Source organism: Streptomyces hyderabadensis, from assembly GCF_020404845.1.
Lineage (GTDB): Bacteria > Actinomycetota > Actinomycetes > Streptomycetales > Streptomycetaceae > Streptomyces > Streptomyces hyderabadensis.
Window position 1 is genome coordinate 113,468 of record NZ_JAIOJZ010000004.1, and the last position, 57,671, is coordinate 171,138.

The following is a 57,671-nucleotide window of genomic DNA, read 5'->3' on the forward strand; positions in this document are numbered from 1 at the left end:
TGTTCACACAGTCGGCGGTCGAAGGCACCGGGTCGGACGGGACGATTCCACGGCCGGTGCGCGGCGGTGGACCGCGGTGGACCGCGGTGGTCGAGTCCCGGCCGGGTGCTGGGGGTTCCGGGGGCGGTTCGTGGGCCGTTCACGGTTGTTCACACCCGGTTCACCGCCGAACCGGCCCGGTTTTCCCGTGCCTTGAAGGAACCGGCGCGCGGTTCGATTCTCGGACCAGTCCCCCGGTCGGCCGCGACGGTCCCGCTCTCCGCCTTGCCCGGTTCCTCGTGTCCGGTGTCTGGTTCCGTCGTCCTCCCCTGGTCCCGGCCGGTGGTTCACCAACCCCACAAGGAGGCCATCCATGCGCCTGTCCCTGTCCCCACGGAGACGGCGACGGTGGGCCGTCGCGCTCGCGCTCTCGGCGGGTGTCGGACTGCTCAGCCCCTCCGTCGCGTCGGCGGCGTCCCCGCCGGCCGTCCGCGCGGCGGCGCCCGCCACCGCGCGTTCGGCGGTCGGCGGCAGCACCACCCAGGCCGAGTGGACCTGGCGCCGGCTGAACATCTCCATGCAGGCCCAGCAGTTGAGCAACTGGTGCTGGGCGGCGTCGGGCGACACCGTCGCGGAGTACTACGGGTACGACTACTCGCAGAACCAGTTCTGCAACCTCGCCTTCGGCCGGGCCGTGAACAGCTCCTGCCCCAACTGGCAGGCCACCCTGGGCAACGACCAGCAGGCGTTCGACCGCATGGGCATCAACCCGGGCCGGTACGTCAACGGCTACCTGAACTACGACACGATCACCCGGGAGATAGACGCCGACCGGCCCGTGATGTCACGGATCCAGTGGCAGTCCGGGGGCGGTCACATGCTGACCGTCTACGGCTACGACGTCAGCAAGAACTGGGTGTACTGGGGCGACCCCTGGCCGTCGAGCAACCGCTACAACTGGGCCACCTACAGCTACTACGTCAACAACGGCTCCTTCTTCTGGACCCACTCCCTCTATGGCATCGGAGCGTGAACCCGGCATGCGACCACAACGCCGACACACCGCCCGGCAGGCCCGACGCCGTACCGCCGCCCCGCTGATCGCGCTCCCCGGCGCGGCCCTGCTCGGGGCCGGTCTGCTCGGGGCCGGTCTGCTCGGAGCGGGTCTGCTGGCCGGTGCCGCACCGGCCGTCGCCGGTACCGCTGACCAGCCGGGGCCCTCCGCCGGTCCCCTGGTGGCCGGTGCTCCCACCGCGGCCCAGTTGTCCGGGGCCCACCGGGCCGCCGGGTCCGCGGCCACGCTGCGGGTCCTGGAGACCTTCTTCGCCCGCGACGGGCTCCCGCCGGGTCAGAAGGGCAGACTCGGTCCGGCCCAGGAGGCCAGGGCGGCCGAGGCCGCGGACCCGCGCCTGGTCGGCGCGGCCGTCCCGGTGTACTCGCTCAACCCGGACTTCGTCACGGCGGCCTCGGCCGGTCGGACCCCGGTGGCCACGATGGAGTTCGCCGCGTCCAAGGCGGTCGACGCCGACGGCGACCACGCCTCGGTGTGGACGGCCCGGGTCTCCGGCGAGTGGCAGGTGGTCAACATCGCCACCGGCAGCGACGAGACCGACTACGCCGCCCGCGCCGACGCCGACTCGGTGGTGTTCCGGGAACCGCAGCTCAACGCCTGGTACCGGGTGACCGGCGGCCGGGTGCTCCCGCTGAACGAGGAGGCCCGCTCCTCCGTCGGCGCCGACGGCACCGGCCTGGCGCGCTACCAGCGCCTGGTGCACCAGCGGTACGCGGACAAGATGCCGGGGTCGCGGTACGACGAGCGCGGCTACGCCGGTGGGTACGACACCGGGGGTGACCGGGCGCGGCTCGCCGCGGACGTCCGGGCCGGCGGCTCGGGGGCGCCGGACGCCGCTCCGGTCGCCGCCGGGGCGGGTGCCCTCGCGGTGGCCGGTGCGGCCGGGGTGGCCGGCGGGCTGCTGCTGCGCCGACGGCGGCTGCGGCGGCTCGCCGCGGAGTGACCCGGTCCTGAGCCGATGGCCCCCGACGCGCACCTACGGCGTCGGGGGCCGTCGGCGACGCGGGCCGAGGAAGGTGAGCCGGCGACGACTGCACCGCGGTGGCGCGGTGCGCGCGGCGTCGGGGGTCGTCAGCGCGGGGGCTCGGTCATCGCCTCTGCCAGCGGCTTCCGGGTGAGGTCGGGGACCTCGCAGTCGGGCGCCGCGTAGCCGACGGGGAAGAGGATGTACGGGCGTTCGTTGCCGGGGCGTTCGCAGATTCTGGTGAGGAAGGCCATCGGGTTGGGGGTGTGGGTGAGGGTGCTCAGGCCCATCGCGTGCAGGGCGGTGATGAAGAGGCCGCAGGCGATGCCGACGCTCTCGTTCACGTAGTAGTTCTTGCGCAGCGAACCGTCCGGCATCGCGGTGCTCTTCTCGGCGAAGCAGACCACGATCCACGGCACGACGTCGAGGAAGCCCTTGTCGGAGTCCGTTTCGAGGCGGGCGAGCGCGGCGCGCCACTCGGGCGGAATGCGTCCGCCCTCGTAGTTGATCCGCTCCTCCTCCTCGGCGGCGACCCGGATGCGGTGCTTGGTCTCGGCGTCGCCGATCACGACGAACTTCCACGGCTGGAAGTGGGCGCCGGAGGGTGCGGTGTTCGCGGCGGCGACGGCGAGGTCGACGCACTCGCGCGGGACCGGCTCGTCGCTGAAGAACCGCACGCTGCGCCGGCGGTCGACGAAGGACACGAAGTCCCGTCCCCGCCGGATCATTTCGGCCTCGTCGTACCGGTCGGGCCGGTAGCGGACGAACGGGTGGGTGTGCTGCCTCGCCGGGCTCACGGGTCTCCTCCTGGACGGGGAGACCATAGAGTGGGGGACGCGGTGCGCAATGAGCAACAGAGACCTCATTGTGCTGTCTATTTGGCAAGAGACGCGGCATCACGGTGCCCTTACGGTGGCAGATCGGCAGGTACGGTGGCACGACAGGGGCTCGACCGGCTCGACGGCCGGATGCTGCGGCTGCTGCGGGAACGGCCGCGTGAGGGCCTGCTGGAGATCGCCCGGCAGCTGGGGGTCGCCCGCGGCACGTTGCAGGCCCGCCTCGACCGGCTGACCGGCTCCGGCGTGGTGACCGGTTACGGGCCGGACATGGACGTGGCCGCCCTCGGGCACGTGGTCCAGGCGTTCACGACGTTCGAGGTGGACCAGCCGGCCCGGGAGGCGATCGCGGCACGGATGCGGGATGTGCCGCAGATCCTGGAGGCGCACGTGGTGACCGGACCCGGTGACATCTGGTGCCGTATCGCGGGCACGAGCAACCAGCATGTGCAGCAGGTGATCGACCACGTGCTGGAGGTGCCGGGGGTGCGGCGCAGCACGACGGTCATCGCGCTGAGCGCGGTCGTCCCCTACCGCGTCCAGCCCCTGGTCGACGAGGTGTCCGGCCTGGCGGAGCCCCGGGACTGACGCCACGGTGCCCCACGCTTGACTCCACGGCGTGCCGGGCCCGTTGTCAGTGCCCGGTGGCACCATGCGGTCATGAGTGGCGAGTCATTCAACGGACCCATCGAGCCCTGCGAGCCCGTGGAACGCCGCGAGCCCTGCGAACCGTTCGACTGGCGTGCGTTCCTCGGGCGTTGGCAGGAGGAGTGGATGCCGCGGCCGGAGCGGGAGGGGGACCGCCGGACCGGCACCGTCGTGCTGGGCCGCGCGGGGGCCGACGAGGCGGCCGTCGCCGCGGCGGAGGAGCGGCTGGGGCGGCGGCTGCCGCCCTCGTACCGGCAGTTCCTGTCCGTGAGCGACGGGTGGTACGTGGACCAGATGGCCGGCGTCTACCGGCTCGGCGGGGTCGCGGACATCGACTGGTTCGGGGATCCGTACGGGATGACGCCCATGTACGAGCGGGACCTGGGCGCCGACCCGTCGCCGGAGGAGACCCTGCTGGCCGGGATGTGGCGGCGGGCGCTGCGGCTGGAGACGGACTCGGACATGACGTACGCGCTGCTCGATCCAGGGGACCGCGACGAGGACGGTGAATGGGCGCTCTACGTCTACAAGGGCTGGAGCGGCGAGTTCCCGGACCGCTACCCGTCGTTCCGCGCGTACATGGAGGCCATGTACCGGCACTTCCACGCCACCCGGGCGGAGCGGGCCGACTTCGTGAACGCCACCACGCGCGAGCAGGACGCCCGGGTGGAGCGGGCGCGGCTGCTGGCCCTGCGCGGGCGCCACGAGGAGGCCGTACCGCTCCTGGAGGAGGCGTCCGGCTTCGGGCGGCCGCACAGTGCCGTACTGCTGAACCAGATACGGCACTTCCTGGCTCCGCACCGCTCCCGGGGGTACGGCGGCCTGGTGGCCGAGGCGGGCTGCCTGCCGGAGGTGCTGCCGGTGGAGGCCATGGAGCGGGCGCGGGACGGGCGGCGGCCCGACGGGGACGACCACTGGCTGGGGATGATGGCCGCGCGCGGCGTTGCCCGGGAGACGGCCGAGGCGGTGCTGGGGGCCCTGCGGGACGGCAGCCACCGCTATGCGCCCCGGGGCGCGTGGGGCCGGGCCGTGGCCGAGGCACGGGAGTCGGCCCGCTGGGGCGCGGGGGACGCGGCGTGGCGGGTGCTGCGGGAGGCGCTCCCGCGGTGGGAGCAGCCGGGGCCGGGGCTGATCGTCCCGCTCGGGCTGCTCGCCGACCCGGTGCTGGGGCCGCTGGTGACCCCGGAGCGGGGGCGGGAGGTGCTGGCGACGCCCCGGGCCGGGCAGCGGGGTCCGGCGCCCGTTCCGGCGCCCGATCTCGATCCGCCGGGGCTCGGCTGGCTGGCGGAGCCCGCGGCGCACCGCACGTCGCTCGGCGGCGGGTATCGCGGTGCCTGGGTCGAGGGGGTCGATCCGGCGCGTCTGCCGGGGCTCATCGGTGAGGAGGGCGCGGTCCTGAGTTCTCCGCTCCGTCCGTTCGACGTGTCCCGGCTGGCGGTCGGGGTCCACGGGCGGGAGGACGTGGAGCCGTGGGAGGACCGGGCCGTGGTCTCCGTCGGCCGCTCGGGATCGTGGGCCTTCGCCTTCGCCTTCGACGGCCACGGCCGCAGCCGCTTCGGTCCTCGGTTCCGGTCCCCGGCCGCGGCCGCCTCCGCGGGCGGACGGGCCGTGGTGGTGTGGTGCGACCGGGGACCCGGGGACCCGGAGGGCCCTCCGGTCGCGTTCCACCTGTCGGTGGCCGAAGAGGGCACGGAGCTGTACGCGTTCACGGTGCGGGGTACGGAGACCGAGCGGTCCGGGGCGATACCCGAGGCCCTGGACCCGGACCGGCTGTTCGGGCCCGGGGCGGACGGAGTGGGGGGCGAGCGGCGGGTGCTCGACGCGTTGTACGGGGAACTCGGGCTCGCGCTGCCCCGGTTCGCGCTCACCCGGGGCAGCCTCCCCGCCTTCACCACCCGGTCCTGGACACGGGCGCCCCGCGAGGGCGAGCGGTTCGCCCACCTCTCCTTCACCAGGACCCGGCGGTGACAGACCGCCGCGGGGGCGGCTAGCTTCGTTCCGGTACGCGCCGGGGGGCGGGTGCGCGTCGCACGGGTGGCACACGGAACGGGGCGGGCGTGGGGCTCAGGGTCTACGGGGTCGTTCTCCAGGTGGTGGCCTGCGGTTTGGCGGGGTGGCAGGTCTGGTTCCTCTGGGACCTGGCGGCCCGTGAGGCCTGGCCGGTGCACTACCCTCCCTGTCCGGTCGGTGAGCTGTGCGGCGGCGATCCGCTGGTGGACTACGCGCCGTTCCTGGGTGCCGGGTCCATGGCGCTGTTCGTCGCACTGTCCTGGCGCTTCCTGCACCGGGCCGCCGTGCCCGCGTCGGTGCTGCTCGCCGCGGTCGCCGGGCTGTACGGGGTGGAGCGGACCGGGACGTCGGACGCGGCCTGGTCCGTGCTGTTCGCCGCGGTGGCGCTCGCCGCGAGCCTGGTGACCTGGTGGTGCGCGGCGACCGGGCTGCGGCGGACCGCCGTCCTGCGGCGGTGGTCCCGGCGGTACCGGGTCGCGGACGCCCGCGTCGTCGACTGGCGGCGGCACGGGCCGGGTGGCTTCGGGGCGGGGCTGGCCGTGTTCCGGGACGAGGCGGGGGTGCGTCACCGGGTGCCCGTCGTCGTGGAGAGGTACGCGCTGGCGCGGCATCTCGTGGCCGTCTACGATCCCGCCCGACCGGCCGATGCCCGTACCACCCGGGTGGCGGCGCCGCGTTCGCTGCGCCCGCTCGACGACGGCTCACCCGTGAACACGGCCGCGGCCGGGGAGGTGCGGACGTCGTGACCCTGCTGCGGAACTCGCTGCGCCGGCTGCTGGTCCCGGAGTGCTGGGTGACCGCGCTGCTCATCGGGGGCGCGCTGGTGGCCGTGGTGCGGGGCCTGGGGGACGGGCCGCGGTGGCTGCTGCCCGTCGGGCTCACCGTGTCCGCGTGTGCGCTGGGGCTCCTGGGCAGGGTCGCCGCGCCGAACACCATGGTGACCGGCGCGCCCACGGGACGCCGGGCGCTCGCCCCCGCGCTGGTCGTCTCCTCGTGCGTGGTGAACAAGCACACGGGCCGGCCGGCGCTCGACCGGCGGGACGCCTCCAGCGTGGCCGAGATGGAGCTGGTCGTGGTGGGGGACGAGGGCGTCCCGTACCGGGTGACGGTCCAGCATCCGCTGGACGTGCGGGGGCTGTTGCACGGCGATGCCGTGGTCGTCGCGTACTCCACGAAGCGGCCCTGGCTGGTGGAGCTGGCCGATGACCCGCCGCGTGCGCTGCGGGAACGGGCCGAGGGCCTGGTCGCCGAGGGGGCGGTCCACCGGTCGCTGCCGGTTTCCCGCTACCCGGGCGCGGGTCTTCCGGACGGTGTGCTGCTGCCGTTGGCCGGACTCGTGGTCGCCGCGGTCCTGCTCGTACTGCTGGGGGTGTGACGTGGGCGAGATGCGGCCGACGGACGCGGTGACCGACGCGGACGCGGTGACCGACGCGGACGCCGTGGCCGACGCGGTCGCCGTGGCCGGTGGGGGCGCCGGGCCGCAGGATGCGGTACCCGCGGGCTGGGAGGACGCGCCGGGCGGACGCGTGGCGCCCGACCCCGTCCTGCCGCCGGGCGAGTGGCGTCGGCAGGTGTGGCGGGCCCGGGGGACTGCCCTGGCCTCGGCCCTGCTGGGCACCGCGGTGACCGGCCTGCTGGTGTGGGCACTGCTCCCGGCGCCCGACCCGCGCCCCGCGTCCGCGCCGCCCGCCCCCTCGGCGTCCGCCTCCGTGTCCCCGGCACCCGGGATCTCGGCTCCCACCACCGCCCCGGGCCCGTACCTGACGGCGCCCGACCGGGTGCGCAGCATCGTCGACAGCCTCGAACGGCGCACCGGCGGCACCGAGGTGTACTTCTTCTCGGTGTCGGAGCAGTACTCCTGGATCACGGTCCCCGTCGACGGCGGTACGGGCGAGTCCGCGCGGTACGAGTACCGGAGCGGGTCCGGGCTGCGGGGCCTCGGTGCCACGGGCCGGGAGCGCGCCGGCCGGCCGCGGTTCGACCTCGCGGACGTCGACTGGTCGGTGCTCCCTGAGCTGTACCGCCGGGCGGACGAAGCGCTCGGCTTCCCCACCGCCACCGAGCGCACCCTGCGGGTGGATCCCCGGAAGACACCGGTGCTGTCCGTGGAGCTGGACGACGGCACGAGCATCGGGTGGATCGACGCGGACGTCGACGGCACCGTCGCCGAGGTGCACCCGCCGGTGCGGTACGCCTTCGGGACGCCGGCCCGCTGAGTGGGGCGCTCGGCCCTGCCGGAGGGGCCGGCCGGGGCCGAGCCCGCCCCTTCCCGTACCGGGGACCACTCCCCGCTTGCCGTCGCACGTGACGCCGGCAGGTAACCGGGGAGTGGTCCACGCTGGGGGCGGTCGCTCGCCTCAGGTGCGGGCCAGTACCGAGGCCACCACCTGGCGCAGCATCGACGCCGGGTCGGGGACGGGCCCCGGGGAGCGCCACGCCACGAAGCCGTCGGGGCGGACCAGGACCGCGCCGTCCCGGGTCACTCCGTGGGCGCGCGCCCAGTCGGTCTCCTCGTCGTCCGGGACCAGGTCGGCCGCGGGGGTGCCGCCCACGCGGTACGACTTCAGCGGGACCCGCATCCCGGCGGCCACCTCTGCGGCCGCCTCGTGCCAGCCGGTGGGCTGGGCGGCGTCGCTGAGCAGGACCAGGGAGTCCTCGTAGAGGTCCAGGGTGGACAGGTGCTCCTCGCCCCGGCGGAGCCAGAGGTGCGGGGCCCGGCTGCCGGGCGCGCCGGTGAGGTCGAGGCCCTCCGGGACCACCGGGGTCGCCGGGTCGGCGCCGACCACCGCGCCCCGGGGGTAGCGGTAGCCGAGGGCGACGTTGAGGATCCCGCGCTGCGGACCGCCGCCGGGGCCGCCGGCACCGGGCCCGCCACCGGGTCGGCCTCCAGGTCCGCCCGGACCACCGGAGCCTCCCGGACCACCAGGGCCTCCCGGACCGCCGGCAACCCCGGGCGCACTGCCCGGGCCCCCGGCCCCGCCCGGACCGCGGACGTCCCCCGCACCACCGACACCCCCGGGCACACCGCCCGGACCACCCGAACCCCCCGGACCACCAGGCACGCCACCCGGGCCCCCGGGACCGCCCGGACCGCCAGGCGCCCCGCCCCCCATGGCCGGGGGCGGGGCGAAGCCCGGGTGGCTGTGTTCGACCGAGCGGTGGGCCGCGCGGGCGCTGGTGGCCTCCGCGACCGGGCGGCGTTCGGTGTCGTAGGTGTCCAGGAGGCCCTCGCCCGCCCAGCCCTCGAGGACCGCGGCCAGCTTCCAGGCGAGGTTGTGGGCGTCCTGGATGCCGGTGTTGGAGCCGAACGCGCCGGTGGGCGACATCTCGTGGGCCGAGTCGCCGGCCAGCAGGACGCGGCCGGAGCGGTAGCTGCGGGCGACGCGCTGGGCGGCGTGCCAGGGGGCCTTGCCGGTGATCTCGACGTCCAGGTCCGGGTCGCCGATCGCGCGGCGGATGTGGGCGGCGCAGCGCTCGTCGGTGAAGTCCTCCACCGTCTCGCCCTGTTCGGGGTGCCAGGGGGCGTGGAAGACCCAGTTCTCGCGGTTGTCGACCGGCAGGAGCGCCCCGTCGGCGTTCTCGGCCGTCAGGTAGCAGACGATGAAGCGGCGGTCGCCCACGACGTCGGCCAGCCGCCGGGAGCGGAAGGTGATGCTGACGTTGTGGAAGAGGTCGCCGGGTCCGCTCTGGCCGATGCCGAGCTGCTCGCGCACGGGGCTGCGGGGACCGTCGGCGGCGACCAGGTAGTCCGCGCGGATGGTGGTGTGCTCGCCGGTCTCCCGGCTCTTCACGATGGCCGTGACGCCTTCGGTGTCGGCCTCGAAGGAGAGCAGTTCGGTGCCGAACCGCAGGTCGCCGCCGAGGTTGGCGGCGTGGGCGAGGAGTTCGGGCTCCAGGTCGTTCTGGCTGCACAGGCACCACGAGCTGGGGCTGAAGCGGGCCAGGCCGTTGCCGGGGTCGATCTGCTTGAACAGCCACTCCCCCGCGTCGCCGACCAGGGTCGGCGTCTGCAGGATGCCGTGGTTGTCGGCCAGGGTGGCGGCGGCCCGGCGGATGTCGGGCTCGGTGCCGGCCACCCGGAAGATCTCCATCGTGCGGACGTTGTTGCCGCGCCCCCGCGGGTGGATGGAGGTGCCGGCGTGCCGCTCCACCAGGGTGTGCCTCACGCCCAGCCGGCCCAGGAACACGGAGGTCGACAGGCCCACCAGGGACCCGCCGACGACCAGCACCGGGACGCGGTGGGTCCGGTCGCCCCCGGGGGCGGCGCCGCCGGACCGGTCGGCTCTTGCGTTCATGGTTCGTCCTCCGTTGTGCGACAGGTGCGCGACGGACGCGCGACAGACGTGCGAGTTGCGGGTGGGGTCCGACAGGGGTGCGCCGGGGCCTTCATGCATGCCCCGTACGGCCCGCCGGGGCCCGCGGCGGCGCAGGCTTCACCCGCTTAACCCTCCTGGTTCGCGGACCCCGCGGGCACGGCCCACGATCGTGCTTACGCGACCGTCGCACCCCGCCTGCCCGGCGGGCGCCGCCGACGATCGCCCCAGTCCACGAGGAAGACCCCGAGAAGAGGTGGGCCGGATGACGGTCTCTCCCGTCGTAGCGACGGATGCCCCGAGCACGGATGCCACGGACGCGACGGACGCCACGCACAGCAAGGCCGTGGCGGCGGACGCCGGCGGCGTGTCGATATCCGCGTTCGACGGATCCCGCGTGCGGGTCGTCCTGATGCTGGACGTCCACGACGGAATGCAGCAGGAGTTCCTGGACGCCTACGAGCGCATCCGCGACCGGGTCGCCGCTGTTCCGGGACACGTCAGCGACCAGCTGTGCCAGTCCCTGGAGAACCCCACCCAGTGGCTGCTGACCAGTGAGTGGGAGAGTGCCGCGCCCTTCCTGGCCTGGGTCAACAGCGACGAGCACCTGGACACCGTGGAGCCGTTGCAGACCTGCGTCCGGGACACCCGCTCGCTGCGCTACAGCGTCCTGCGGGAGACCGACGGCGCCCGGCCCGCACCCGGTGAGCCGCGCTCCGCGCCCCGGATCGGGGGCAACGTCGTACGCCACGCCCTGACCTTCACCGTGCGGCCCGGCACCGAGGCCGAGACCGCCCGGCTGCTGTCCGAGTACGTGTCGCCCGACGCCCACGTGGACGGCTCCACGCGGCTGCTGCGCACCTCGCTCTTCATGTCCGGCAACCGGATCGTGCGGGCCGTGGAGGTGCGCGGCGACCTGCAGACCGCGCTGCGGCACGTGGCCCGGCAGCCCGGGGTGCGGGCCGTGGAGGAGGCCCTGAACCCGTATCTGGAGCAGGACCGGGACCTCGCCGACCCGCACTCCGCCCGGCGCTTCTTCACCCGGGCCGCGATGCCGGCCGTCCACCACGCGACCTCCCCCGGCCGGTCCGGTGCGCACGTCGAGCGGATCGCGCTGCTCTACCCGGTGCGTCCCGGCGCCGGCGGGGAGCTGGCCCGGCTGCTGGCCCGCCGGGACGCCTCGGCCGCGCAGGACCCGGACGGCCCGGTGCGCGCCGCCACCGTCTTCCACCGCGACGACCTCGTCGTACGGCTCGTGGACGTGACCGGCGACCCCGAGGCCGCGCCCGCCGCCGTCCTGGGCCTGTACGGCTCCGAGGGCGCCGCGGCCGCCGAACGGCTGCTGGACACGGCCGCCGTCGGTGTCGACGGGGTACCGGCAGATGCAGCGGCGCAGGCCGCGCTGCTGGCCCGGCTGCGGATGACGCCCCTCACCGACCGGCGTTCGGCCGGTTCCTGAACCACGCTCCCGCGACCGCACGGCCGCGCGACCGACCCGGCCGGGCCCGACGACGTGCCCGACCGCCCGTCCGTCCGCGCGAACCCGCCCCGCCCCTCCGCTTCCTCCTGCTCCTCCCGCTCTCCTCCCGCTCCTCCCCCGCTTCTTCCCCTTCCTCCCGTCACCCCGGAGTGAACGACATGACAGACCAGCAGGTACGCATCGTCTCCCTCGGCGACATCGCGCCCAACCGCCGTCGCGGCGGAGACCTCCGCGCCCTTCTCACGCCCACCACCGCCGGGTCGACCAGCGGGTTCATGGGCGTGGCCATCGTGCAGCCCGGCGACCGCATCGCCGAGCACTACCACCCGTACTCCGAGGAGTTCGTGTACGTCACGGAGGGCGCCCTCGAAGTGGACCTGGACGGGGTGCCGCACTCGCTCGCCACCGGGCAGGGGCTGCTGATCCCGCAGGACATGCGCCACCGCTTCCGCAACACGGGGGACGTCGAGGCGCGGCTCGTGTTCCACCTGGGGCCGCTCGCCCCGCGCCCGGAGCTGGGTCACGTCGACACGGAGGACGCTCAGGGCAACGCGCTGCCCTGCGACGGGGCTCACGCGGGCCACGCCGGGCACGAGCGGCCCGCCCCGGCGGCCGAGGTGGTGTCATGACCCGGCGTCGGGTCGCCGTCACGGGCATAGGCGTCGTCGCCCCGGGCGGGATCGGCGTGCCCCAGTTCTGGGGGCTGCTGTCCGACGGCCGTACGGCGACGCGCCGCATCTCCCTGTTCGACCCGGCCGGGCTGCGTTCGCAGATCGCCGCCGAGTGCGACTTCGAGCCCGCCGACCACGGGCTCGGCCTCGCCACCGTCCAGCGCTGCGACCGGTACGTGCAGTTCGCGCTCGTCGCCGCCTCGGAGGCGGTCCGGGACGCGAACCTCGACATGAACCGCGAGGACCCCTGGCGGGCCGGGGCCACCCTCGGCACCGCGGTCGGCGGCACCACCCGGCTCGAACACGACTACGTCCTGGTCAGCGAGCGCGGCTCCCGCTGGGACGTCGACGACCGGCGGGCCGAGCCGCACCTGGAGCGCGCGTTCACCCCCGCCACCTTGTCCTCCGCGGTCGCCGAGGAGTTCGGGGTGCGCGGGCCGGTGCAGACGGTCTCCACCGGGTGCACGTCCGGTCTCGACGCGGTCGGCTACGCCTACCACGCGGTCGCCGAGGGCCGCATGGACGTGTGCCTGGCGGGAGCGGCGGACTCGCCGATATCGCCGATCACCATGGCCTGCTTCGACGCCATCAAGGCGACCTCGCCGAACAACGACGACCCCGCGCACGCCTCCCGCCCCTTCGACGCCGAGCGCAACGGCTTCGTGATGGGCGAGGGCGCGGCGGTGCTGGTCCTGGAGGACCTGGAGCACGCCCGGGCCCGGGGCGCGGACGTGTACTGCGAGATCTCCGGCTACGCCACCTTCGGCAACGCCTACCACATGACCGGGCTCACCAAGGAGGGCCTGGAGATGGCGCGGGCCATCGACACCGCGCTGGACATGGCCCGCCTCGACGGCTCGGCCATCGACTACGTCAACGCGCACGGCTCCGGCACCCAGCAGAACGACCGGCACGAGACCGCGGCGGTCAAGCGCTCGCTGGGCGCGCACGCCTACGAGACGCCGATGAGCTCCATCAAGTCCATGGTGGGCCACTCGCTCGGCGCGATCGGCTCCATAGAGCTGGCCGCGTGCGTGCTCGCGATGCACCACCAGGTGGTGCCGCCCACGGCCAACTACACCACCCCCGACCCCGAGTGCGACCTGGACTACGTGCCGCGTGAGGCACGGGAGCGGACGCTGCGGCATGTGCTGTCGGTGGGCAGCGGCTTCGGCGGCTTCCAGTCCGCGGTCGTACTGAGCGGCAGTGAAGGAGGGCTGCGATGAGCGGGCCACAGCGGACCGGCACCGGCGGTGGGAGCCGGCGCGCGGTCGTCACCGGACTCGGCGTGGTGTCGCCGCACGGCACCGGTGTCGAGGCGCACTGGAAGGCGGTCGCCGACGGCACCAGCAGCCTGGGGCCCGTCACCCGGGAGGGCTGCGCGGACCTGCCGCTGCGGGTCGCGGGCGAGGTGCACGGCTTCGACGCGGCCGAGACGGTCGAGGACCGCTTCCTCGTCCAGACCGACCGGTTCACGCACTTCGCGCTGGCCGCCACCCAGCACGCGCTGGCCGACGCCCGGTTCGGCCGGGCCGACGCCGACTCGCCGTACTCGGTCGGCGTGGTCACCGCGGCGGGGTCGGGCGGCGGCGAGTTCGGGCAGCGGGAGCTGCAGAACCTGTGGGGACAGGGCTCGCGCCACGTCGGCCCCTACCAGTCGATCGCCTGGTTCTACGCGGCCAGCACCGGCCAGGTCTCCATACGCAACGACTTCAAGGGCCCCTGCGGGGTCGTGGCCGCCGACGAGGCGGGCGGTCTGGACGCCCTGGCGCACGCGGCACTGGCGGTGCGCAACGGCACCGACACGGTGGTCTGCGGCGCGACGGAGGCGCCGCTGGCCCCGTACTCGATCGTCTGCCAGCTGGGCTACCCCGAGCTGAGCCGGGCCGCCGAACCGGACCGCGCCTACCGCCCGTTCACCGACGCGGCCTGCGGGTTCGCACCGGCCGAGGGCGGTGCCGTACTCGTCGTGGAGGAGGAGGGGGCGGCCCGTCAGCGCGGGGCGGACGTGCGGGCGACGGTGGCCGGGCACGCGGCGACCTTCACCGGGCCCGGCCGCTGGGCCGAGTCCCGGGAAGGCCTGGCCCGCGCGATCGAGGGCGCCCTGGCCGAGGCGGGCTGCCGGCCCGAGGAGGTCGACGTGGTCTTCGCGGACGCCCTCGGCATCCCGGAGGCCGACCGGGCGGAGGCCCTGGCCCTCGCCGACGCGCTGGGCCCGCACGCCGCGCGGGTGCCGGTGACCGCGCCCAAGACCGGGACCGGACGGGCGTACTGCGCCGCGCCGGTGCTGGACGTGGCGACGGCGGTGCTCGCGATGGAGCACGGGCTGGTCCCGCCGACCCCGCACGTCCTCGACGTGTGCCACGACCTGGACCTGGTGACCGGGCGGGCCCGCCCCGCCGAGCCGCGCACCGCCCTGGTTCTCGCGCGCGGGCTCATGGGGTCCAACTCGGCGCTCGTGCTGCGACGCGGCGCCGCGCCGGCCGGGAGCCGCTGACGAGGGCCCGTGCAGGCGGGCCGCGAACGCGCGCCGTGCACGCGGGCCACCGACCGACGAACCACGACCGACGGCCGCGGAGGACGTCCGTGACCGACCGAACCGAGTCAAGGAGGACACCCATGACCGACCAACTGGACTACCAGGTGACCGTCGAGGAGCTGTCGGCGCTGATGAAGCGCACCGCCGGCGTGCACGTCGACCCGCTCACCCTCGAACAGCAGGCCGACGACGGTTTCGACACCTTCGGCCTGGACTCCCTCGGCCTGCTGGGCATCGTGGCCGAGCTGGAGAAGCGGTACGGCCTGGGCCTGCCCGAGCAGGCCGAGCGCTGCAAGACGCCCGCGGATTTCCTCGCGCTGGTCAACGGCGCCCTCAAGACGGGAGTGTGACATGGCAGGCCACACCGACAACGAGATCACCATCGCCGCCCCGATGGAGCTGGTCTGGAACATGACCAACGACATCGAGAACTGGCCCCGGCTGTTCAGCGAGTACGCCTCCGTCGAGGTGCTCGACCGCACCGACGACAAGGTCACCTTCCGGCTCACCATGCACCCGGACGCCGACGGCAAGGTGTGGAGCTGGGTCTCCGAGCGGGTCGCGGACCCGGTCACCCGCACGGTCCGCGCCCAGCGGGTGGAGACCGGGCCCTTCCAGTACATGAACATCGTCTGGGAGTACGCGGAGACCGCCGAGGGCGTCGTCATGCGCTGGACGCAGGACTTCGCGATGAAGCCGGACGCGCCCGTGGACGACGCGTGGATGACGGACAACATCAACCGCAACTCCCGTACGCAGATGGCGCTGATCCGGGACCGGATCGAGCAGGCGGCGAGCGAGCGGCGGACCGCCTCGGCGCTCGCCGACTGACAGACACCCGGACAGGGACCGAGACCGGCGAAGGGCAGCACCCCATGCACCACACACTGATCGTCGCCCGGATGGCACCGGGCGCGGCACCGGACATCGCGAAGGTGTTCGCGGAGTCCGACAGCGGCGAACTGCCGCACCTGGTGGGCGTCAACCGGCGCAGCCTCTTCGAGTTCGGTGACGGCGTGTACATGCACCTCATCGAGAGCGACGAGGACCCGGCCCCCACCATCGGCAGGCTGACCGGGCACCCGGAGTTCCGCCGGGTCAGCGAGCGGCTGGAGCCGTACGTCTCGGCGTACGACCCGGCGACCTGGCGCGGTCCGAAGGACGCGATGGCGCGCTGCTTCTACCGCTGGGAGCGGACCCCCGTCGGCTGACGGCACTCCGCCCCGGACGCGTCGGGGCCGCCCGGTTCTCGCCGGGCGGCCCCGACGTCTCCGTTCCGGCACAGCAGAGAGCAGCGGGGACCAGCACGGAACAGCACGGCACGTCCGGGCGAAGACGTACGGGGGCGGCGAACGGTTGCAGCCGTGCGACGAATGTCCGCGTGAGAAGGGACACTTCGGAAACCGTGACGTTTTCGCACGTGCGTCCGCTTGGATCTTGGGGGTACGACAGCACACCGGAGTCCGCTGTGCGCGCCCCACCGACCAGCAGAGAGGACGCACGCCGTGGGCCGATCCACCGCCCGCCGGACCAGCCGGAGAACCGGGCCGGCCGGCGCCGGGCGCAGATCCCGTTCCCGCAGACGCAGACGCCGCGGACCCGCCCGCGCGGTCCTGGCCTGTCTCGCCCTCGGGGCCGTCCTGCTCACCGCGGGCGCCGCCGTCGCGTACTGGCGGGACACCCGGCCGCCGGTGACGGACGACCAGGTGGCCGACGTCGCGGACGCCCTGGAGGCCTCGACCCGTTCGCCCTCGCCCTCCGGCTCCCCCTCGGCGTCGCCGTCCCCGAAGGCCTCACCCTCGGCCTCTCCCTCAGCCTCGCCCTCCCCCAGCACCATCGCCGTCCCGGCGACCGGCCCCGGTACCTTCGTCACCGCGCAGGCCGACGGCACGACCGTGGGCACCGGCAACCGCGTACGCCGCTACAAGGTCCTGGTCGAGAAGAACATCGACGTCCGGCCGAGCGCCGCCGCCGCCGAGATCGCCGACGTGCTCGCCGACCGGCGCGGCTGGACCCGGGACGGGACCAACTCCTTCCGGCTGGTCAGCAGCGGTTCGTACGACTTCGTGGTGAAGATCGCCACGCCCGGCACCGTCGACGAGATCTGCGGTGCCGCGGGCCTGCTCACCCGGGGCGAGGTCAACTGCAGCGTCGGCACGGACGTCGTGGTGAACCTCAAGCGCTGGGTGCTGGGCTCCCCCCAGTTCGACGGCCCGATCCACGACTACCGGGCGCTGATCGTCAACCACGAGGTCGGGCACCGCATCGGCCACGGCCACGAGACCTGCCCCGGCGCCGGCCGGCCCGCTCCGGCGATGATGCAGCAGATCAAGGGCCTCAAGGGGTGCGTGGCCAACGCCTGGCCCTACGACGAGGACGGCGCCTACCTGGGCGGCCCCGCGGTGCCCTGAGCGCACCCGGCGCGCCCCGCCGGTCGTGTGCCGCAGGTCGTGTGCCGCGGCGGTGAAGGATCCGCCCGCCGCTTGCGTATCTCCTGGCGTACCCGTACGAGCACGCGCACGCGTGCGCGTCCCGCGTCGCCCCTGGAGGCACCATGCGCCCGTCCCGCAGCAGGATCGGAGTCGTCGTCCTGTTCGGTGCGATGACCCTGACCCTCACCGCGCTGGCCTTTCCGGCCGTGCTCGGTCTGGACAAGGCCGACGGCGATCAGAACCGGATCGTGGCCAGTACCAAGTTCGGCCCGCTCACCGAGGCCGACCGCGACTTCGTGGTCAAGGTCCGCGCCGCCGGGCTGTGGGAGTACCCGCTGGGCGAGATGGTGATGGAGCGCGGTACGACGGAGGCGATGAAGACGGCCGGTGAGCACCTGGTCGTCGGGCACGCCGGTCTGGACGCGATGTGCCGGGAGATCTCCCCCGAGTTGGGCATCACGCTGCCCAACCGGGCCTCCCCGCAGCAGGAGGGCTTCGTGGCCACGGTGGACGCCAAGAGCGGCAAGGAGTTCGACTCGTCGGCGGTCAACATCATGCGGGTGACCCACGGCCAGATCTTCCCGGCCATCGCCAAGATCCGGGCCTCCACCAAGAACACCCTCGTGCGGCAGCTGGCGGACCTGGCCAACGACACCGTGCTCGACCACATCACGGTGCTGGAGAAGACCGGACTCGTCGAGTACGACCAGGTCACCTTCCAGCAGACCGGCCCGGCGAAGCTGCCGAGGGAGAAGGTCACCCCGCCCCCGCCGCAGCCTGGCGAGCGGGTGCTGGTGCTCAAGCCGCGCCCCGACCTGAACGTGAACACCGCCTCCCCGACGCCCACTCCGTCCCCGGCGGCCCGCTGAGGAGCCGGGGTTCGGGCACGGTCACGATCACGACCCAGTCACGACCGCCGGCGTGGGGAACGGGCCGCCGGTCGCGCACGTTCTCAGGGGGTGGCGGCCGACGGAGTCCGCCGGGCCATGACCATCCGGCGCCGGACCCGGTGGTGGGCGGGCCCACCCCTCGCCCCCGCCCGTGTCCGTCCGGGGCCGACGACAGGAAGAGCGGGACCATGACCGCTTCCGGGCCGGGCAGCGGCGGCACACCGGGCGAGCCGGAGGGCACGCCGGACGTGCCCGAGTACGTCTGGCGGCTGTTCCTGGAGGACGACGAGCGCGCCATCCGCGCCTCCGCCCCCAGGGAACCCTCCGCACGCGACCGGGTCCCCGGATGGCGACCTGAGGAGCCCCCCGCCGGTCGCCCAGGCCACCACGGCCACCATGACCGCCACGGTCTCCCTGACCGCCCCGGCGGCACTCGCGGCACGGTCGGCGAGGCGTGGCGCCGGGAGGAGACGTGGGCCGGACCCGGCTGGCACGAGCTGGACGGTCGGGCCCGGCTGCGCCGGATCGGCCGGGTGGTCGGCACGGCCGCCGCCGTCGCCCTCGCGCTGACCGCCTGGTCGCACCTGTCCACCGGGCCGGCCGTCCCCGGCGGGGACCCGGCCGAGACCATCGGGCAGCGCCTGGAGGAGAGCCCCGCCGTGCCCACTTCGGCCTCGCTCGGGCCGGCCTCGCACGCGCCGACGGGGTCCGCCGCGGCGAGCCCCGCCGTCTTCGCGCCCGCGCCGTCCGCGATACCCCGGGCGTCCGCGTCCGCGTCCGCCTGGCCGGCCAGCTGAACGACCGACCGCCGCACGGCCGTCCGCCCCACCACCGCCCGCCCCACGACCATCCGCCACACACCGCCCGCCCCACGGCCGTCCGCCACACGACCGACCGCCACACCACCGCCCGCCCCACGACCGACCACCACACGACCGACCGCCACACGACCTTCCGTCCACGACGGCCGCCCTCCCCCGGAGCGCACCGCCGACCGGGGGGTGCGGCGGGCGCCGCTCAGGCGCTGCGCCTGCGGGACGCCGTCTTCTTCGCGGTGGTCTTGGCCGTGCTCTTGTCGCCGCCCCTGGTGGTGCCCTTGGCCGTGGCCTTCTTGGCGGTGCCCTTGGCGGCCGCCGTCTTCTTCGCGGACCCCGCGGACTTCGCCGTCGACTTCTTCGGCTCCGCCTTCTTGGCCGCCGTCTTCTTCGCCGCCGTCGACGTCGACTTCTTGCCGCCGGTCGCCTTGGGGGCCCGCCGGGACGAGGAGGTCTCGCGCCGCGGCAGGGACCTGACCTCCGCTTCCTCGGCCGCCCCGGCCTCCTCGCCGTCCCGGGACTCCCGCGCGGCCCGCACACTGCTCTCCAGCGCGGCCATCAGGTCGAGCACCTTCCCGGGCGCCGCCTCCTCACGGACCTCCGGGGGCCGCTCACCGGCGGCCTTGGCGGCGATGACCTCCTCGACGGCCTCCCGGTACTCGTCGTGCAGGTCGTCCAGGTCGATCTCGCCGAGGGTGTCCATGAGGGCGTCCGCGAGGTCCAGTTCCTGGTCGCGCACGGTGACGCCGGCCTCCGGGGCGACGCCCTCGGGGGCGCGGACCTCGTCCGGCCAGAGCAGCCCGTGCATCGCGATGGCGTCGCCGACGACCCGGAGCATGCCCAGGCGCTCCCGGCCGCGCAGCGCGAACTTGGCGATCGCGACCCGGTTGCTGCGCTTGAGCGCCTCGCGCAGCAGCGTGTACGGCTTGGCGGCCGGGGCGCCGCTCGCGGCGAGGTAGTAGGCCGAGCCCATCTGGAGCGGATCGATGCGGTCCTCGGGCACGAAGGCCACGATCTCGATCGTGCGGGCCGTCGGGATCGGCAGCTGGGACAGGTCCTCGTCGGTGATCGGGATCATCGAGCCGTCGGCGTCCTCGTAGGCCTTGCCGATCTCGGCCTGGGTGACCTCGCGGTCCTCCAGTTCGCACACCTTGCGGTAGCGGATCCGGCCGCCGTCCTCCGTGTGGATCTGGCGGAAGGAGACCGCGTGGCTCTCGGTCGCGTTCACCAGCTTGATCGGGATGCTGACCAGGCCGAAGGAGATGGCGCCGTTCCAGATGGATCGCACGTGCCGCACCTTTCCCGTCGGGCGAGTACCGGATCAGTCGCGGGCGTTTTGTCCGGGTTTCGTGAGACTCTCATGGTATGGCGCCTATCACGGAAGTGGAGGGGCGGCGGGTGGCCCTCAGCAACCTGGACAAGGTGCTGTATCCCGGGACCGGCTTCACCAAGGGCGAGCTGCTGCACTACTACGCGACGACGGCGGACGTGCTGCTGCCGCATCTGCGGGACCGCGCGGTCTCTTTCCTGCGGTATCCGGACGGCCCGGACGGCCAGGTCTTCTTCACCAAGAACGTGCCGCCGGGTACCCCCGACTGGGTCACCACGGCCGAGGTGCCCCGCTCGGAGGGCCCGGCCCGGATGGTGCTGGTGCAGGACCTGGCGAGCCTGATGTGGGCGGCGAACCTGGTGACCGAGTTCCACACCCACCAGTGGACCGCGGACGACCCCGGCGAGGCCGACCGGCTGGTGTTCGACCTGGACCCCGGGCCGCCCGCGACCGTGGTCCAGTGCTGCGAGGTCGCGCTGTGGCTGCGGGAGCGGCTGGCGGCGGACGGGATCGAGGCGTACGCCAAGACCTCCGGGGCCAAGGGGCTGCACCTGCTGGCCGGGGTGCGGGGGTCGTCCTCGGAGCGGGTGTCGGAGTACGCGAAGGCGCTCGCGGTGGAGGCGGAGCGGGCGCTGCCGAAGCTGGTGGTGCACCGGATGACGCGCAGCCTGCGGCCGGGGAAGGTGTTCGTGGACTGGAGCCAGAACGCCGCGCGCAAGACCACGGCCGCCCCGTACACCGTGCGCGCCCGCGACGTGCCCGCGGTCTCCACGCCGGTGACGTGGGAGGAGGTCGCCGGGTGCGGGCGGGCGGAGCAGTTCGTCTTCCTGGCGCCGGACGTCGGGCCCCGGGTGCAGGACTACGGCGACCTGCTGGCGCCGCTGTTCGAGCGCGGCCGGGCGGCGGCGCTGCCCTGAGCCGCGCCCCGTCCTGCGGCCCGCGGCCGCCGTACCCCGCCGCGCTCCGCAGACCGCCGCGCCCCGCCGATGTGCTCAGAGGCGCTGCCAGGTGGCCCGGTCCCGGGCCATGGCGTGCAGGGCCTCGACGTCCGCCGGTTTCAGCACCCCGCCCGTGCGGGCCAGGTCGGGCAGCTCCCGGTCGGTGAGGACGCGCACCGAGCGGGGCGGAACGGTGACGGACACGTGTGCGGGCTCGACGAGGACCAGCACCGGGCGGACCTCCGCCGTCAGGGCGTGGGAGGCCCGGTCGGCGTCCGCGCGGACCCGGCGCAGCAGGGGCAGGGGTGCCCGGCGGCCCAGCGCCACCCGCGGGTCGTCGATCCGCACCCGCTGTCTGCGGGCGGGCAGCACGTGCAGGGCGAAGAGGCCGCCGGGGCCGATCAGCAGGTGGTGGACGCGGTCGCCGCCGGGCAGCGGGAGGGAGTGCAGGGCGTGCCAGCCGGCGCCGTCGAGCCGGTCGAGGGCGGCCCCCGTCGTCTGCTCGGCGGCCAGTGCCCGGCGGCGCGGGTCGGGGCGCAGCCGGTGCGCCGGACCGGGTTCCCGCTCCAGGGCGACCAGCAGGGCCTCGCCGGGCCGGTTGGGGGCGAGGTCGTCGTCCGGGTGGAGGCTGAGCCGGGCCAGTTCCGCGGGGGTCGGGACCGGGGGCGGGCCGATGGTGACCGGGCCGGTGACGAAGGGGCCGAGGGCCTGCAGGACCTCGTCCCTGCGGTCGTCGCTCAGCAGGTTGACGCGGGCCGCCTCACGGTCGTACCAGGCGACGTTCGCGCCGTCCGGGAGGCAGACGTAGAGCCGTTCCCGGCCGTGGCGCCGGGTCGGCACGACACGCAGTCCGTCCATGCCATCACCACCCCCGTCCATGGGACCAGGAGGGGTGCTGCCGGGGCAAGAACCCGGTTACCTTTGGGAGGAGTTGGGCAGGCCCTGGGCAGGACTGGGAGGCGCCCGTGCGTACCCGTGGGATGGGCCCCGACGTACCGGCCCCGGACCGGCCGTGGGACGAGATCGTGCCGGGGCTGTGGATGGGCGGGCACGAGTTCCGGCGGTCGGCCGGGCGGCTGGAGTTCGCCGTGGTGCGGGACGAGTTCGACCTGGTGCAGACGCTGCTGCGGCTGCCCGGACACGGACCGGACGAGGGCGTCGAGCACCATGTCTGGCCGATCCCGGACGGCCCCCTGGACGGCACGCAGCTCGCCGGGGTGATCCGGCTGGCCCGGGCCGCTGGCGAGGCGCTCGACGACGGCCGGAAGGTCCTGGTCCGCTGCTATCACGGGTACAACCGCTCCGGTCTCGTGGTCGCGCACACGCTGATGCGGCGGGGCAGCGGCGCCGAGGAGGCGATCCGGCTGGTCCGGGCCCGGCGCTCGCCGTGGGCGCTGCACAACGACCTCTTCGTGGCCTACCTCCGGGCCGGTCTGGCCACCGTGCGGCAGCTGGAGGAGCTGGCCGAGTAGCCCGGCGGGCCCGGACGCACGCAAAATGGCCTTCCGTACGAAGATGCGTGGGTGCCGTGAGGTCCGCGGTGCCGCCCGCGGCCGTGCGGGACCGCCGACGCCGATCACCGAACCCCTGGAGTGCAGTGCTCCCGAGCCGCCGCGGGCGCCCCGCCCGCGTCCCCGCCGCCCTCGCGCTGCTCCTGGCGACGGCGGCGGCCGGCGCGCTGGCGGCCTGCGGGGACGGCGGCGGCCTGGAGAGTGCCGGGGCGACGCCCGCCGCACGCCATCCGGCCCGGCTGTGGCCCGGTCTGACCCCGGCGTCCAGTCCGGCGTACGACATCGGCGAGGTGGAGCACGCGCCGGTGCAGGGCGTCGCCGTGCCGGGCGGCGACATCCGCCGGGCGGATCCGGTGGCGGCGGTGCGGGCCGAGATCGCCGCGCATCCGGACGACTACGCGGGCGCGGAGGCGCGGTACCACGAGACGTCGGTGCGGATGGCGGACTGCGGCCCGGACGGCGCCGGTGACACGCGCGGCGGCTGCCCGGTGCTGCGGCCGTACTACCGGGACCTGACCGGTGACGGACGGCCCGAGATGACGCTGGGTTTCCGGCTGCTGCCGGACAAGCTGACCGCCGTGCGGGTGTACACCGTCGAGAAGGACCGGCTGGTGCGGGTCATGTCCTACGAGGACGCGGTGAGCGCGGTCGAGCTGGCCGGGCGGACGGTCATCGTCCGCTCGCCCTCCGAGGTCGCCGGGTACGAGTACCGGCTGCAGTGGACCTGGGACGCCGACCAGCGGGCCATGCTGCTGACCAGCGACGAGATGCTGCGCACCGGCGACGGCGGACAGCACACGAAGCGCCCGTCCGCCTCGCCGTCGCCCTCGACGTCGCCCGCTCCGTCGCCCTCGGCGAGCGCCCGGTGAGGCTCGCGCTCCCGCGGTGGACCGGACCGCTCGCGGTGAAGGCGGCCGTCTTCATCACCGTGATGTGCTGCGGGCTCGCCGCGCTGCTCGGCGTCCTGGTGCACGTGTCGGTGACCAACCGGACCGTCGGCCAGGCGCGGGACGTCGCCCTGTCCCGGCTGCGGGAGGCGACGGAGTCCTACGAGGCGGGTGACCCGCTGCGGCGCGGGGCGGGCGTCGATCCGCCGGGCCTGCCGCGGCAGCTGCGGGAGCTGGCCGTGTCGGGCCGGCGCGGCACGATGGTCGCCCGGTACGCCGGGCGGCCGACGATGTGGGCGGCGGGCCCCGCCGACGGCGGCCGGGCGCTGGCGGTGCGGGTCGACCACTCCCAGGGCCAGGCCACCATCGACGGCCTGGACGGCACCCTGGTGTGGGCGTCGGCGCTGGCGATCGGGGCGACGCTGCTGGTCGGCGCGTTCGCGGTGACGCGGGTGACCCGGCGGCTGCACACCACGGCGCGGGTGGCGCGGCGGATCAGCGGCGGCGACCTCGACGCGCGGGTCGGCGACCCGCGCGCCCAGGATCCGACCCGCCCGCTAGACGAGGTGGCCTCGGTCGCCGCCGCGCTGGACTCCATGGCGGCGTCGCTGCAGGGCAAGCTGCTCGCCGAGCAGCGGTTCACCGCGGACGTGGCGCACGAGCTGCGCACCCCGCTCACCGGCCTGCACGCGGCGGCCGAGCTGCTGCCGCCCGGCCGCCCCACCGAGCTGGTGCGGGACCGGGTGGCGGCGCTGCGCACCCTCACCGAGGACCTGCTGGAGATCTCCCGGCTGGAGAGCGGGCGGGAGCGGCCCGCGACGGAGCCGGAGGAGCTGGGCGCGCTGGCCCGGCGGGTGGTGCGGGCTTCGGGCACGGACACCCGGGTGGACGTCGTACGGGACGCGTGGGTGGAGACCGACCGGCGGCGTCTGGAGCGGGTGCTGGGCAACCTGGTGTCGAACGCGCACGGGCACGGGCGGGCGCCGGTGGTGCTGACCGTGGACGGCGCGGTGCTCACCGTGCGGGACCACGGGGACGGCTATCCGGAGTACCTGCTGGCGCACGGTCCGCAGCGGTTCCGCACCGAGGGCGGGACGAAGGGGCACGGGCTCGGGCTGACCATCGCGCTGGGGCAGGCCGAGGTGCTCGGGGCACGCCTTGAGTTCACCAACCCGCCGGACGGCGGGGCGCTGGCCCGGCTGACACTGCCTCAGCAGCCCTGACCACGGCACCTTCCCCGATGGCTCAGTGCGGCGGGCGGCGCGTGGGGGGCGCTCCTAATGTGGCGGTTAGTCATCTGAAGAACCGTTCGCTCCCGGGAGGTACTCCCATGTCCCCACTGTCCGCACCGGCCTCGCACTCACCCCTGGTCCGCGGTCTTGCCACCGCCCTCGCGGCGGGCGCGCTCGCCACCGCCGTCGCCGTCGCCCCGGCCGTCGCGAACGACGGGCGGGGCGGGGACGCCGGCTCCACGTCCGCCGTCACCGGTGCGGGAAACCGCGGCGGGAACGGCGGCGACGAGTGGGGCGGGGGCGACGGCCGCCAGGAGCAGGGCCGCTACCGGGGCGTCGTGACGGCCCAGCGCCTCGCCCTGCGCACCTCGCCGACCCGCGGTTCGGACGTCATCCGGTACGCCCGCCGGGGCGAGGTCGTCTCCATCTACTGCAAGACGCCCGGCGACCGGGTGCAGGGCAACCCGCTCTGGTACCTCCTCACGGACGGCACCTGGGCCTGGGGCGCGGCCCGCTACATCGACAACATCGGCCCCGCGCCGCGCTGGTGCTGAGCCGGACACCGAGCACACCCCACCATTTGGGTAAGTTCCGGACATGACCAAGGCCGGAACCGGAACCGGAATCACCGTGGCACAGGCGGACACGCCAGCTCCCGTCGCCCGGCTCCCCCGGCGCCGGGGCGTCGAACTCGCGCTCATCGTCATGGCCGTCCTGCTGTCGGTCTTCGGCTACTGCAACGTCGGCCTCGCCCAGCACGACGCCCTGCCGCCCGGCGCCGTCGGCTACGGCGCCGGGCTCGGGGTGCTCGCGCTCCTCGCCCACCTGGCGGTACGGCTGCGCGCCCCGTACGCCGACCCGCTGCTGCTGCCCATCGGGGTGCTGCTCAACGGCCTCGGCCTGGTGCTGATCTACCGGCTGGACCTGGAGACGCCGGGCGACCGGGCGGCCCCGACCCAGCTGGTGTGGTCGACGCTGGGCGTCGCGCTGTTCATCGTGGTCGTCCTGCTCCTGCGCGACCACCGGGTGCTGCAGCGCTACGCCTACGTGTGCGTCGCCGCGGCGCTCGCCCTGCTCACCGTGCCGATCTTCTTCCCGGCGGTGAACGGCGCCCGCATCTGGATCCGGATCGAGGGCTTCTCCATCCAGCCCGGCGAGTTCGCCAAGGTGCTGCTCGCGGTGTTCTTCGCCGCCTACCTGGCCGCCAACCGCAGCGCACTGGCGTACGCGGGACGCAGGGTGTGGCGGCTGCAACTGCCCACCGGCCGGGTCCTCGGTCCGATCCTCGCGGTGTGGCTGGTCAGCGTCGGCGTGCTGGTCCTGGAGCGGGACCTGGGCACCTCGCTGCTCTTCTTCGGCCTGTTCGTGGTCCTGCTCTACGTCGCCACCGGCCGCACCGGCTGGATCGCCGTCGGCCTGCTGCTGGCCTCGCTGGGCGCGGTCGCGGTGGGCTGGCTGGAGCCGCACGTGCACAACAGGGTGGAGGACTGGCTGCACCCCTTCGCCTCCATCGAGGCGGGCGACGGTCCCAACCAGCTGGCCCAGTCCCTGTTCGCCTTCGCGGCGGGCGGCGTCACCGGCACCGGTCTGGGCCTCGGTCACTCGGTCCTGATCGGCTTCGCCGTCAAGTCGGACTTCATCCTGGCGACGGCCGGGGAGGAGCTGGGCTTCCTCGGCCTGACCGCCGTCTTCCTGCTGTACGGGCTGCTGGTGGAGCGCGGCTACCGGGCGGGCCTGGCCGCCCGCGACCCCTTCGGCCGGCTGCTCGCGGTCGGCCTCTCCTCGATCGTGGCGCTCCAGGTGTTCGTCATCGCGGGCGGGGTGACCGGGCTGATCCCGCTGACCGGCATGGCGATGCCGTTCCTGGCGCAGGGCGGGTCCTCGGTCGTCACCAACTGGGCGATCGTGGCGCTGCTGATCCGGGTCAGCCACGCGGCCCGGCGCGGGACGCCCTCGTGACCCGGAACATCCGGCACGCGGCCGTCTTCTGCGCCCTGCTGCTGGTCGCCCTGGTGGTCAACGCGGCCCGGGTGCAGATCGTCCAGAAGCCGGAGTACGACGACAACCCGGCCAACCGCCGCCCCGACATCGCCCGCTACCAGCAGCCGCGCGGCGACATCCTGGTCGGCGGCGAGGCGGTCACCGGCTCCCGGGACACCGGCGAGCACCTGCGCTTCGAACGGACCTACGCGAACGGGCCGATGTACGCGCCGATCACCGGCTTCGCCTCCCAGGCGTACGGGACGACGCTCCTGGAGCACGCCGAGGACGGCCTGCTGTCCGGCGCCGACCCGGTGCTCGCGCCGCTGCCGCTGTGGAACGACGTCACGGGCGCCCACAACCCGGGCGGCGACGTGGTGACGACGATCGACGGGGCCGCGCAGCGGGCGGCGTTCGAGGGGCTCGGCGGGCGCAAGGGCGCGGTGGCCGCGATCGAGCCGGCCACCGGCCGCGTCCTGGCCCTGGTCTCCACCCCCTCCTACGACCCCCAGCTGCTGTCCGGCAACAGCGCGGCCGCCACCCGCACCTGGAACCGGCTGAACGCCGACCCGGACCAGCCGATGCTCAACCGGGCGGTGAGCCGGACCTATCCGCCGGGTTCGACCTTCAAGGTGGTCACCGCGGCGGCGGCGCTGGACGCTGGGGTGGTGCGCGACCTGGACGCACCGACCCGCTCCCCCGACCCGTACACGCTGCCCGGGACCCGCACGAAGCTCACCAACGAGGCCGACGGGTGCCGGAACGCCTCGCTGCGGGAGGCGTTCGAGTGGTCCTGCAACACGGTGTTCGCCAAGCTCGGCGTGGACGTGGGGGTGCGCGGCATGGCGGCGACCGCGGAGGCCTTCGGCTTCAACGACGACGGGCTGCGGATCCCCTTCCCCGTCGCAAGGAGCACCTTCGACTCCTCGGTGGACCGGGCGCAGCTCGGCCTGTCGTCGATCGGGCAGTACAACACGCGCGCGACGCCGCTGCAGATGGCGATGGTGGCGGCCGCGGTGGCGGGCGGCGGTCAGGTGCGCTCGCCGTACCTGGTGGAGCGGACGCAGCGGGCGGGCGGCAGCCTGGTCGCGGCGGCCGGGTCGCGGCCCTCCCGGGAGGTGATGCGTCCCTCGACCGCGGCGCTGCTCAAGGAGCTGATGACCGGCGTGGTGGACAAGGGCACCGGCGCGAAGGCGGCGATCCCGGGTGCCGTGGTCGGCGGCAAGACCGGCACCGCCCAGCACGGCGTCGGCAACTCGGGCACGCCGTACGCGTGGTTCATCTCCTGGGCGCGGGGCGCCGGCGACGTGGAGCCGAAGGTCGCGGTCGCGGTGGTGGTCGAGGGCTCGGCGGCGGACCGGGAGGGCATCAGCGGCGGCGGGCTCGCGGCGCCGATCGCGCGGGCGGTGATGGAGGCGGTTCTTGGAGGGGGAGGGTGAGGGCTATCGGCGGCGGTTCACGGCGGTGAGGTCGATGTCGATGAGGAAGGGGACAGTGAGTTTGAGGCGGTTGTGGAAGATGCAGGTCGGCACATAAGTCCTGGTTGCCGGGTCGAGTTCGTAGACGTAGACAACAGGAAGGCAGTCCTGCTCCTCTACCCGCCAGAAATGCATGATGCCCGCGCCTGCGTACTTGCGGGGCTTGGCCTCCCGGTCACGGCCGATCGAGTCTTCGGCGACCACCTCGGCCACCAAAGTGACGTCCTCGGGGAGAAGGCGGGTCTGCCTGGGCCCGAGGTCCGCACCGGCGCGGGAGACCAGCACATCTGGTTCAAGCCGGTTCCGCGTGTCGAGCGTCACCGAGAAGAAATGGTAGACCTCGAAGACGTCCGGAACCTGCTCGACCAACGCCCCCTCCAGCAGCCGGACCGTGCTCGCATGGAACATCGTCTGCGCACTCGCGAAGACGAGACTCGCGTCCAGGAGCTCCGTACGACTGGGCAGGTTGGGGAGCCTGTCGAGGTCGTCGGCCGTCCAGCCGCCGTCCGGCGGACGAGCCCACTCGTAGTCATCGTCCAGCCCGTAGTCGCGATCCAAACCCACTGTCATGCTCCGGAGCTTTGCCGAAACTGTCCGTCGGCACGGGCCTACCGCGTACCGACACCCCATCGAGCGATCTCCACCCCGCACTTGACCCCGGTCATCTTTACTCGCGGTCAACAAGTTCCGCGCAGGGGATTGACGAGCTTGCTGACACGCAGTCTCATAAGACGCAGCACGCTGGAGTGACCGCGGGTAACACGATCCGTTCGACGAGGTGGGACACAGCCATGACGACGCTGACGGAAGCCGACGCGCTCGAGGGCCTGCGCGACGCGCTCGGCCTGCTCAAGGACCGGGAGCAGGTGGCCGAACGGCTGCTCGACTCGTCCGCCAAGCACTCCTTCGACCCGGACAAGGAGCTGGACTGGGACGCGCCGTTCGAGGACGGCAAGTGGTTCTGGCCGCCGGAGCTGGTGTCGCTGTACGACACCCCGATGTGGCAGCGGATGAGCGAGGAGCAGCGCATCCTGCTCTCCCAGCACGAGGCCGCCGCGCTCGCCTCGCTCGGCATCTGGTTCGAGCTGATCCTGATGCAGCTGCTGGTCCGGCACATCTACGACAAGGCGGCGACGAGCGCCCACGTGCGCTACGCACTCACCGAGATCGAGGACGAGTGCCGGCACTCGAAGATGTTCGCCCGGCTGATATCCCGCGGCGAGACGCCCTGGTACCCGGTGAGCCCGGTCCACCAGCACCTGGGGCGCCTGTTCAAGACGATCTCCACCACGCCCGGCTCCTTCACCGCCACGCTGCTCGGCGAGGAGGTCCTGGACTGGATGCAGCGGCTGACCTTCCCGGACGAGCGGGTCCAGCCGCTGATCCGGGGCGTCACGCGCATCCACGTCGTCGAGGAGGCCCGGCACGTGCGGTACGCCCGTGAGGAGCTGCGGCGTCAGATGGTCACGGCCCCGAAGTGGTCGCAGGAGTTCACCCGGGTCACCTCCGGCGAGTTCGCCCGGGTCTTCTCCATCGCCTTCATCAACCCGGAGGTGTACACCAACGTCGGCCTCGACAAGCGCGAGGCCCTGGCGCAGGTCAAGGCCAGCGGCCACCGCAAGGAGATCATGCAGACCGGCGCGAAGCGCCTGACGGACTTCCTGGACGACATCGGCGTACTGCGCGGCGTGGGCCGGAAGCTGTGGCGCTCGTCGGGACTGCTGGCGTAGTCCGGCCGGTCCGCTCCGCCGTCATGAGGGGGCGCCCGGTTGTGCGGGTTACGCTGCGGTTCATGACCCCGCAGGCCTCCACCCCCGCCTACCGCCGCCTCAGCGTGGAGGAGCGCCGCGTCCAGCTGCTGGACGCGGCGCTCGCCCTCTTCGCGCACCGGCCCCCGGAGGAGGTCTCCCTGGACGACGTGGCCGAACAGGCCGGGGTCTCACGCCCGCTGGTGTACCGGTACTTCCCCGGCGGCAAGCAGCAGTTGTACGAGGCCGCGCTCGGCTCCGCCGCCGACGAGCTGCGCCTGTGTTTCGACGAGCCCCGCGTGGGCCCGCTGCTGGCCCGGCTCTCCCGCGCCCTGGACCGCTACCTGGCCTTCGTCGACGAGCACGACACCGGCTTCAGCGCGCTGCTGCGCGGCGGCAGCGTGGTCGAGACCTCGCAGACCTCGGGCATCGTGGACGGCGTCCGCCGGGCCGCGGCCGACCACATCATGCGCCACCTGGACGTCACCGAGCCCGGCCCCCGGCTGCGGATGACCGTCCGGATGTGGATCACGGCGGTGGAGGCGGCCTCGCTGATCTGGCTGGACGAGGACAAGCAGCCGCCCCGCGACGAGCTGCGGGACTGGCTCGTGGAGCAGTTCCTGGCCGTACTGACGGTCACCGCCCGCCGCGACCCGCAGACCGCCACGCTGGTCGAGGCGCTGGCGGCGGACCTGTGACACCGGCCGGCCGGCCCCGGCGGACGGCCGGCCGATCACCGACACTGGTGCCGTGAAGAGCGAAGACACCCCCTTCGAGGGCGGCCCCATGGACGGGCGTGTGCTGCCCGTCCTGGTCGGGATGACCGGGCACCCGCCGAAGACGTACCGCATCCCCGTACCGGACCCGGACGGCGGCCCGCCCACCGTGCTGGTGTACCGGAGGCAGCCCCGGGACGCCCGGGGCGGGCTGCGGTTCGCGCGCTGGAAGTACACCTACGACCCCTCGGGGCGGAAGGGCTCGGGCCGCAGGTGGCCCTGGTCGAAGCCGGACCGCCCGGCGACCGCCGATCCAGACGCCACGCCGCACGGCAAGCCGGACGACGCGGACGGGTGACCTGCTTGCGCCGATCCGCGCACACTCGGCGCGCGAAGCCCGCGCACCCGCCACATGCTCACCGTGCGGAGCGGACCCGCCGCCCCGCGTCGGAGGTGATGGCGTGTCAGGAAGGCTTCTGCGTCTGGTGTGTACGGCGGCGGTGGCGGCCGGGATCGTCCTCGCGCCCGTGCCCGCCGCGGCCGAACCCGCGCCCGGTACGGCCGACGACCGCACCGTGGCCGGGCTGCTGACGGACCTTCAGCGGCTGTACCGGGAGGCGGAGCGGGCCACCGAGACCTACAACGGCACCGAGGAGCGCCTGAAGGAGCAGCGCGCCGAGGTGCGGCGGCTGGACGCCGAGCTGGCGCGGGCCCGCACGTCCCTGCACGACAGCCGGGGCGCGGCCGGGCGGCTGGCCCGGCAGCAGTACCAGAGCAGCAGCAACCTCTCCCCCTACCTTCGGCTGCTGCTGGCCCGCGACCCGCAGCACGCGATCGACCAGGGCCATGTGATCGGCCGGCTGGCCCGGGAGCGGGTCGACACGGTGGGCCGCCTGACGGGCGACGAGAAGAAGGCGCAGGAGCTGTCCCGGCGCTCGCGCGAGGCCCTGGCCCGGCAGGCCGCCCTGGCCGAGCGCCAGGAGGAGGAACGGGACGGGGTGCGCGAACGCCTGCGCGCCGTCGAGGAGCTGCTCGCCTCCCTCACCCCCGAGCAACTGGCCGCGCTGGCGGAGCTGGAGAACAGCGGGATCGCCGAGGAGCAGGAGCGGTTCCTGGCGTCCGGCGCGCTCGGCGACGACGCCAAGCCGTCCGCCGGGGGCGAGAGCGCGGTGCGCTTCGCGGTGGAGCAGCTCGGCAAGCCGTACGAGTGGGGCGCCGAGGGCCCGGCGTCGTACGACTGCTCGGGGCTGACCTCGGTGGCCTGGGAGCGGGCCGGGACGCCGATCCCGCGGACCAGCCAGGAGCAGTGGGCGCGCCTGGACCACGTGCCGTTGGACGAGCTGCGCCCCGGCGACCTGGTCGTGTACTTCCCCGAGGCCACGCACGTGGCGATGTACCTCGGCGACGGCATGGTCGTCCAGGCACCGCGGCCCGGCGCCGACGTCAAGGTGTCACCGATCGCCGCCAACCCGGTCCTGGGCGCCGTACGGCCCGACCCGGACGGGGAGCCGGTACGGCGCTACACGCCGCCGAGGCTCCCCGCGGGGGCGACGGACGGGTCGGACCAGGGGTACGCGGCGTCCTACGCGCCCGCGGCGCCCGAGACCTCGGCCAGGTAGCCCTCGGTCTTCGCCGGGTCGTAGAAGAAGTTCTCGAAGTCGGCCGGGTCGTTGAACCCGTTGGCGAAGCGGTCGGCGATGGGCTGGAGCTGCGTCGCCGCGCCGAACAGGTTGAGGACGTGCTCCGGCGGCGGGGCCAGCATGGTGTTGGTCCACTTGGTGACGTGCTGGGCGGTCTCCCAGTAGCGGTCGAAGGTCTGCTGCATCCAGGTCTCGTCGAACTCCTTGTCGCCGTGCTCGATGATCGAGGCGAGGTAGGAGGCGGCGCACTTGGACGCGGAGTTGGAACCCTGGCCGGTGATCGGGTCGTTGGCGACGACCACGTCGGCCACGCCGAGGACGAGCCCGCCGCCGGGGAGGCGGCCGATCGGGTTGCGGACGGTGGGGGCGTAGCGGCCGGCCAGGGTGCCGCCGGCGTCGGTCAGTTCGACCTTGGTGGCCCGCGCGTACTCCCAGGGGAGGAACTTCTCCATGAGTTCCAGAGTCAGGGAGAGGTGCTCCGAGGGGTCCTTGACGTCCTTGAAGGCGTCCAGCGGGCCGCCGGGTATGCCCTCCCAGAACAGGATGTCGGCGCGGCCCGAGGTGGTGAACGTCGGCATGATGAACATCTCGCCGACGCCCGGCACCAGGTTGCAGCGCACGGCCTCCGTCTCCGGGTGCTCGGGCCGCGGGCCCATCCCGTGCACGTAGGCGACGGCGAGGGCGCGCTGCGGCTCGCTGTACGGCGACCGCTCCGCGTCCCGGCCGAACATCTGGACCAGCTCGCCCTTGCCCGCCGAGACCAGGACGAGGTCGTAGGCCCGGGAGAAGTAGTCCAGGTCGCCGACGGCCGCGCCGTGGATGACCAGCTGGCCGCCGCGCTGGGCGAAGGTCTCCATCCAGCCGGCCATCTTCACCCGCTGGTCGACCGACTGCGCGAAGCCGTCGAGGCGGCCCAGCCAGTCGATCGCGCGCTGCGAGGGGCCCGGGTCGAAGGAGCCGGGGGCCGCCACCGAGACGCCGAGTCCCTCGATCTTCGGGGCCTGGGACTCCCAGAAGTTCAGCTGGAGATCGCGCTCGTGCTGGAGTGCCGTGTGGAACATGCACTGCGTCGACATGACCCGGCCGGTGCGGATCTCGTCCGCGGTCCGGTTGGACATCAGGGTGACCTCGTAGCCGTGCGACTGCAGGCCGAGGGCGAGCTGGAGACCGGACTGGCCGGCTCCGACGACGAGTATCTTCCGCATGCGGTTTCCGTCTCCTGGTCGAGGGCGTCTGGACGAGGGTTCGTCTACTCGGGTGTTTCGTCGAGCGCGTGGCCCACGAGGGACAAGAGGGTCTCGATGGCCGAGATCCGACGGCGCGCATCCATGATCATTACAGGTATGTGCGCCGGGATCGTCAACGCCTCCCGCACGTCCTCCGCCTCGAACAGCTCGCTGCCGTCGAAGTGGTTGACCGCGACGACGTACGGCAGTCCGCAGCTCTCGAAGTAGTCCAGCGCCGGCCAGCAGTCCTTCAGGCGCCGGGTGTCGGCCAGCACGACGGCGCCGATCGCGCCGCGCACCAGGTCGTCCCACATGAACCAGAACCGCTGCTGGCCCGGGGTGCCGAACAGGTAGAGCACCAGGTCGTCGTCGAGCGTGATGCGGCCGAAGTCCATGGCCACGGTGGTGGTGAGCTTGCCCGGGGTGGCGGTGAGGTCGTCGGTCTCCTCACTCGCCTCGGTCATCAGCGCCTCGGTCTGCAGGGGCGTGATCTCCGATACGGCGGTGACCAGCGTGGTCTTGCCCACGCCGAACCCTCCCGCGACGACGATCTTCGTGGCGACCGGAGCGCGGGTGGGATCCGTCTGCCAGGGCTGCACGGGCCCGTCGGTGTCGACGAGCGGGGGGACGCCGAACGCGGCGGCGTCAGAGACGACGGAGTCCACTGAGCACCCTTTCGAGCAGAGCGCGGTCCGGGCGGCCCGTGCCGTGGCCGGTCCCGGTGCCGTACACACGGATCTTTCCCTGGTCCGCCAGGTCGCTGAGGAGCACGCGGACCACGCCGAGCGGCATCTTCAGCAGCGCGGCGATCTCGGCCACCGTACGCATCCGGCGGCACAGTTCGACGATGGCCCGCATCTCCGGCATCACGCGGGAGGTGAGGCCGCCATTCGTCAGTTCCTTGCGCTCCTCGGCGGCTTCGAGCGCGGCGGTGCCGGCCGTGGCGCCGACGAACGTCTCGACGAGCAGCACATGGCCGAAGCGGGTGCGGCCGCCGGTGAGCGAGTAGGGGCGTACGCGGGCGGGCTTGCGGTCGGCACCGCGCACGGGGAGGTGTCCCCGGCCGTTCTTGCCGGGTTTTCCGGGACTGCTGCTCATCGGGCGCTCCCCGTCGACTCGGACTCCAGGGACTTCCGCAGCTCGGTGCGGAGTTCGGGGGTCAGGACGTGGCCGGCGCGGCCGACGAAGAGCGCCATGTGGTACGCCACGACGCTCATGTCGCAGTCCGCGGAGCCGTGCACGCCGAGCAGCGAGCCGTCGCTGATCGACATCACGAACAGGCTGCCCTCGTCCATGGCGACCATCGTGTGCTTCACGGTGCCGAAGTCCATCAGCCGGGCGGCGCCGATGGTCAGGCTGCCGACGCCGGAGACGACGGTGGCGAGGTCGGCGGCGGAGCCGCGGGGGCCCGCCCGGGGCGTCTCGCGGACCTGCCGGGCCTCCTCGTTGCGGCCGGGGTCGGAGGACAGGAGCAGGAGCCCGTCGGAGGAGACCACGGCGACCGACTGGATGCCGGGCACCTCCTCGACGAGGTTGGTCAGCAGCCAGTGGAGATTGCGGGCTTCACTGCTCAGTCCGAAGGTACTGGGCGCGGTCAACTGCTTGCCTCCTCGACAGTGCCCCCCGTGGCTTCTTCGGTTGTGTCCGCGTCGACCGGCGCCTGCCGCGGTCCGGTGCGGTCCGCGATCTCCGCCTCGACGTCGCGGCGGCCCGCCTCCGCCCCCCGGCGGAATCCGCCCAGCCGGCGGCGGAGCGCGTCGGCGTCGACGGACCCCGACGTGCGCGGGCGCGGCACCGCGGCGGGGGTGGTGAGCTTCGGGGTCCGCTTGGGCAGCCCCTTGTCGGTGACGGGTTCGGCGGGCTCGGTGCCCGCGGTCCGGCCGGCGTCCCCGGCCGGCCCGGTGCCCTCGGCCCGGGCGGCTTCCGCGCCCGGGCCGGTGCCCTCGTCCGGCGTGCGGTCGTGGGCGTCGGGTCCGATGGCGTACGGGTCGGTGACCGGCTCCGCCGAGTCCTCCGGCTCCGCCCGGGTCTCCGGCTCCGCCGGGGTCTCAGGCTCCGCCGGGACCGGCAGGAAGAGGGCCATCGTGGCGTCGTCGGGGAGGTCGCTGCCGGGGGCGGCACCGTCCCCGGGGGCCTCCGCCGCGTCGTCCTGCCCGGACTGCCCCGGAACGGCCACGTCGTCCGGGGCGCCGAGCCCCGGGGCGCGGTCCTGCGCACCGGGACCGTCCGGGACGGGCTCCCGCGGGGCGAGGTCCGGGGCGTCAAGGCCCGGGGAACCGGAGCCGACCGGAGCGGGGCCCTGCGAACCGGGGCCCTGCGAACCGGAGTCCAGGGCGGGGCCCTGCGCGCCGGGGGCGTCCGAAGCGGGGCCCTGCGGGGCGGAGCCCTGAGAGCCGGGGGCGTCCGGCGCGGGACCCTGCGGGGCGGAGCCCGGGGCGCCGGGGGCGTCCGAAGCGGCACCCTGCGGGGCAGAGCCCTGGGAGCCGGGGCCATCCGGAGCGGCACCCTGCGGGGCGGGGTCCTGCGCGTCGGGGGCGTCCGGAGCGGGGCCCTGCGGGGCGGAGCCCGGGGTGCTGGGGGCCGGTGTCTCCGCGCGGGCGGGGGCGGCCTCCGTGGCGGCGGGGGCGTCCGAATCCGCGCGGAGCGCGTCCGCCTCGGCGCGGCGTACGGCGTCCTCCGCCGAGGCCACCAGCGGGTCGGTGCCGGGCGGCTCCGCCTCCGGGCCGGCGTCCTGTTCCGCCTGCCCCGCCTTCTCCGCCCGCCCGTGCAGGACGTTGGAGTTGGCCTCCGCGTCCGCGCCGGGCAGGGTGAAGGAACCGGTGCCGTCGGACACCGGAACGGTCGGGGCCAGCGCGGCCGGCGGGGCCGCGGCGAGCAGCGGGCCCGGGAGGACGACGACGGCCGCGACGCCGCCCTGCTTCTGCTCCCGCAGCCGGACCCGCGCCCCGTGCCGGTGGGCGAGCCGGGCGACGACGTAGAGGCCGAGCCCGAGACCGTCCTCGCCCTCCTGGTCGTACGGCGCGTCCGGGTCGAAGTCGGTGAGGCGGGCGTTGAGCCGCTGGAGGCGTTCGGTGGCCATGCCGATGCCCTCGTCCTGGACGGAGAGCATCACCTCGCCGTTCTCCAGAAGCCAGCCGGAGACCTCGACGGGCAGGTCCGGCGGCGAGAAGGAGGTGGCGTTCTCCATCAGCTCGGCCAGCAGGTGGGAGAGGTCGTCGGCGGCGAACCCGGCCACGTGGGCGTGCGGCGGCAGCGCGGCGATGCGCACCCGCTCGTACCGCTCGATCTCGCTGACCGCGGCCCGCACCACGTCGACCAGCGGCACCGGCGAGGCGCTGTGCTGGACGTGCTCGGTACCGGCGAGCACCAGGAGGTTCTCGCTGTGCCGGCGCATGACCGTGGCGAAGTGGTCGAGCTTGAACAGGGTGGCGAGGCGGTCCGGGTCCTGCTCGCGCTCCTCCAGGCCCTCGATGACGGCCAGTTGCCGCTCGACCAGGCCGAGGGTGCGCAGCGCGAGGTTGACGAAGGTGGAGCCGATGCTCTTGCGCACCACCTCCAGCTGGGCGGCGGACTCGGCGAGTTCGGCGCGCAGTTCCTCGCGGGCGTCGGCCATCTTCTGCCGCTGGCCGACCAGGTGCTTGCGGTCGGACTCCAGCGTGGCGACCCGCCCGGCGAGCGTCGCGGCGTGCCGGTGCAGGGCGTTGACGGAGCGGACGACCTGTGCGAACTCGTCGTTGCGGCCGGTGAAGGCGACCGGCTCCTGGGTCGTCGGGTCCTCCGCCTCGGCCAGCCGGGCCGAGCCGCGGCGCAGCACCGACAGGGGGCGGGTGAGGGTGCGGGCCAGGGCGGTGGCGATGCCGACGGCGAGCAGGATCAGGGCGCCGAGGACGGCGATCCGGATCTCCAGCGCGGTGACGTCGTCGTCGCGCAGCTGCTCCAGGTCCTGGACGCGCTTCTCGTACAGCGCGGACTCCGCGCCCCGCATCGCGTCCACGCGGGCGGAGAGCGCGGCGTCCAGCCGCTTGGTGCTGGTGCGCAGGTCGCCGTCGGAGAGCGTGGGCTCGTCGGTGAGACCGGCCAGGTACTTCTCGGCCGAGTTGACCTCGGGCCCGGCGACGGTGGCGTCGAAGCTGCTCCGCGCCTCCTTGGGGGCGCCCTCGCGGAAGTCGGCGAGGGCCGCGTCGGAGCGCACCCGGGCCTGCTGGGCGGCGGCGGAGAGCGCGTCGCGCTGCTCGGCGTCGGCGTCCGAGGTGCTGGTGGTCTCGGTGGGCAGGCCGGTGACCGGGTCGATGACGGTCTCGGTGCTGCTCGGCACGTTCAGCGCCGCCAGCAGCAGGCCGCGGGTGGCGGCGGCCTGCTGGACGGCGGTGTCCAGCTCGGCCAGCGCGTACGCGCCGGAGCCCGCGCGGGGCGGCATCTCCTCGGCCAGTTGCTCGGCCAGGGCGTGGAGTTCGGTGATCGCCTCCGAGTACGCCTGGTGGGCCTGGAGCGCGGTGCTCTTGCCGGTGAGGGCGGCGCGGCGCAGCGCGGCGACGGCGTCGAGGTCCTCGCGCAGGGAGGCGGGCGTGTCGGGGTCGGCGCGCAGCTCCTCCACCTGGCGGTCGACGCGGGCGCTGCGCTGCTCGGAGGGCGCCTTGGACTTGGGGCGGCCGGCCGCGATGTACGGGGTGACCTCGTCCCGCTCGTCGGCGAGGGAGTGGGCGAGGGTCAGCGCGCCCTGGGTCTGCTCGGCGAGCGTCACCAGCTCCTGGGAGTCGTGCAGTTGCCCGGAGGCGGCGACCACCGACGGGGCTCCGGCCCCGGCGACGGCGGCGGCCACGACCGCCACCGCGACGATGAGGCGGTTGCGTACGTGGGTGGCACGGCCCTTGCCGACGGGGGCCTCCGGCGGCTGCGGAGGGGTGGAGGTGCCGGGGGTGCGCTCCGCGCTCCCCGCGGGGGCCGTCTGCTTGCCTGTGCGACGAGGCCGCGTCTTCTGCACCGGTGCTCGCATTCCTGACTCGTGTACCCGTGGGCCCGGGTGGCGCTCCGTCAACTGGCCGGCCGGGGGCGCGTGCACCCTCCGCCGGGCGCTGGGCCGTTCCCCGGCCGCCGGCAGCGCGTCGGGCGGGGAGACCGCGTGAGCGGGGCAGTCCCCCCACCGGTTCCCGACCCTCCCAGTGCCGGTGGGCGGTGAGCGCGCATCGTCCGACCCGCCACCCGAAGGAGTGAACCCCGGAGGGGAGTTGAGGAGCAAGTTCCCGTGGCTCGTGCCAGGTGCGTGACCGGCGAGCCGGTTGGACGTCTGGGACGGGCGGTGGCACTATGTGCCGCCACGCACCGCCGGAGGATGTGATTCCACCCCAAATCCGGCGCCTGACCTGCGCCACCGCGTCGATTCCGGGAGAATTCGAGGAAGGTGCCAGCCTTCTGCGAACGCTGTGAAGGCCTCGTGCAGACTGGCCGGATGCGTACGGAACTCGTCTCGGAACCAGGCCTCGCCGACCAGCCCAACGAGGACTTCGCGAGCGTCGGACTACCCGCCTCGGGACAGGGTGGTTCACTCGTCCTGCTGGACGGCGTGACACCGCCACGGACCGCGACGGGCTGTCTGCATTCCGTGCCCTGGTTCACGGCGCGCCTGGGCGGGGCGCTGACCGAACTGACCGTTTCACTCCCGGATCTTCCCCTCGCCGAGGCCCTGTCCCGCGCCATCGCGCGTACCGCGGCGGCCCATGCGGAAACCTGTGACCTTTCTCACCCACGGACACCGCAGGCAACCGTGGTCCTCGCCCGCTGGTCCCCGGCCGCGGTCGAGTACCTGGTCCTGTCCGACTCGGCCCTCCTGCTGGAGGCCCCGGACGGCACCCTCACCCCCGTCCTGGACGACCGGCTGTCCCGGCTGCCCCGCTCGGCCCTGGTGAGCGACGCGGTGATCGACGCCGAACTGCGCAACAAGGAGGGCGGCTTCTTCACGGCCGCGGCCGACCCCGGGGTGGCGGCACGCGCCGTGACGGGGGTGCTGCCGCGCGCCGGGGTGCGGACGCTGGCGGCGCTGACGGACGGGGCCGCGCGGTGGGTGGAGAAGTTCGGGGAGGGCGACTGGGCGGACTGCCTGGCGCTGGTGCGCAAGCAGGGCGCACAGGCACTGGTGGACCGGGTGCGGGAGCTGGAGCGCGCGGACGCGGCGGGCGACCGGGCGTTCCTCGGGCGCAGCAAGACGCACGACGACGCGACGGTGGTCTACGCCGAGGTGTGAGACGGCCGGTCCGCGCCGGTACTACCTCTCCATGCCCCGGTTGAGTTCGTGCAGCAGCCGGGCCAGTTCCGTCACCTCGCGCGGGTCCCAGTCGGCGAGCCGGCGGGCGTACCGGGCGCGGCGGGCCTCCCGGACCCGGCCGACGCGTTCCTGGCCCTCCGGGGTCAGGGTGACCAGCCAGGCCCGGCCGTCGGCGGGGTCCGGCTCGCGGGCGACGAGCCCGAGGTCCTCCAGGGCGCGCAGCTGGCGGGACATCGTCGCCTTGCCGACGCCGATGAAGGCGGCCAGGTCGGTGGCGCGCTGACCGCCGCACTCGCCGAGCCGGACGAGCAGGCCGTACGCGGACGACTCCAGGTCGGGGTGGACCTCCCGGGCCATCTCCCCCTGGTTGGCCCGGGCCCGTCGCAGCAGGACCGTCAACTCCCGTTCCAGGGCGAGGAACTCCGGTTGGTTCACACCACTGCCGGACAGGTGGGATTCGCCTCCGCGACCGCCGCCGTTCCCGTCTTCGTGCACGTCAGCCCCTGCCTCGATTTTTCCGGTCCTGAAAGTTTCCGCCGCGGGCCGCCATCGCCGCAGCTCGCCAAGTATTTCGCAGGCTTAGACCAACGGCGGCTCCCGGTCCTCTTCCACCCGCCGTTTCTACGTGCGTAGAGTCTTCACCGGACTCCGGATGGCATGCGCACGCCATTCCCGTGCCATCCAGGGGTTCTCCCCACTCGCGCATCCCCCACCGAGCACCACCGAGCCAGCGGAGGCACGTCATGCTCGTGCACAGATCCGGATCGGCCCGCGGACGGCGGTTCGCCGTCACCGGGATCCTGCTCGCCGCGTTCTCCCTCGTGTTCACCCTTCCCGCCGACGCCTCGTCGTCCGCGGACGTCCCGGCCCGCGGCTCCGCCCACATGGGCATGGGCGTCGCGGCCCACGACGGCGAACACGGCACCCCCGTCCCGGGCCGCGCGGTCCAGACGGAGGGCGTCGACGTCTCCAGCCACCAGGGCAACGTCGCCTGGTCGACCCTGTGGAGCAGCGGCGTCAAATGGGCCTACGCCAAGGCCACCGAGGGGACGTACTACACCAACCCCTACTTCGCCCAGCAGTACAACGGCTCCTACAACGTGGGCATGATCCGCGGCGCGTACCACTTCGCCACCCCGGACACGACGAGCGGCGCCACCCAGGCCAACTACTTCGTCGACCACGGCGGCGGCTGGTCCAGGGACGGCAAGACGCTGCCGGGCGCACTCGACATCGAGTGGAACCCGTACGGCGCCACCTGCTACGGCAAGTCGCAGAGCGCGATGGTGTCCTGGATCCGGGACTTCCTGAACACCTACAAGGCCCGCACCGGCCGGGACGCCGTGATCTACACGGCCACCAGCTGGTGGACCCAGTGCACCGGCAACTACGGCGGCTTCGCCGCCGACAACCCGCTGTGGATCGCCCGGTACGCCTCGACGGTGGGCACGCTGCCGGCCGGCTGGGGCTACTACACGATGTGGCAGTACACCTCGTCCGGTCCGACGGTCGGCGACCACAACAAGTTCAACGGCGCGCTGGACCGCGTCCAGGCGCTCGCGAACGGCTGACCCACGACGCGTACGGCGACGGCCCGGACTCCGCACGGAGTCCGGGCCGTCCCCTTTCCTCATCCGGCCGCGTCCGTCACGCCGCGACCGGAACCTCACGCTCCGCACCGTTGGTCGCCGGTGCGAGCGCCAGTTCCAGCACCTGGCGGACGTCGGTGACGGCGTGGACGTCGAGCCTGTCCAGCACCTCCGCCGGGACGTCGTCCAGGTCGGGCTCGTTGCGCTTGGGGATGATCACCGTGGTGATCCCCGCCCGGTGCGCCGCGAGCAGCTTCTGCTTGACCCCGCCGATCGGCAGCACCCGCCCGGTCAGCGAGACCTCGCCGGTCATCGCCACGTCGGTGCGCACCAGCCGGCCCGAGAGCAGCGAGGCGAGGGCCGTGGTCATGGTGACGCCGGCGCTCGGACCGTCCTTGGGGACCGCGCCCGCCGGGAAGTGGATGTGCGCTCCCCGGTCCTTGAGGTCGCCCACCGGCAGTTCCAGCTCGGCGCCGTGGCTGCGCAGGAAGCTCAGCGCGATCTGCGCCGACTCCTTCATCACGTCGCCCAGCTGACCGGTCAGGGTCAGACCCGCCGCGCCGGTCTCCGGGTCGGCCAGCGACGCCTCGACGTACAGCACGTCGCCGCCCGCGCCGGTGACCGCGAGGCCGGTGGCCACACCGGGCACCGCGGTGCGCCGCTCGGCCGGATCCTGGGCGGACTCGGGCACGTGGTGCGGCCGCCCGATCAGTGCGCGCAGGTCGGCCTCGGTGACCGTGAAGGGCAGCTTCCGCTCGCCCAGTTCGTGCTGGGCCGCCACCTTGCGCAGCAGCCGCGCGATGGACCGCTCCAGGGTGCGCACGCCCGCCTCGCGGGTGTACTCGCCGGCCAGCTTGCGCAGCGCGCCCTCGTCGACCGTGACCTCGTCGGCGTCCAGCCCGGCCCGCTCCAGCTGGCGCGGGAGCAGGTGGTCACGGGCGATGACGACCTTCTCGTCCTCGGTGTAGCCGTCGAGGCGGACCAGCTCCATGCGGTCGAGCAGGGCCTCCGGGATGGCCTCCAGGACGTTGGCGGTGGCGAGGAAGACCACGTCGGACAGGTCCAGCTCGACCTCCAGGTAGTGGTCCCGGAAGGTGTGGTTCTGGGCCGGGTCGAGGACCTCCAGCAGGGCCGCGGCCGGGTCGCCCCGGAAGTCGGAGCCCACCTTGTCGATCTCGTCGAGCAGGACGACCGGGTTCATGGACCCCGCCTCCTTGATCGCCCGCACGATCCGGCCGGGCAGCGCGCCGACGTACGTGCGCCGGTGGCCGCGGATCTCGGCCTCGTCGCGGACGCCGCCGAGGGCGACGCGGACGAACTTGCGGCCCATCGCGTGGGCGACGGACTCGCCGAGGCTGGTCTTGCCGACGCCGGGCGGGCCGACCAGGGCGAGCACGGCACCGCCGCGCCGGCCGCCGACCACGCCGAGGCCCCGGTCGCCGCGCCGCTTGCGCACGGCCAGGTACTCGGTGATGCGCTCCTTCACGTCCTGAAGCCCCGCGTGCTCGGCGTCCAGCACCGCCTGGGCGCCCCGGATGTCGTAGGCGTCCTCGGTGCGCTCGCTCCACGGCATCTCCAGGACCGTGTCGAGCCAGGTGCGGATCCAGGAGCCCTCGGGCGACTGGTCGGAGGAGCGCTCCAGCTTGTCGACCTCCTTGAGCGCGGCCTCGCGGACCTTCTCGGGCAGGTCGGCGGCCTCCACGCGGGCGCGGTAGTCGTCGGACTCCTCGCCCTCCTGCTCGCCGTTGATCTCGCGCAGCTCCTTGCGGACGGCTTCGAGCTGGCGGCGCAGCAGGAACTCCCGCTGCTGCTTGTCGACGCCCTCCTGGACATCCTTGGCGATGGTCTCGGCGACGTCCTGCTCGGCGAGGTGGTCGCGCAGCTGCTGGGTGGCGAGCTTGAGCCGGGCCACCGGGTCGGTGGTCTCCAGCAGGGCGACCTTCTGCTCGGTGGTCAGGAACGGCGAGTAGCCGGAGTTGTCGGCGAGCGCGGACACGTCGTCGATGGCCTGGACCCGGTCGACGACCTGCCAGGCGCCGCGCTTGCGCAGCCAGGCGGTGGCGAGCGCCTTGTACTCCTTCACCAGCTCGGCGACCTGGCCGGGCAGCGGGTCGGGGACGGTCTCGTCGACGCGGGTTCCCTCGACCCAGAGCGCGGCGCCGGGGCCGGTGGTGCCGGCGCCGATGCGCACCCGGCCGCGGCCGCGGATCAGGGCGCCGGGGTCGCCGTCGGCCAGGCGGCCGACCTGCTCGACCGTGCCGAGCACGCCGGTGGCGGCGTGGGTGCCGTCGATCCGCGGGACGAGCAGGACGCGGGGCTTGCCGGGTTCGGACCTGGCGGCGGCCTGGGCGGCCTCCACCGCGGCCCGTACCTCGGCGTCGCTCAGGTCCAGGGGGACGACCATTCCGGGCAGGACCACTTCGTCGTCGAGCGGCAGCACGGGCAGGGTGAGCGGTGTGAAGGCGGCGGACTCAGCAGCCATGATCTCCCCTTCGGCAGTCAAGTTGAGTTACATCGACTCAATGAAAGGGAGCCCGGGATTGTTCCCCAAGCCCTGTTCGCTGTGAGCGATCAAGTCCGGAGGGCGCCCCGCGCCTCTTGCGGGACAGCACCGTCGCACCGGTCCGCATTCCGCCGGCCGGGCGATGCCAGGATGGGCCGATGCCCCTCACTACCCACGACACCCCCGAGGCCCCCGAGGTGCTGGACCGCCGCGAGGGTCCGTACGGCGAGGTGGTCCTGCGCCGGCACGGGACGTTGCTGCAGATCATCGCGAACGGCTGCTTCCTGATGGACACCTCCGACGGCCGTTCGGAGCGGCGCCTGGTCGACGCGGCGGCCGACGCGCTGGCCGCCTCCGGCGGGCGGACCGCGCCGCACCTGCTCATCGGCGGACTCGGCGTCGGCTTCTCCCTCGCACACGCGGCCGCCGACCCCCGCTGGGGCCGGATCGCGGTCGTCGAACGCGAGCCCGCCATCATCGACTGGCACCGCCGCGGCCCCCTGGCCGCGCTCTCCGCCGACGCCCTCGCCGATCCCCGCGCGCAGATCGTCGAGGCGGACCTCGTCGAGTACGTCAATGAGACATCCGACACGTACGACGCCCTGTGCCTGGACATCGACAACGGCCCCGGCTGGACCGTCACCGAGGGCAACGACGGGCTGTACGCGCCGTCCGGACTGGCGGGCTGCGCACGGCTGTTGAGGCCCGGCGGGGTGCTCGCCGTATGGTCCGCGCAGCCCTCTCCGGAATTCGAAGAAACCTTGCGTAATGCCGGTTTCCAACAGGTGCGTACCGAAGAGATCCCCGTTGCCCGGGGCGTTCCGGACGTCGTGCACATCGGCGTCGGGCCTGGATAGCAAAGGCGCGGTGACTCCCCGTACGCTGCTGCCCTGACGCGGATCATTCAAGCGTCAAGCGCAGTCATGGGATCACCCCACGGATTCCGGAAAGCACACCTCAGGGGCGGGCGATGGAGCAGACACAGACCTCCCACAACGGCACGGCCACCCAGGGCGCCCAGCGCCGGGTCCTGGTGGTCGAGGACGATCAGACGATCGTGGACGCCATCGCGACCCGTCTGCGCGCCGAGGGGTTCCTGGTGCAAACGGCGGGCGACGGTCCGTCCGCCGTCGACACGGCCGAGGCATGGCAGCCCGACCTGCTGATCCTCGACATCATGCTGCCCGGCTTCGACGGTCTGGAGGTCTGCCGCCGCGTGCAGGCCCAGCGGCCGGTGCCGGTGCTGATGCTCACCGCGCGCGACGACGAGACGGACATGCTGGTCGGCCTCGGCGTGGGCGCCGACGACTACATGACCAAGCCGTTCTCGATGCGCGAGCTGGCCGCCCGCGTGCACGTGCTGCTGCGGCGGGTGGAGCGGGCCGTGGTGGCCGCCTCCACGCCGCGCAGCGGCATCCTGCGCCTGGGCGAACTGGAGATCGACCACGCGCAGCGCCGGGTGCGGGTGCGCAGCGAGGACGTCCACCTCACGCCGACCGAGTTCGACCTGCTGGTCTGCCTGGCGAACACGCCGCGCGCGGTGCTCTCCCGCGAGCAGCTGCTCGCCGAGGTGTGGGACTGGGCGGACGCCTCCGGCACCCGGACCGTGGACAGCCACATCAAGGCGCTGCGCCGCAAGATCGGCGCCGAGCGCATCCGCACCGTGCACGGCGTGGGCTACGCCCTGGAGACGCCGACGCCATGAGCCGAGGACGGGAAGCCGCACGGAGGAGCCCCGGCCCTCGAAACTCCGGGGAGCCCTGGGGCGGCGTACGCCCGTTCTCGATCAAGACCAAGCTGGGCGCGCTGGTCGTCACGTCGGTGCTGATCACCACCGGCCTGTCGGTGATAGCCGTGCACACCAAGACCGAGCTGCGCTTCATCACGGTCTTCTCGATGATCGCGACGCTGCTGATCACGCAGTTCGTGGCGCACTCGCTGACCGCGCCGCTGGACGAGATGAACGCGGTGGCCCGGTCCATCTCGCACGGCGACTACACCCGCCGGGTGCGCGAGAACCGCCGCGACGAGCTGGGCGACCTGGCCGTCACGATCAACCGCATGGCCGACGACCTGGAGGCCCAGGACCTCCAGCGCAAGGAGCTGGTGGCGAACGTCTCGCACGAGCTGCGCACCCCGATCGCGGGCCTGCGCGCGGTGCTGGAGAACATCGTCGACGGCGTCACCGAGGCCGACCCGGAGACCATGCGCACGGCGCTCGGACAGACCGAGCGGCTGGGCCGGCTGGTGGAGACGCTGCTGGACCTCTCCCGCCTGGACAACGGCGTGATACCGCTGCGCAAGCGGCGCTTCGAGGTGTGGCCCTATCTGTCGGGCGTGCTGAAGGAGGCCAACATGGTCGCCTCCGCGCGCGCGGGCATCGCCTCCGGCTCCGGCAGCCACACCCGCACCGACGTGCACCTGGCGCTGGACGTCTTCCCGCCGGAGCTGACCGCGCACGCCGACCCCGAGCGCATCCACCAGGTCGTCGCCAACCTCATCGACAACGCCGTCAAGCACAGCCCGCCGCACGGCCGGGTGACGGTCCGGGCCCGGCGCGGGGAGCTGCCCGAGTCCCTGGAGCTGGAGGTGCTCGACGAGGGGCCCGGCATTCCGCGCTCGGAGTGGCGCCGGGTGTTCGAGCGGTTCAACCGGGGTTCGGTGTCGCGGCCGCACGGTCCGGGCAGTGACGGCGGCACCGGTCTGGGCCTCGCGATCGCGCGCTGGGCGGTGGATCTGCACGGCGGCCGGATCGGAGTGGCCGAATCCGAGCGGGGCTGCCGCATCCTCATCACTCTTCCGGGCCTGCCGTCGACGTCCGGTTGACGTAGGGTTCGAAGCGGAGCGTCAAGATCCACTGCATCCGCGCTGGCGGACACGTGTGATCAGGCACGGGCCCGCGTTTTCGAGGCGCCGGGTCCCGGTCTCCCGATCCCGCACGCAGCAGAACCTCGCTTGTTTCCCGCCATTTCCAGCGCCGAAACGCGGTCTGCGATGTGACTTACGCGACGATGAACGGGCCCAGACTGACCTTCCGGGGCCGGTAGGCGTAGCCTTGATTCCCGCTGTCCACCATCTTGTGAAGCGGAAGAGGGCGGTTCTCGCCGTGTCGCCACAGTCCCCCAGTAACTCGAGCATCTCGACCGAAACCGACCAAGCGGGCACCGCGGGAAAGAACCCCGCGGCCGCGTTCGGTGCCAATGAGTGGCTCGTCGACGAGATCTATCAGCAGTACCTCCAGGACCCGAACTCCGTGGACCGAGCCTGGTGGGACTTCTTCGCCGACTACAAGCCCGGAGCGGCGGCCCAGCCCGCGTCCGGCGCCGTGACCACGGACTCCGGCAGCACGCCGCAGGCCGCGCCCGCCGCGCCGGCGCAGGCCTCCGCCCCCGCCCAGCCGAAGGCGGCCGCCCCGGCGCCCGCGAAGCCGGCCGCGCAGCCCGCCGCTGCCGCCCCCGCCGCTCCGGCCGCCAAGCCCGCGGCCGCGCCCGCGCCGGCCAAGCCCGCCGCCAAGCCGCAGGCGAAGGCCGCCGCGCCCGCCAAGGACGCCGACGCCGCCCCCGAGGGCCCCGAGCTGGTGACCCTGCGCGGCCCGGCCGCCGCGGTCGCGAAGAACATGAACGCTTCGCTGGAGCTGCCCACGGCCACGTCCGTGCGCGCGGTCCCGGTGAAGCTGCTGTTCGACAACCGCATCGTCATCAACAACCACCTCAAGCGTGCCCGGGGCGGGAAGATCTCCTTCACGCACCTGATCGGCTACGCGATGGTGCAGGCCATCAAGGCCATGCCGTCGATGAACCACTCGTTCGGCGAGAAGGACGGCAAGCCGACCCTGGTCAAGCCGGCCCACATCAACCTCGGCCTCGCCATCGACCTGGTCAAGCCCAACGGCGACCGCCAGCTGGTCGTCGCGGCGATCAAGAAGGCCGAGACGCTGAACTTCTTCGAGTTCTGGCAGGCCTACGAGGACATCGTCCGCCGCGCCCGCGACAACAAGCTGACGATGGACGACTTCACCGGCGTCACGGTCTCCCTGACCAACCCCGGCGGCCTCGGCACCGTCCACTCCGTGCCGCGCCTGATGCCCGGCCAGTCGGTCATCCTGGGCGTCGGCTCCATGGACTACCCGGCGGAGTTCCAGGGCACCAGCCAGGACACCCTGAACAAGCTCGGCATCTCGAAGGTCATGACGCTCACGTCGACCTACGACCACCGGGTCATCCAGGGCGCCGCCTCCGGCGAGTTCCTGCGCCAGGTCGCCAACCTGCTGCTCGGCGAGAACGGCTTCTACGACGAGATCTTCAAGGCGCTGCGCATCCCCTACGAGCCGGTCCGCTGGCTCAAGGACATCGACGCCAGCCACGACGACGACGTCACCAAGGCCGCCCGGGTCTTCGAGCTGATCCACTCCTACCGGGTCCGCGGCCACGTCATGGCCGACACCGACCCGCTGGAGTACCAGCAGCGCAAGCACCCCGACCTGGACATCACCGAGCACGGGCTCACCCTGTGGGACCTGGAGCGCGAGTTCGCGGTCGGCGGCTTCGCCGGCAAGTCCCTGATGAAGCTGCGCGACATCCTCGGCGTGCTGCGCGACTCGTACTGCCGCACCACCGGCGTCGAGTTCATGCACATCCAGGACCCCAAGCAGCGCAAGTGGATCCAGGACCGCATCGAGCGCTCGCACACCAAGCCGGAGCGCGAGGAGCAGCTGCGCATCCTGCGCCGGCTCAACGCGGCCGAGGCCTTCGAGACCTTCCTGCAGACCAAGTACGTCGGCCAGAAGCGGTTCTCCCTGGAGGGCGGCGAGTCCGTCATCCCGCTGCTCGACGCGGTCATCGACTCGGCGGCCGAGTCCCGCCTGGACGAGGTCGTCATCGGCATGGCCCACCGCGGCCGGCTGAACGTGCTGGCCAACGTGGTCGGCAAGTCGTACGCGCAGATCTTCCGCGAGTTCGAGGGCAACCTCGACCCGAAGTCGATGCACGGCTCCGGCGACGTGAAGTACCACCTGGGCGCCGAGGGCACCTTCACCGGCCTGGACGGCGAGCAGATCAAGGTCTCGCTGGTCGCCAACCCCTCGCACCTGGAAGCGGTGGACCCGGTCCTGGAGGGCGTCTCGCGCGCCAAGCAGGACATCATCAACAAGGGCGGCACGGACTTCACCGTCCTGCCGGTGGCGATCCACGGCGACGCGGCCTTCGCGGGCCAGGGCGTGGTGGCCGAGACCCTGAACATGTCGCAGCTGCGCGGCTACCGCACCGGCGGCACGGTCCACGTCGTCATCAACAACCAGGTCGGCTTCACCGCCGCCCCGGAGTCCTCCCGCTCGTCCATGTACGCCACCGACGTGGCCCGCATGATCGAGGCCCCGATCTTCCACGTGAACGGCGACGACCCCGAGGCCGTCGTCCGCGTCGCCCGGCTGGCCTTCGAGTTCCGCCAGGCGTTCAACAAGGACGTGGTGATCGACCTCATCTGCTACCGCCGCCGCGGTCACAACGAGTCGGACAACCCGGCCTTCACCCAGCCGCTGATGTACGACCTGATCGACAAGAAGCGCTCGGTGCGCAAGCTCTACACCGAGTCCCTCATCGGTCGCGGCGACATCACCCTGGAGGAGGCCGAGCAGGCGCTCCAGGACTACCAGGGCCAGCTGGAGAAGGTCTTCACCGAGGTCCGCGAGGCCGTCTCGCAGCCGTCGGCCGCCGAGCCCTCGGACCCGCAGGCCGAGTTCCCGGTCGCCGTGAACACCGCGGTCAGCGCCGAGACCGTCAAGCGCATCGCCGAGTCCCAGGTCAACATCCCCGACCACGTCACCATCCACCCGCGCCTGCTGCCGCAGCTGCAGCGCCGCGCGGCGATGGTCGAGGACGGCACGATCGACTGGGGCATGGGCGAGACCCTCGCCGTCGGCTCCCTCCTCCTGGAGGGCGTGCCGGTCCGCCTCACCGGCCAGGACTCGCAGCGCGGCACCTTCGGCCAGCGCCACGCGGTCGTCATCGACCGGGAGACCGGCGACGAGTTCACCCCGCTGCTGTACCTGTCCGAGGACCAGGCCCGGTACAACGTCTACAACTCGCTGCTCTCCGAGTACGCGGTGATGGGCTTCGAGTACGGCTACTCGCTGGCCCGCCCGGACGCGCTGGTGATGTGGGAAGCGCAGTTCGGCGACTTCGTCAACGGCGCGCAGACGGTCGTGGACGAGTTCATCTCCTCGGCCGAGCAGAAGTGGAACCAGACCTCCGGCGTCACCCTGCTCCTGCCGCACGGCTACGAGGGCCAGGGACCGGACCACTCCTCGGCCCGCCCCGAGCGCTTCCTGCAGCTGTGCGCGCAGAACAACATGACGGTCGCGATGCCGACCCTGCCGTCGAACTACTTCCACCTCCTGCGGTGGCAGGTGCACAACCCGCACCACAAGCCGCTGGTGGTCTTCACCCCGAAGTCGATGCTGCGCCTGAAGGCGGCGGCCTCGAAGGCGGAGGAGTTCACGACGGGCCAGTTCCGCCCGGTCATCGGCGACGACTCGGTCGACCCGGCCGCCGTCAAGAAGGTCGTCTTCACGGCCGGCAAGGTCTACTACGACCTGGACGCCGAGCGGAAGAAGCGCGGTCTGACGGACACGGCGATCATCCGCATCGAGCGCCTGTACCCGCTGCCGGGTGCCGAGCTGCAGGCGGAGATCGCCAAGTACCCGAACGCCGAGAAGTACCTGTGGGCCCAGGAGGAGCCGGCGAACCAGGGTGCCTGGCCGTTCATCGCGCTCAACCTGATCGACCACCTGGACCTGGCGGTCGGCGCCGACGTCCCGCACGGCGAGCGCCTGCGCCGCATCTCGCGGCCGCACAGCTCGTCCCCGGCCGTCGGTTCCGCCAAGCGCCACCAGGCCGAGCAGGAGCAGCTGGTGCGCGAGGTCTTCGAGGCCTGAGCCACTGACGCCGCCCACGGCCGCCGCGCCGTGCGGGGCCCGGTTCCGGAACACTCCGGGGCCGGGCCCTTCGGCGTTGCGGCGCCCGCGGGTGCCGGTCAGGTCCGCTGGGGTTCGAAGTCCCAGAACGGGCGCTGCCGGGCGCGGGCCGAGAGGGTGCGCGGGTGCCGGGGGCCGAGCACGGCGGCCAGTCCCTCCAAGGCCCGCCGCTCGACCGCGTCGGCCTGCTCGCGCGGCCCGTACCCGCGCAGTCCGGCCGCGAGGGCCACGTCCGCGGACAGCGTGAAGGGATGGGCGGGACCGAGGACCCGCGCCGCCGTGCCGGCCGTGTCCCGGCTCAGGGTGAGGGCCCGGTCCGTGTCTCCGGCGTCCCCGTGCAGCATCGCCGCGTTGAGCGCGCAGCCCAGCGTCCAGGGGTGGTCGGGACCGACGGCGTCGGTCATGTCGGCCAGCGCGGCGTCGGCGAGGGCCGGGGCGCCCTCCCCCTCGCCCGCCCGGTGCAGCAGCAGGGCGTGGTTGGCGCGGGCGCCCGCGGCGTAGGGGTGGCCGGCGGTGAGCGTCTCCTCGTAGCGGCCGACGACGCGCTCGCTCAGCGCACGGGCCAGGCCGAGGTCGCCGTGCTCCCGGGCGAGGCAGCTCCGGCTCGCCAGGAGCATCAGCACCAGCGGGTCGCTGTCGCCGAGCACCCGCTCCGCCAGCTCCAGTGCCTGGCCGGCGTGGTGCGCCGCCTCGTCGGTGTCGCCCACGGCGTAGCGGCACAGGGCGAGGTTGTGCGCGGCGAGCAGGGTCTGCCTGCTGTGGGCGCCCAGCGCCGCGCGGGCCTTCCGCCAGTTGGCGTCCTGCCGCGACACGGCCTCCTCGTGGCGGCCGAGCAGCCTGAGGTCGACCGCGCAGGTGGTCTCCGAACCCAGCGTCCACGGGTGCCGGTCGCCCAGCACCCGGCGGCGATCCCGCAGGGTGGGCAGGTCGACGTCCAGGGCGTCCTGGTAGCGGCCCAGCAGCCGCAGCGAGACGCCCACGTTGTTCCGTGCGTTCAGGGTGCGGGTGTCCTGGTCGCCGAGGAGTTCGCGGTACGCGCCGTGCACCCGCCGGGAGATCTCCAGCGCCTCCGCGTAGTGCCCGAGGCCGCGCAGGTCCGCGGCCAGTCCGCCGAGCGCCCGCAGCAGGACGGGGTCGCGCTCCCCGCGCTGCTCGCTCAGCTGCCGGACGGCCGCCCGTTCGATCTCCATCGTCCGGTGGAAGTCGCCGGCCGCGCGCAGCAGGTTGGCGTAGTGGTGGGTCAGCTCCCAGACGAGGGGGTGCTGGTCGCCGAGGAGCGCCCGCCAGATCCGGGTGGCGTGGCCGCCGAGCCGGACGCCCGCCCCGTACTCGCCCGACAGGTACAGGTAGCGCAGGCAGTCCAGGACCAGCGTCTGCACGGCCTCGTCGGTGGTGGCGAGGACGTCGGCGTACTTGAGGTGCGGCACGATCTCGGCATATCTGGGCCACTGTTCGGGGGCCGAGGGCCGGCCGCGGTCCGCCGCCGCCAGCGCCCGCCGTACGACGTCGACGAGGTCGCGCCGGACCTCTTCCGGCATCGCCTTGTGCGCCATCTGGTGGACGGCCCGGTGCACGTACAGGCTCTCGCGCTCCGGCTGCTCCGGGTCCGGCTCCACCCGGACGACCGAGTGCCGCCGCAGGTGGCCGACGGCCCGCTCCCACCGCCGGGGGTCGGTCAGCAGTCCGGCCACGGAGCCGGGCAGGCCGTCGGGCGGCATGCTCCGCAGCAGGTGGACCGGGACCAGGCCGGGGGCGAAGAAGGTGCACAGCCGGAGCAGGACGACGGACTCCGGGGCCCTCTCGCGCAGCTCGGCCAGCAGGATCGACCAGGCCGTCCCGAAGGCCGGCGGGAAGTCCTCCGCCGCGCTCCGCGCGTCGCCCTCGGTGCCGTCGCCGTCCGCCAGCAGGGCCAGGTACTCGTCCACCGAGCGGTCCGAGTCGTTCAGCCAGCCCACCGTCTGGGCGAGCAGCAGCGGCAGGTCGCCCAGGGCCTCGGCGAGCCGGCCGGCCTCGGCCCGGGTCGGGCCGTGCGCGCGGCTGCGGATGAAGGCGATCGACTCGTCACGGCTGTACACGGGCACTTCCAGCAGCCCGCTGCCGTGGCCGCCCCACTCCGGGTTCCGCGAGGTGACCAGGACATGCCCCGGGCCCGTGGGCACCAGGCTCTCGATCTCTCCGGGCTCGTCGGCACCGTCCAGGACCAGCAGCCACCGGGAGTACGGCTCGCCGCGGCCGAGCGCGTCCCGCACCGCGCGCAGCCGTTCCCCGTACTCCTGGCCGGTCCTGAGGCCCAGCCGGGGGGCGAGTTCGGCCAGCTGGCGGCGGCAGCCGGCCCGGTCCCGCGCGTCGACCCACCACACCACGTCGTACTCGGGGCCGAGCCGGTGCGCGTACTCGGCGGCGAGCTGTGTCTTGCCCACCCCGGACATGCCGTGCAGCGTCAGCGTCCCCGGGCCCGGACCGCCGAGCAGGTCGTGCACCTCGTCCAGCAGGGCCTCGCGGCCGGTGAACCGGGTGTTGCGGCGCGGTACGGCGCCCCACACCTGGGGTGTGTCCGCCGGGAACCGCGGCCCGGTCCGGGCCCGCTCCGGGTCCTCGGCCAGCGGCTCGGACGGCAGGCCGAGCCGGTCCAGCAGGCGCCGCTCGGCCTCCTCGGCCCGCAGGCCGTGCAGGGCGGCGGGCGCCAGCAGGGAGGCCTCCGCGGGGAGCGGGTCCCCGGTGACCGACACGGCCGCGAACCGGTCCGGGTCGGGGGCGACGACCTCGCGCAGGGCGGCGTTCCACTGCTCGGGCGGATGGGTGCCGTGGCCGAAGTAGGGGGTGTTCAGGACGAGCAGGGCGCGCCCGGGCGCGAGGGTCAGGTCGCGCAGCAGGGCCGCCGGGGGCACCTCCGCCGCAGAGCCCCGGCGCAGCGGCGCCACCCGCACCCCGCGCCGCTCCAGCCGGTCCCCGATCCAGGCCGCCCAGGCCCGGTCGAGACCGGCGAAGCTGATCGTGACCGTCTGCCGGTCCGGGTCGGGGCGCACGGTGGCCGGGGGCCGGTGCGGCAGGGGCGTGCGCGGGACGGACGGCGGCGTGGGTCCGCCCGGGGCCGGTCCCGCCGTGTCGGCGCCGGCCGTGCGTATCTCGCTGCTCAGCTCCGCCGTGCGGACCGGTACGCCCCACTGGTTGCTGACGGTCAGCCACAGCGCGGCGGGGCCGGGGTCGGTGCCCGCGGAGACCCGGAACCGCGCGGGACCGTAGGTGCCGCCGAAGCGGTGCAGGACGACGTTCGGTTCGCCCAGGGCGGCGCAGTCGAAGTGCGGGGTGCCGTCCAGGGTGACGGTGAAGGTGAACTCCTCCTCGGGGTAGGGCCACTGGGCCGGTGTGCCGTCCGGGGCGGGCAGGGGGCCGCGCAGATCGACGGTGACGAGGTAGTCGCCCCCGGCCTCCGCCTGCCGGGGCCATGCGACGACGGGCTCGATCAGCAGCGGCGGTTGCCCGGACGGCTGTCCGGCGGCGCTCACCGGCCGCCTCCCCCCTCGGTGCCGAGCGCGTCCACCGCGGTGAGCCGCAGCGCCGTCCTCGGATGCCCGTAGTAGTGGAACATGAACGCGTACAGGAGCCGCAGGACCCGTTTCTGGCCCACGACGTCGACCTGTCCGTCATCGTTGCGGACCCTCGGCATCCTGGCCAGGGACCCGAACTCCTCCAGCGCCCGCACCCGGAAGGCCCGCAGCGTCCGCACCACCGGGTGGCGCGGGTGCTCGGCGACCTCGCGCACCAGGCGCCGCGCCATCGCCCGGGCCTCCAGGTCACCGACCTTCCCGGAGCTGACGATGCAGCCGCCCGCGCCCTTGCGCAGGAACAGCTCCGCGAACCCGCGCAACGCCTCCTCCCCCTGGGCCCGGTTGTCGACGAACCGGCCGGAGTCGCAGGCGTTGAGGCAGACCAGCGAGGCGTCCCGGCGCAGCGCCGACATCGGCTCGCCGTTCAGTTCGGCCCAGGTGCGGTCGCCGAGCGTGAGGCCCGGCACGGTGTCGCCGTAGGTGCCGTGGCAGCCCAGGTAGACCAGTCCGGTGCGGTCGTCCTGGGTGTCGAGGTCGCTGAGGAAGGGGGTCATGCTCCGGTGCAGCCGGTGCGCGTACGAGGTGAAGAGGCGGCCGTCGTCCGCCATGTCCTGGTGGAGGTAGCCGAGCACCCGGCCGTGGCAGTCGCCGGTCTCGGCGGGCAGGCCGCCCTGGCTCAGATCGCGCACGGTGGTCCAGCGGGCGACGGCGATCAACGCGCCCAGCGGGCCGCCCGCCAGGCCCAGACCGGCGTCCCCGGGGAGCAGGAGCAGCTCCCAGGGCAGGTCGTACCCGGTGTCGTCCCACACGACCAGGTGCAGGTCGTCGCCGTGCCGGGCGCGGATCCGGTTGATCCAGCGGGCGAGTTCGTGCTGGTTCTCCGACCACAGGAGAATGCCCCGCAGCACCTCCGAGGGGTAGTGCGCCTCGCCGTCCTGCCGGAGCCGGGCGAGGCTGACGGCGGGAGCGGGGCGGCGGGTGGGTCCGGCCGCGCAGTTCACCGACAGGTCTCCGCACCAGCCCTGCAGCCGGTAGCCCGGCAGTCCGTCGGCCCCGTCGGCGCGCAGGACGCGCAGCACGGCGAAGCCGTCCTCCAGGCGGTCGCCGGGCCGGCCGTCGGTGCCGCCGAGCCCGGCGGGCGGCTCCTGCGCCCGGCGCAGGTTCAGCACCGAGGCGGCGGGACGGCGGGTCACGGCCTTCAGTCCCGGCAGGGCCGCACGGAGCGCGGCGGTGCCGTTGCCGGGGAGTCCGCGGGACCCGCGGCGCGGCTCACCCACCGGCGGCCTCCGCCCCGGACCCGTTGCGACCGTCGACGACGATCGCCCCCAGCCGGTCGGCCAGGACGTACGGCAGGTCACCGTACGGTTCCCGGCCCGGCTCCGCGACCGCCCCACGCAACCGCGGCGATGCCACTACCGGGACCCCGCGAGCCACGCGCCGCCACTCACCCACCGGCCACCTCCGCCCCGGACCCGCGGCCGCCGTCGACGACGATCGCCCCCAGCCGGTCGGCGAGGACGTACGGCAGGTCGCCGTACGGTTCCCGGCCCGGGTCGACGACCGCCACGTGCAGCCGCGTCCGGTCCATGGCCCCGATCCGGGCGGCCGCCGCCACCGCGTCCTCGACCCCGGTGGCGGCCACCTCGCCCGCGGGCCGCCCGGTGTGGCTGACCCGCAGCGGGACGTTGCCGCGGCCGTCGGTCACCACCACCAGCCACGCCTCGGCCGGCCCGGTGCCCTGCCGGCGGAACAGCCGGCGCAGCGCCTGCGCCGCGAGTTCGACACCGTGGGCGAGCGGCGTCGCCCGCCCGGCCCGGCGGTGCAGCGCGGCCGGCACCCGGGGGTCCAGGACGCCGCGGGCGGTGAAGGAACCCGCCCGCAGTTCGTCGGCCGCGTCCGCCGCGCCGACCTCGATCACCTGCACCGCGGCCCGGCTCGTGTACGCCCACTGCAGGAAGGGGGCGAGGACCTCCGGCCAGGGTCCGGCCCCGGCCCGGCAGGTGTGGTCCAGGAGCAGTACCAGGACCCGCTCGGGGGCGGCGGCGCGCACATTGCTGTGCAGGTCGACCGGCGAGACGGTGAACCGCTCGGTGCGCCGGGCGCGTTGGTGCACGGCGGCCTCGCGCACCGAGCGGACGTGGGCGATGTCCCGCAGATCCGTGGCGCGGCGGGTGCCGATCACGGTGCCCCGGGTGGAGCCGGGCCCGGTGGTGCGCCGCCGGGGACCGCTCAGCGGCACGGCGTCCCGCACCGCGGCCGGTTCGTCCTCCGGGTACGGGTTTCCCACGGCCGGGGAGGGCGCGGCGCCGGGTGCGGTGCCGATTCCCTCGGCGGGCCCGGTGTCCAGCAGTCCCCGGCCGCCGTCACGGGCCCGGGGCCGGCTGTCCGCGCCGGCGCCGCGGCGTTCCGGGAGGGTGCCGGGCGGGCCTGTCGGCCCCGGCGCCGGATCGAGTGGTTCGGGGTGGCCCTCCGGGCGGTCCGGCGCGCTCTCGGGCACGGCCACGCCGATCAGCCGGGCCGCGGCGTCGCTGTGCTCGGCCGAGGCCGACGGGCGGCCGTCCAGCGCCGCGAGGGTACGGGCCAGCCGCAGGAGGGCCAGCTCCCGGCGGACCCCGGTGCCGGGCCCGAGCAGCTCCTGCGCCCGGGCGATCGCCGCGTCGCCGACGGGCACCGGCCGGACGCCTCGGCGGGCCGCCGAACGCCAGGCGGCCGGGAGCCCCGCCAACAGTGCCTGCTCTGCCTCCCCTGCCTGTCCCGCCCCCGGTTCCGCGAGCGCCGCGCCCGGGCCGGGCAGCCGCAGCCCCGCCATCGGCAGCCGCAGGGCGAACCGGTCCAGCAGGTGTCGGCTCACCCGTCCCGCGTCGGCGCCGCGGCAGACGGCCAGCCAGCGGGCCCGGGGCCGGACCGTCCGGCGCGGTCCGCCGCGTTCGACGGTCACCAGGTCGGCGCCGAGCAGCTGCACCGCGGCGCGCATCCCGGCGACGCTCAGCCGCGCGAGGTCGGGGACCACGACCAGCGGCGGCGCCCCGTCGGCGCCGTCCCCCTCGGCCAGCGGACCGGGCTCGGTGACGACGGTGATGCCGTGCTCGCCGCCGCGGATCCTGGTGCGGGTCCACAGGTCCTCGTCCCGGTCCGCGGCACCGAGCACGAGCGGCGGGCGCGCCGGTTCGTCGGCTCCGGCGAGCACGGCGCCGAACAGCCGGGCGACCGGTTCGACGAGCCGGGGGTCCAGGTCGAGCAGCAGCACCCCGGAGAGGGCGGGTTCGGCCGCCGCGCACACCAGGGCCAGGCCGAGCCGGTGCGCCGGGTCGCCGTAGGGTGCCGCGCCGGTGACGGCGGTGCCGTCCCCCGGTGGTGGGTCGGACGACGCGGGCGGGAGGTGCGGGACGTGGGGGACGGCTGCCATCTCGGTCAGCCCTCGAAGAGGTCCTGGAGGCGGGCGTCGTCGTCGGGCTCCCAGTCGAAGG

Annotated in this window: 50 protein-coding genes (1 of these 50 cut by a window edge); 34 read left to right on the forward strand and 16 right to left on the reverse strand. The window is 74.0% G+C overall.

Annotated elements, in window-relative coordinates:
• The first annotated feature begins 352 nt into the window (after positions 1-352).
• Both K7854_RS05335 and K7854_RS05340 read left to right on the forward strand, forming a co-directional pair.
• A complete protein-coding gene (locus K7854_RS05335; RefSeq protein WP_226025177.1) occupies positions 353-1,012 on the forward strand; it encodes a papain-like cysteine protease family protein in 660 nt (219 codons plus the stop codon).
• Positions 1,013-1,019: 7 nt separating this feature from the next.
• Positions 1,020-1,994 carry a hypothetical protein gene (locus tag K7854_RS05340; RefSeq protein ID WP_226025178.1) on the forward strand — a complete coding sequence of 325 codons (975 nt, stop codon included), beginning with the start codon at positions 1,020-1,022 and terminating at the stop codon, positions 1,992-1,994.
• 128 nt (positions 1,995-2,122) lie between these two features.
• On the opposite strand, the gene K7854_RS05345 is transcribed toward K7854_RS05340, so the two are convergent.
• Complete coding sequence (locus tag K7854_RS05345; RefSeq protein ID WP_264086952.1) at positions 2,123-2,743, reverse strand: nitroreductase family protein; 621 nt, start codon at positions 2,741-2,743, stop codon at positions 2,123-2,125.
• 204 nt (positions 2,744-2,947) lie between these two features.
• Here K7854_RS05345 and K7854_RS05350 point away from each other — a divergent pair, with 204 nt between their 5' ends.
• The 5 genes from K7854_RS05350 (at position 2,948) to K7854_RS05370 (ending at position 7,725) form a co-directional block, all read left to right on the forward strand.
• Entirely contained in the window at positions 2,948-3,439 is a 492-nt protein-coding gene (locus K7854_RS05350; RefSeq protein ID WP_226025180.1) for an Lrp/AsnC family transcriptional regulator, read from the forward strand.
• Between the two features lie 186 nt (positions 3,440-3,625).
• The gene (locus tag K7854_RS05355; protein WP_226025265.1) at positions 3,626-5,467 is read left to right on the forward strand and encodes an SMI1/KNR4 family protein; all 1,842 of its coding nucleotides are present in this window, start codon (positions 3,626-3,628) and stop codon (positions 5,465-5,467) included.
• Between the two features lie 89 nt (positions 5,468-5,556).
• Complete coding sequence (locus K7854_RS05360) at positions 5,557-6,255, forward strand: hypothetical protein (RefSeq protein ID WP_226025181.1); 699 nt, start codon at positions 5,557-5,559, stop codon at positions 6,253-6,255.
• Entirely contained in the window at positions 6,252-6,884 is a 633-nt protein-coding gene (locus K7854_RS05365) for a hypothetical protein (protein ID WP_226025182.1), read from the forward strand. The genes K7854_RS05360 and K7854_RS05365 overlap by 4 nt, the downstream gene beginning before the upstream one ends.
• A gap of 1 nt (position 6,885) precedes the next feature.
• On the forward strand, positions 6,886-7,725 hold the full coding sequence (locus K7854_RS05370; protein ID WP_226025183.1) for a hypothetical protein: 840 nt from the start codon (positions 6,886-6,888) through the stop codon (positions 7,723-7,725).
• 141 nt (positions 7,726-7,866) lie between these two features.
• Here the strand turns inward: K7854_RS05370 and K7854_RS05375 are convergent, their stop codons facing one another.
• Positions 7,867-9,804: an FAD-dependent oxidoreductase gene (locus K7854_RS05375; RefSeq protein ID WP_226025184.1), complete on the reverse strand. Its 1,938-nt coding sequence runs from the start codon at positions 9,802-9,804 to the stop codon at positions 7,867-7,869.
• A 283-nt stretch (positions 9,805-10,087) separates the two neighbouring features.
• On the opposite strand from K7854_RS05375, the gene K7854_RS05380 reads away from it, so the two are divergent.
• The 10 genes from K7854_RS05380 to K7854_RS05425 all read left to right on the forward strand — a co-directional run bounded on the left by K7854_RS05380 (position 10,088) and on the right by K7854_RS05425 (position 18,631).
• Positions 10,088-11,281, forward strand: coding sequence for a SchA/CurD-like domain-containing protein (locus K7854_RS05380; protein WP_226025185.1), 1,194 nt, complete (start codon positions 10,088-10,090; stop codon positions 11,279-11,281).
• Positions 11,282-11,460: 179 nt separating this feature from the next.
• Positions 11,461-11,931: a cupin domain-containing protein gene (locus K7854_RS05385; RefSeq protein ID WP_226025186.1), complete on the forward strand. Its 471-nt coding sequence runs from the start codon at positions 11,461-11,463 to the stop codon at positions 11,929-11,931.
• Positions 11,928-13,199 carry a beta-ketoacyl-[acyl-carrier-protein] synthase family protein gene (locus tag K7854_RS05390; protein ID WP_226025187.1) on the forward strand — a complete coding sequence of 424 codons (1,272 nt, stop codon included), beginning with the start codon at positions 11,928-11,930 and terminating at the stop codon, positions 13,197-13,199. Before K7854_RS05385 ends, K7854_RS05390 begins: the two co-directional genes overlap by 4 nt.
• On the forward strand, positions 13,196-14,470 hold the full coding sequence (locus K7854_RS05395; RefSeq protein WP_226025188.1) for a ketosynthase chain-length factor: 1,275 nt from the start codon (positions 13,196-13,198) through the stop codon (positions 14,468-14,470). Before K7854_RS05390 ends, K7854_RS05395 begins: the two co-directional genes overlap by 4 nt.
• Before the next feature lie 122 nt (positions 14,471-14,592).
• A complete protein-coding gene (locus K7854_RS05400; RefSeq protein WP_226025189.1) occupies positions 14,593-14,862 on the forward strand; it encodes an acyl carrier protein in 270 nt (89 codons plus the stop codon).
• 1 nt (position 14,863) lies between these two features.
• Positions 14,864-15,343: an SRPBCC family protein gene (locus K7854_RS05405; protein WP_226025190.1), complete on the forward strand. Its 480-nt coding sequence runs from the start codon at positions 14,864-14,866 to the stop codon at positions 15,341-15,343.
• 44 nt (positions 15,344-15,387) lie between these two features.
• Entirely contained in the window at positions 15,388-15,723 is a 336-nt protein-coding gene (locus tag K7854_RS05410) for a TcmI family type II polyketide cyclase (RefSeq protein WP_226025191.1), read from the forward strand.
• Positions 15,724-16,017: 294 nt separating this feature from the next.
• Complete coding sequence (locus K7854_RS05415; RefSeq protein WP_226025192.1) at positions 16,018-16,923, forward strand: DUF3152 domain-containing protein; 906 nt, start codon at positions 16,018-16,020, stop codon at positions 16,921-16,923.
• A 143-nt stretch (positions 16,924-17,066) separates the two neighbouring features.
• Entirely contained in the window at positions 17,067-17,813 is a 747-nt protein-coding gene (locus tag K7854_RS05420) for a DUF4142 domain-containing protein (RefSeq protein ID WP_226025193.1), read from the forward strand.
• A 209-nt stretch (positions 17,814-18,022) separates the two neighbouring features.
• On the forward strand, positions 18,023-18,631 hold the full coding sequence (locus K7854_RS05425; RefSeq protein WP_226025194.1) for a hypothetical protein: 609 nt from the start codon (positions 18,023-18,025) through the stop codon (positions 18,629-18,631).
• A gap of 220 nt (positions 18,632-18,851) precedes the next feature.
• Here K7854_RS05425 and ku read toward each other — a convergent pair whose 3' ends face one another.
• Positions 18,852-19,937, reverse strand: a complete 1,086-nt coding sequence (gene ku, locus K7854_RS05430; protein ID WP_226025195.1) for a non-homologous end joining protein Ku — start codon at positions 19,935-19,937, stop codon at positions 18,852-18,854.
• A 77-nt stretch (positions 19,938-20,014) separates the two neighbouring features.
• On the opposite strand from ku, the gene ligD reads away from it, so the two are divergent.
• Positions 20,015-20,896 (forward strand): non-homologous end-joining DNA ligase, encoded by an 882-nt coding sequence (ligD, locus tag K7854_RS05435; protein WP_226025196.1) that lies wholly within the window; start codon positions 20,015-20,017, stop codon positions 20,894-20,896.
• Positions 20,897-20,971: 75 nt separating this feature from the next.
• On the opposite strand, the gene K7854_RS05440 is transcribed toward ligD, so the two are convergent.
• Entirely contained in the window at positions 20,972-21,775 is an 804-nt protein-coding gene (locus K7854_RS05440; RefSeq protein WP_226025197.1) for a nuclease-related domain-containing protein, read from the reverse strand.
• A gap of 107 nt (positions 21,776-21,882) precedes the next feature.
• On the opposite strand from K7854_RS05440, the gene K7854_RS05445 reads away from it, so the two are divergent.
• The 6 genes from K7854_RS05445 (at position 21,883) to K7854_RS05470 (ending at position 27,966) form a co-directional block, all read left to right on the forward strand.
• On the forward strand, positions 21,883-22,389 hold the full coding sequence (locus tag K7854_RS05445) for a protein-tyrosine phosphatase family protein (RefSeq protein WP_226025198.1): 507 nt from the start codon (positions 21,883-21,885) through the stop codon (positions 22,387-22,389).
• Positions 22,390-22,514: 125 nt separating this feature from the next.
• Entirely contained in the window at positions 22,515-23,297 is a 783-nt protein-coding gene (locus tag K7854_RS05450; RefSeq protein WP_226025199.1) for a hypothetical protein, read from the forward strand.
• Positions 23,294-24,538 carry an ATP-binding protein gene (locus K7854_RS05455; RefSeq protein WP_226025200.1) on the forward strand — a complete coding sequence of 415 codons (1,245 nt, stop codon included), beginning with the start codon at positions 23,294-23,296 and terminating at the stop codon, positions 24,536-24,538. Before K7854_RS05450 ends, K7854_RS05455 begins: the two co-directional genes overlap by 4 nt.
• Before the next feature lie 107 nt (positions 24,539-24,645).
• Entirely contained in the window at positions 24,646-25,101 is a 456-nt protein-coding gene (locus K7854_RS05460; protein ID WP_226025201.1) for an SH3 domain-containing protein, read from the forward strand.
• 43 nt (positions 25,102-25,144) lie between these two features.
• Positions 25,145-26,506 (forward strand): FtsW/RodA/SpoVE family cell cycle protein, encoded by a 1,362-nt coding sequence (locus tag K7854_RS05465; protein WP_226025202.1) that lies wholly within the window; start codon positions 25,145-25,147, stop codon positions 26,504-26,506.
• The gene (locus tag K7854_RS05470) at positions 26,503-27,966 is read left to right on the forward strand and encodes a penicillin-binding transpeptidase domain-containing protein (protein WP_226025203.1); all 1,464 of its coding nucleotides are present in this window, start codon (positions 26,503-26,505) and stop codon (positions 27,964-27,966) included. The genes K7854_RS05465 and K7854_RS05470 overlap by 4 nt, the downstream gene beginning before the upstream one ends.
• Positions 27,967-27,969: 3 nt before the next feature.
• On the opposite strand, the gene K7854_RS05475 is transcribed toward K7854_RS05470, so the two are convergent.
• A complete protein-coding gene (locus K7854_RS05475) occupies positions 27,970-28,575 on the reverse strand; it encodes a Uma2 family endonuclease (protein ID WP_226025204.1) in 606 nt (201 codons plus the stop codon).
• Positions 28,576-28,796: 221 nt separating this feature from the next.
• On the opposite strand from K7854_RS05475, the gene K7854_RS05480 reads away from it, so the two are divergent.
• The 4 genes from K7854_RS05480 to K7854_RS05495 all read left to right on the forward strand — a co-directional run bounded on the left by K7854_RS05480 (position 28,797) and on the right by K7854_RS05495 (position 32,088).
• Entirely contained in the window at positions 28,797-29,735 is a 939-nt protein-coding gene (locus tag K7854_RS05480; protein WP_226025205.1) for an AurF N-oxygenase family protein, read from the forward strand.
• A 62-nt stretch (positions 29,736-29,797) separates the two neighbouring features.
• On the forward strand, positions 29,798-30,451 hold the full coding sequence (locus K7854_RS05485) for a TetR/AcrR family transcriptional regulator (protein WP_226025206.1): 654 nt from the start codon (positions 29,798-29,800) through the stop codon (positions 30,449-30,451).
• Positions 30,452-30,503: 52 nt separating this feature from the next.
• A complete protein-coding gene (locus K7854_RS05490) occupies positions 30,504-30,827 on the forward strand; it encodes a DUF8847 domain-containing protein (RefSeq protein WP_226025207.1) in 324 nt (107 codons plus the stop codon).
• Positions 30,828-30,930: 103 nt separating this feature from the next.
• Positions 30,931-32,088 carry a C40 family peptidase gene (locus K7854_RS05495; RefSeq protein ID WP_226025208.1) on the forward strand — a complete coding sequence of 386 codons (1,158 nt, stop codon included), beginning with the start codon at positions 30,931-30,933 and terminating at the stop codon, positions 32,086-32,088.
• On the opposite strand, the gene K7854_RS05500 is transcribed toward K7854_RS05495, so the two are convergent.
• From K7854_RS05500 to K7854_RS05520, 5 genes are read right to left on the reverse strand one after another with little or no spacing between them, the layout of a single operon-like run.
• Positions 32,052-33,314: a styrene monooxygenase/indole monooxygenase family protein gene (locus tag K7854_RS05500; protein WP_226025209.1), complete on the reverse strand. Its 1,263-nt coding sequence runs from the start codon at positions 33,312-33,314 to the stop codon at positions 32,052-32,054. The genes K7854_RS05495 and K7854_RS05500 overlap by 37 nt on opposite strands.
• Before the next feature lie 44 nt (positions 33,315-33,358).
• On the reverse strand, positions 33,359-34,000 hold the full coding sequence (locus K7854_RS05505) for a GTP-binding protein (RefSeq protein WP_003973677.1): 642 nt from the start codon (positions 33,998-34,000) through the stop codon (positions 33,359-33,361).
• Positions 33,981-34,433, reverse strand: a complete 453-nt coding sequence (locus K7854_RS05510; protein WP_087807261.1) for a DUF742 domain-containing protein — start codon at positions 34,431-34,433, stop codon at positions 33,981-33,983. The genes K7854_RS05505 and K7854_RS05510 overlap by 20 nt, the downstream gene beginning before the upstream one ends.
• Positions 34,430-34,933: a roadblock/LC7 domain-containing protein gene (locus tag K7854_RS05515; protein WP_226025210.1), complete on the reverse strand. Its 504-nt coding sequence runs from the start codon at positions 34,931-34,933 to the stop codon at positions 34,430-34,432. The genes K7854_RS05510 and K7854_RS05515 overlap by 4 nt, the downstream gene beginning before the upstream one ends.
• Positions 34,930-38,316, reverse strand: a complete 3,387-nt coding sequence (locus K7854_RS05520) for a nitrate- and nitrite sensing domain-containing protein (protein WP_226025211.1) — start codon at positions 38,314-38,316, stop codon at positions 34,930-34,932. Before K7854_RS05520 ends, K7854_RS05515 begins: the two co-directional genes overlap by 4 nt.
• A 465-nt stretch (positions 38,317-38,781) precedes the next feature.
• Here K7854_RS05520 and K7854_RS05525 point away from each other — a divergent pair, with 465 nt between their 5' ends.
• Complete coding sequence (locus tag K7854_RS05525) at positions 38,782-39,573, forward strand: protein phosphatase 2C domain-containing protein (RefSeq protein WP_226025212.1); 792 nt, start codon at positions 38,782-38,784, stop codon at positions 39,571-39,573.
• A 21-nt stretch (positions 39,574-39,594) separates the two neighbouring features.
• Here K7854_RS05525 and K7854_RS05530 read toward each other — a convergent pair whose 3' ends face one another.
• Positions 39,595-40,089, reverse strand: a complete 495-nt coding sequence (locus K7854_RS05530; protein ID WP_226025213.1) for a MarR family winged helix-turn-helix transcriptional regulator — start codon at positions 40,087-40,089, stop codon at positions 39,595-39,597.
• 248 nt (positions 40,090-40,337) lie between these two features.
• Here K7854_RS05530 and K7854_RS05535 point away from each other — a divergent pair, with 248 nt between their 5' ends.
• The gene (locus K7854_RS05535; RefSeq protein ID WP_226025214.1) at positions 40,338-41,165 is read left to right on the forward strand and encodes a lysozyme; all 828 of its coding nucleotides are present in this window, start codon (positions 40,338-40,340) and stop codon (positions 41,163-41,165) included.
• A gap of 76 nt (positions 41,166-41,241) precedes the next feature.
• Here K7854_RS05535 and lon read toward each other — a convergent pair whose 3' ends face one another.
• Positions 41,242-43,665 (reverse strand): endopeptidase La, encoded by a 2,424-nt coding sequence (gene lon, locus K7854_RS05540; RefSeq protein ID WP_226025215.1) that lies wholly within the window; start codon positions 43,663-43,665, stop codon positions 41,242-41,244.
• A 179-nt stretch (positions 43,666-43,844) separates the two neighbouring features.
• Between lon and K7854_RS05545 the strand changes: the two genes are divergently transcribed.
• The 4 genes from K7854_RS05545 to K7854_RS05560 all read left to right on the forward strand — a co-directional run bounded on the left by K7854_RS05545 (position 43,845) and on the right by K7854_RS05560 (position 50,617).
• A complete protein-coding gene (locus K7854_RS05545; RefSeq protein WP_226025216.1) occupies positions 43,845-44,543 on the forward strand; it encodes a spermidine synthase family protein in 699 nt (232 codons plus the stop codon).
• Positions 44,544-44,656: 113 nt separating this feature from the next.
• Entirely contained in the window at positions 44,657-45,391 is a 735-nt protein-coding gene (locus K7854_RS05550; protein ID WP_003973686.1) for a response regulator transcription factor, read from the forward strand.
• Complete coding sequence (locus K7854_RS05555; RefSeq protein WP_127893198.1) at positions 45,388-46,512, forward strand: sensor histidine kinase; 1,125 nt, start codon at positions 45,388-45,390, stop codon at positions 46,510-46,512. The genes K7854_RS05550 and K7854_RS05555 overlap by 4 nt, the downstream gene beginning before the upstream one ends.
• Before the next feature lie 280 nt (positions 46,513-46,792).
• Positions 46,793-50,617: a multifunctional oxoglutarate decarboxylase/oxoglutarate dehydrogenase thiamine pyrophosphate-binding subunit/dihydrolipoyllysine-residue succinyltransferase subunit gene (locus K7854_RS05560; protein ID WP_226025217.1), complete on the forward strand. Its 3,825-nt coding sequence runs from the start codon at positions 46,793-46,795 to the stop codon at positions 50,615-50,617.
• Positions 50,618-50,715: 98 nt separating this feature from the next.
• Here the strand turns inward: K7854_RS05560 and fxsT are convergent, their stop codons facing one another.
• The 4 genes from fxsT to K7854_RS05580 all read right to left on the reverse strand — a co-directional run.
• Positions 50,716-54,162 (reverse strand): FxSxx-COOH system tetratricopeptide repeat protein, encoded by a 3,447-nt coding sequence (gene fxsT, locus K7854_RS05565; RefSeq protein WP_226025218.1) that lies wholly within the window; start codon positions 54,160-54,162, stop codon positions 50,716-50,718.
• A complete protein-coding gene (locus K7854_RS05570; RefSeq protein ID WP_226025219.1) occupies positions 54,159-55,481 on the reverse strand; it encodes a CHAT domain-containing protein in 1,323 nt (440 codons plus the stop codon). The genes fxsT and K7854_RS05570 overlap by 4 nt, the downstream gene beginning before the upstream one ends.
• Before the next feature lie 167 nt (positions 55,482-55,648).
• Positions 55,649-57,610: a magnesium chelatase gene (locus tag K7854_RS05575; RefSeq protein ID WP_226025220.1), complete on the reverse strand. Its 1,962-nt coding sequence runs from the start codon at positions 57,608-57,610 to the stop codon at positions 55,649-55,651.
• A gap of 5 nt (positions 57,611-57,615) precedes the next feature.
• Positions 57,616-57,671 carry the 3' end of an AAA family ATPase gene (locus tag K7854_RS05580; protein WP_226025221.1) on the reverse strand. Its footprint extends 886 nt past the window's final position, so the window shows 56 of its 942 coding nt (coding positions 887-942); the start codon falls outside the window, past its right edge — the gene reads right to left on this strand; it ends in the stop codon at positions 57,616-57,618.

Coding starts and splice junctions, on each gene's coding strand:
- K7854_RS05545 (WP_226025216.1), top strand. CDS start 43,845: ATGCCCCTCACTACCCACGACACCCCCGAGGCCCCCGAGGTGCTGGAC.
- K7854_RS05355 (WP_226025265.1), top strand. CDS start 3,626: ATGCCGCGGCCGGAGCGGGAGGGGGACCGCCGGACCGGCACCGTCGTG.
- K7854_RS05500 (WP_226025209.1), bottom strand. CDS start 33,314: ATGCGGAAGATACTCGTCGTCGGAGCCGGCCAGTCCGGTCTCCAGCTC.
- K7854_RS05425 (WP_226025194.1), top strand. CDS start 18,023: ATGACCGCTTCCGGGCCGGGCAGCGGCGGCACACCGGGCGAGCCGGAG.
- K7854_RS05375 (WP_226025184.1), bottom strand. CDS start 9,804: ATGAACGCAAGAGCCGACCGGTCCGGCGGCGCCGCCCCCGGGGGCGAC.
- K7854_RS05335 (WP_226025177.1), top strand. CDS start 353: ATGCGCCTGTCCCTGTCCCCACGGAGACGGCGACGGTGGGCCGTCGCG.
- lon (WP_226025215.1), bottom strand. CDS start 43,665: ATGGCTGCTGAGTCCGCCGCCTTCACACCGCTCACCCTGCCCGTGCTG.
- K7854_RS05400 (WP_226025189.1), top strand. CDS start 14,593: ATGACCGACCAACTGGACTACCAGGTGACCGTCGAGGAGCTGTCGGCG.
- K7854_RS05420 (WP_226025193.1), top strand. CDS start 17,067: ATGCGCCCGTCCCGCAGCAGGATCGGAGTCGTCGTCCTGTTCGGTGCG.
- K7854_RS05385 (WP_226025186.1), top strand. CDS start 11,461: ATGACAGACCAGCAGGTACGCATCGTCTCCCTCGGCGACATCGCGCCC.
- K7854_RS05345 (WP_264086952.1), bottom strand. CDS start 2,743: ATGATCCGGCGGGGACGGGACTTCGTGTCCTTCGTCGACCGCCGGCGC.
- K7854_RS05465 (WP_226025202.1), top strand. CDS start 25,145: ATGACCAAGGCCGGAACCGGAACCGGAATCACCGTGGCACAGGCGGAC.
- K7854_RS05555 (WP_127893198.1), top strand. CDS start 45,388: ATGAGCCGAGGACGGGAAGCCGCACGGAGGAGCCCCGGCCCTCGAAAC.
- K7854_RS05460 (WP_226025201.1), top strand. CDS start 24,646: ATGTCCCCACTGTCCGCACCGGCCTCGCACTCACCCCTGGTCCGCGGT.
- K7854_RS05475 (WP_226025204.1), bottom strand. CDS start 28,575: ATGACAGTGGGTTTGGATCGCGACTACGGGCTGGACGATGACTACGAG.
- K7854_RS05440 (WP_226025197.1), bottom strand. CDS start 21,775: ATGGACGGACTGCGTGTCGTGCCGACCCGGCGCCACGGCCGGGAACGG.
- K7854_RS05550 (WP_003973686.1), top strand. CDS start 44,657: ATGGAGCAGACACAGACCTCCCACAACGGCACGGCCACCCAGGGCGCC.
- K7854_RS05525 (WP_226025212.1), top strand. CDS start 38,782: ATGCGTACGGAACTCGTCTCGGAACCAGGCCTCGCCGACCAGCCCAAC.
- K7854_RS05390 (WP_226025187.1), top strand. CDS start 11,928: ATGACCCGGCGTCGGGTCGCCGTCACGGGCATAGGCGTCGTCGCCCCG.
- K7854_RS05485 (WP_226025206.1), top strand. CDS start 29,798: ATGACCCCGCAGGCCTCCACCCCCGCCTACCGCCGCCTCAGCGTGGAG.
- K7854_RS05410 (WP_226025191.1), top strand. CDS start 15,388: ATGCACCACACACTGATCGTCGCCCGGATGGCACCGGGCGCGGCACCG.
- K7854_RS05395 (WP_226025188.1), top strand. CDS start 13,196: ATGAGCGGGCCACAGCGGACCGGCACCGGCGGTGGGAGCCGGCGCGCG.
- K7854_RS05340 (WP_226025178.1), top strand. CDS start 1,020: ATGCGACCACAACGCCGACACACCGCCCGGCAGGCCCGACGCCGTACC.
- K7854_RS05405 (WP_226025190.1), top strand. CDS start 14,864: ATGGCAGGCCACACCGACAACGAGATCACCATCGCCGCCCCGATGGAG.
- K7854_RS05380 (WP_226025185.1), top strand. CDS start 10,088: ATGACGGTCTCTCCCGTCGTAGCGACGGATGCCCCGAGCACGGATGCC.
- K7854_RS05535 (WP_226025214.1), top strand. CDS start 40,338: ATGCTCGTGCACAGATCCGGATCGGCCCGCGGACGGCGGTTCGCCGTC.
- ligD (WP_226025196.1), top strand. CDS start 20,015: ATGGCGCCTATCACGGAAGTGGAGGGGCGGCGGGTGGCCCTCAGCAAC.
- K7854_RS05480 (WP_226025205.1), top strand. CDS start 28,797: ATGACGACGCTGACGGAAGCCGACGCGCTCGAGGGCCTGCGCGACGCG.
- K7854_RS05575 (WP_226025220.1), bottom strand. CDS start 57,610: ATGGCAGCCGTCCCCCACGTCCCGCACCTCCCGCCCGCGTCGTCCGAC.
- K7854_RS05510 (WP_087807261.1), bottom strand. CDS start 34,433: ATGAGCAGCAGTCCCGGAAAACCCGGCAAGAACGGCCGGGGACACCTC.